The organism is Ruegeria sp. CDSA089, assembly GCF_059612205.1.
In genome coordinates, this window is the sequence record NZ_JBXWQD010000001.1 from 55667 (window position 1) to 109833 (window position 54167).

A 54167-nucleotide genomic window follows, 5' to 3' on the forward strand; every position below is an offset into this window, starting at 1 on the left:
TCAAAGCGGTGGTTCGACCCCCAAGGCGCTGGCGCTTTATGGTGTTGAGGCATCGGATTACAGCTCGGATGCTGAGATGTTCGGCGAAATCCAGAAGATGCGCGCGCGCATCATTCTGGCCGATGACTTCACTAAGGATAAAGTGATCGGCGCCATCCTGTTCGAACGTACCCTGGGCGAAGAGATCGACGGCAGGAAAGTTGCCGATTACCTGTGGTCGCAAAAAGGGATCGTGCCGTTCCTCAAGATCGACAAGGGGCTAGAGGATGAAGCGAACGGCGTACAGATGATGAAGCCGATCCCTGGCTTGGCGGATACGTTGGCCAAGGCCGACGGTGTTTTCGGCACCAAGGAACGTTCTGTCATCCATGAGGCGAATGCAGAGGGCATCGCCGCTGTGGTCGCCCAACAGTTCGACGTCGCACGCGAGGTTGTTGCAGCTGGTATGGTGCCGATTGTCGAGCCTGAGGTAAACATCAACTCTTCCACCAAGGCCGAGGCTGAGGATATCCTGAAAGCGGAAATCCTGAAGAATCTCAACCAGTTGGAGGACGGGCAGGATGTAATGCTGAAGCTGACCATCCCCAGCACCGCCAATCTTTACGATGCTGTGGCCGATCACCCGCGTGTTCTGCGCGTTGTGGCGCTTTCGGGTGGGTATTCGACTGATCAGGCCTGTGCGCTGCTGTCCGAGAACGGCAAGATGATCGCATCTTTCTCGCGGGCGCTGACCGAGGGTTTGTCGAAACAGCAATCAGATGCCGAGTTCAACGCGGCGCTGGGTGGCAATATCGACAAGATCTTCCAGGCTTCGGTCTGATCTGACCTAAACCGGTTTTGTGAATTCGCGGCGCAAACGCGCCGCTTTTTCACGCATCACGCACCCTTCCGCGTGATCATTCACAAGCCCCATCGCCTGCATGAAAGCAAAAACCGTGGTGGGGCCCACGAATTTCCAGCCCCGTTTCTTCAAATCCTTCGACATCGCAATGGACTCGGCCGAGGTTGAGGCCGTTTGCGGAACCGGGGGCATTGTCGTCTCATACCGCCACACATAGGCTGCCAGCGACCCCTCGGCCGCAATCAATTCCTGCGCCCGTTGGGCGTTGTTGATCACGGCCTCGATCTTGCCGCGATGCCGGATGATACCTGCATCCTGCAACAACCGTTCCACATCCGCGTCATCAAATTGCGCCACCTCTTTGATATTGAAATGTTTAAACGCTTTACGGAAATTTTCGCGTTTGGACAGGATTGTGCGCCAGCTTAAGCCGGATTGAAAACTTTCGAGGCAGAGCTTTTCGAATAACCGTTGATCATCCGCGACTGGATATCCCCATTCAGCATCGTGATACGCAAAGAACTCAGGTGCGGCCTGACACCAGGCGCATCTGGGTTGGCCGTCCGGGCCTTGTACGGTCTTCAACATGTTTGTACCCTTTTTGTTCCATTGACGCTACTGCGCCTCAGGCCAAAAAGCAATCGCTCACGGACGGTTGCGGTACCAGTTCAGTACATAGACCCGAATTGCCGACGCTAACCCGATATCAGGGTCACGCTCCACATCAATCTGCGCAGCCAACGCATTGATAGGCATCTGTTTTTGCTTTGCAATATCCCGAAATGCGGACCAAAATTCATCCTCAAGCGAGACCGAAGTTCGGTGCCCTTTGAGGGTCACAGAGCGTTTGACAGGGCGCCCGCTCATTCATCTAACTCGTGATTGTCCAGATCGCGTGTCTGTTTTTCTCGATCCAGCCGGTCCGCCTCTTTCTGAGCTTTACTGCGCCCGAAAGCGACGGCGTTCTGGTCAGCGCGGGCCTTTTTGTTGGCCCGCGCTTTTTCCTTGCGGTACCGGTTCAGATTGACCGGTTTGCCCATCAGTCCCTTGGACCAATCATCTGTTCGGGGCGGACAACTGCGTCAAAGGTCGCCTCATCCACGAAACCCAGCGCGATGGCCTCTTCTTTCAAAGTCGTGCCATTCTTGTGCGCGGTTTTGGCAACCTTAGTGGCGTTGTCATAGCCAATGGTGGGGGCCAGCGCTGTCACCAGCATCAGCGATTCCTTCATCAGCTTGTCGATGCGTGGTTCGTTGGCTTGGATGCCTAGTAGCATCCGTTCCGTAAAGCTGTCCGCAGCATCGCCCAGCAACTGGATGGATTGCAGCAGGTTGTAGGACATCATCGGGTTGTAGACGTTCAGTTCAAAATGACCCTGACTACCTGCGAATTTGATCGCGGCGTCATTGCCCATCACATGGGCTGCTACCTGGGTCAGTGCTTCGGCCTGAGTCGGGTTCACTTTACCGGGCATGATGGACGAGCCGGGCTCATTCTCGGGCAGGATCAGTTCACCAAGGCCTGAACGAGGACCGGACCCCAAAAGCCTGATATCATTGGCGATCTTGTAGCAACTACCGGCAATTGTCGCCAAAGCGCCAGACAGGAATACCATGGCATCATGCGCGGCCAGCGCCTCGAACTTGTTGGGCGCGGTGACAAAGGGCAGGCCGGTGATTTCTGCCATATTGGCTGCCACAGCCTCGCCCCATCCGTGCTGCGTGTTCAAACCGGTACCTACAGCTGTACCGCCTTGGGCCAACTCATAAATGCCGGGCATTGCAGCGTTTACACGTGCGATTCCCTGTCGGATTTGATGGGCATAGCCGCCAAATTCCTGGCCAAGCGTCAGCGGGGTCGCGTCTTGCGTATGGGTACGGCCGATCTTGATGATATCTTTGAACTCATCCGCTTTCTGTTCCAGTCCACTGGCCAGCTTTTCCAGGCCGGGCAAGAGGACATCCCGAACGCTCATCGCGGTTGCGATATGCATGGCGGTTGGGAAGGTGTCGTTTGACGATTGCCCCATATTGCAGTGATCATTGGGGTGCACCGGGTCCTTCGATCCGATTACGCCGCCGAGAATCTCGATGGCGCGGTTTGCAATCACCTCGTTCGAGTTCATGTTCGATTGGGTGCCGGAGCCGGTTTGCCACACTACTAGCGGGAAGTTGTCGTCGAACTTCCCTTCAAACACCTCACCAGCCGCCTGAATTACAGCATCCGCAATCGTTGCGTCCAGTTTGCCGTTTGCCTTGTTCTGCATGGCGCAGGCTTTCTTGATCACCCCTAGCGCACGCACGATGGCGACGGGCTGTTTTTCCCAGCCGATGGGAAAATTCATGATCGAGCGTTGCGTCTGCGCGCCCCAATACTTGTCTGAGGGAACCTCCAACGGGCCAAAGCTGTCGGATTCGGTGCGGGTCTGGGACATCGGTCACTCCGTCTTGTATGCCGTTGCATGCCGTTTACGCACAACTTTAGCATCATGCAATCGGCCAGTTGCGCGCACCATAAACTTAAGGTGGGCAAAGGTATAGATCGTGCCGAGTGTCATTTTCTTCTGTTAAACTTCAAACGGACCATTGTACGCGCCGGTAGGTGAGCTAGAATAAAACATCATCATTTTGGAGGCGCACGTGCTCCTACAAGTTCCGGTTCATTCCTTTAGACTTATTGGCCTTATTGCAGGTTGGGTGGCGTTTTTTTCGGTCGTCGCATTGCCATCGCATGCTGCTGAGATCACGCCCTTTGTCGGTGACTATGTAGGTTCGGCCAATATGGTTGATCAGGATGGCACCGAAACCCCAAGGGACATGAGCGTTTCGATCCAAGAGAACAAAAACGGATTCAATGTCAGTTGGAAAACGACGACCTACAAGCATGACGGGCGCGTGAAAGAGCAGGCCTTCTCGATCGACTTCAACCCCTCTGAGCGATCTGATGTTTTCTCGGCCGCGATGCGCCGAAACGTTTTCGGGCACGAAGTGCCGTTGGACCCGATGCAAGGCGAGCCATTCGTCTGGGGCCGCATCATGGGCGACACCCTGACCGTGTTTTCGTTGTTTATTGATGAAAACGGTGGATACGAGCTGCAGCAATTCGACCGCACCCTGGCGGAGGGTGGGCTTGATCTATCCTTTTCCCGGTTTCGCAACGGGATCAAGTCCCGCTCGGTCGAGACCTTCCTGAAAAAACAATAATCCCGACAGGGTTACTTCCGGAAACTGTCTAGCGACACGACATCAGCGTCATGATGCTCGTCCTGCTCGGCCTCGATTTCAATCGGCGCCTCTGCTATCGGTACCTCATCGTCCTCATCTTCGGCGCTTTCAAAACGCAATCCGAATTCGACAGAGGGATCGACGAAAGTTTTGATCGCAACATACGGAATATACAGCGGTTCCGGCGCATCACCGAAGTTCAGCGTAATTGCAAAACCCGAGTCTCCGACTTCGAGGTTTTCGAACCAGTGCTGCATGACGATCGTCATCTCTTCTGGATATCGCTCGCGCAGCCAATCGGCCATTTCAACGCCGTTCTGACGCGTGTCGAAAGTAATAAAGAAATGATGCGCTCCGGGAAGACCGTTTTCAGAAACGCCGGTCAGAACCGTTTTGATCAGCCCGCGCATGGCGGTGTGCATCAGGTTCCCGTAATCAATGTCCTGCGACATGTGTCATCCTCAAATATGGTGCCCTTCAGCATAAGGGATTCCATTGGAAACGAAAGACCGAGAGTCGCGGGATTGTTCAAAGAAAATACGTTCCGACACCGGCTATGGCCATCAGGGCCAATGTCTTTCCCATGCCGAATTTGAATCGAAATATCAACACTCCAGCGATCAAAGTTAATATCAGGGCGGAGATATTGAGCGTATTTGAAGCGGGCCAGGGCAAACGAACAAGCCCCCACGCTATCTCTGTCACGTCCGTGAAAAAAACATGCAAGGCAAACCAAAGAGAAAGGTTGAGAATCACACCCACAACTGCCGCCGTTATGCCATGCAATGCGGCTGAAAGGCGGGGTCTGGCGGCCAGCTGGTCCAAGTATGGTGCGGTTAGGAATATCCACAGGAAACACGGCACGAATGTAGCCCAAAGCGCAACGATTCCCGCAGCCAACGCCAACGGCAATCCTGCCGTTGTTTGTCCGGTCAGCATGGCGACGAATTGGGTAACAAGGATAAGCGGGCCCGGGGTCGTTTCAGCCAAACCCAATGCGTCGATCATCTGGTTGGTTGTGATCCACTCGTATCTTTGGACGACGGTTTGCGTCATATACGCAAGAACGGCATATGCGCCACCAAATGTTACTACTGCCAAACGGGCGAAAAACCAACCCAGATCGCTTAACAGTTTAGCGCCCGCAATGCTGAGGAGAAACAAAGGTGTCAGCCACAGAGTGATCCAAATCAGACAGGTGCGCACAGGGTTAGTTTGGGGCGAGGAAATGCCCGATACGGAAGACTGGCCCCCATCAAGCCGTAGATACCCCCAAACCGCGGCACTCAGAATAATGACAGGAAAGGGCAGTTGCAGTGCGAAGATGGTCAGAAAACCGAACAGGGCGATAAGTTTGCTTTCGCCACTGGTCAACGCGCGGCGTGACAGATTGCGCAATGCTTGAATGACAATGACGATGACTGTTGCCTTCACTCCTAGAAAGCCCGCTTGGACGAAAGGAAGGTCACCAAACCGAGCGTAAAGCAAAACCAGAGCGCCAATAACTATTGCACCAGGCAGTACAAATAGAGTGCCGGCAATCAAACCGCCGGGCACGCCGCGCAAACGCCAGCCGGCATAGGTGGCCAACTGCATTGCCTCGGGGCCGGGAAGCAGCATGCAAAGTGACAGCGCCCGCAGATAGGTGTGTTCATCCAACCAAGGGCGTTTTTCGACAAGTTCTTCGTGCATCAATGAGATTTGCGCCGCGGGTCCGCCAAAAGATAGCAGGCCAATACGTCCAAAAACACGGATCAACTCGGGGACCGAAGGGGGCGTCATCTGGTTCTGTCCATGAAAACGGCTAGGTATTGCGCTGACGTCAAACGACAGCTGCTGCGAGCAATTCCACTTTCAGTGCGCGAAGTTAGGTCTAAGCAACAAAGAGTTACGGCGGGAATATTGCGTTTTTGTCTTTGGAGTACATTCAGAATAGGTTGAATAGGGCACGGCATGTCACTTGCCTCAGGCACGACCACGCGAAGCTTGGGGTTACCCCATCACGGGTGTTCGCGACCTGACCCTCTGCCCGTTGCTAACGCGCATCAGACAAACGGGTCAAGCGCCCCGCAAAACTATACCCAATCCAACCGCTGCCCGGTCATGCAAACAGGCAATGTATCCCTTGGGAACTGTCCTAATTGCTCGAAAAGCGAGATGAAGTCGAATTGGTTATATGCCTCAACCATTTTGTCGCCGCGAAAGCGCGCCACGACCTGACCCGTCACCTCAACCGGGGCACCATTGTCAGCCCGAGAGGTTTGAACGTGCAAAATACTGGACACCCAATCGCCGTTCTCGATGGTCTTACGTACATCAATTGAGATTTCTCCCAAGATATGGCGAAAAGCCATGACTAAATCACGAAAGTCGTCGGCACCGACCTGCATCTCGGGGATCAACCCCTCAGCCGCTGTATCAGGCGTGAAATACCGATCAATCGCATCGGTGTTGCCGTTTTCCCAAACCTCGGAATACCACTCACGTAGGATCTCTGCATGTGACATCTCAGCTCTCCTGTCTTGCTGGAACAAAGATGAACAAAAGGAGTGAACAAAATCTGAACACTGAAGATAAAATGAGGTGGAGAAATGCAGGTTTCTGTTGCCAGGTACCTGCGAACCCCGCCTTACGCGGCTAGGCGCAAGGGCTTAAGTTTCGGTCTTGTTACTGCTTACGCAGCAACTGCAACCGGAGCACGATTGTCGTTTGCAATTGTACTAGTTTCGCCGATAACGGTGGCAGACAGCCGAGACAAAGCTAACCCCTTTAGACGTTCGTCGATCCTATTTCGGCCCCGAAATCCTCAAACGAAGGATGATTGGTGGAGCCGCCGGGTACCGCCCCCGGGTCCGATCCGCTTATTACGAGCGCGTTTATGTCCATAGTCCCGAGGGACACATCTTATATAGGTGAGGGACGTCGGGGATGCAATTGTTCAGTTTTAGAGCGTGTATTACATAATTACAGTTGCTTACGGTGCTTTATTCAAGTTCGCCACTATCAACCACAGCGCAAGTACCGCTTCGATTCCGCCAAAAGTCAGGGCCTTGACCAAAGGCGGATTGTCCAGAATGACCGACAAGAACCGACCAAGTGCTGCGCCCGCATAGACCACGCCCAGCATCGCATAGGCCATTGGCGCATTAAGCCATAGGACCGCTATTCCCGTCACAACAAACAATCCGCCAACCGAGGCGCGCATCTCGCTCAGCCCCATGGTGCTGTTGGTCGGGGCCAGATCCAGCGCGTTGGCGGTATAGGCCGGAGCCAGAAAGCCAAACAATCCAAAGCCGATGGTCAGCACGGCCGCAATGATATTCAGGACGGATACCATCAGATCCTCGCTAAGCTGGTTTGCGTCGCTGTTCCGCGACATCATGGGCCAGTTTTCGTGTGTATTTTTCAAGCTTTACGAGGCTCTCATCAACCACGTCTGCATCGCCGTTTTCCAGGCCGTCGGCAATCTGGCTGTGCAGCGAAATGATTTCCTCGCGGGACCGGGCGGTGAAGGTGATCATGTTCATCAGTGGCTGCATCGCTTCGACCGCACCCGCCAACTGGTAGGACAACACAGGGTTTCCTGCGCCGTCGACCAAGGCACGGTGGAAGGCCACATCTGACGCGCAGAAAGCTTCATCGGTCAGGCCCGGCTGCGCTTGACGAAAGATCTCGGCCCGCATGGTGGCCAGTTGATCGGCCGTGCGCCGTTGGGCCGACAACCGGGCGCAGGCGCGTTCCAAGGCATAGCGCGCCTCGCAGGCGGTGTCGAAACTGACCGTGTTCATGGACAACAACAGTGTCGACGTAGTGATTTGCTGGGAATAGGCGTCCTCAAAGCTTAACCGATTGACAAAAGCACCGCCGGTCGCGCCCCGTTGCGTGCGGATCAGAGACTGCGCAGCTAGCCGCTTCAAGGCCTCGCGCACCGTCGGGCGCGACACCTGAAATTGGTCGGCCAACTCTGCCTCGGACGGCAAACGCTCATCAACGATCAACTGGCCCGAGACGATGGCATCGCGTATCGCCTGCGCAATCTGCGCGGACAGGTCGGCAGGCTTCTGAGGATCGATTTTCATATTCCGGCACCTGCTGGTACGTTTTTATTTGTCTGACATTTAAAAGTCTGACATTTGAATTGCAAGGACTGAGTCGGGAGGGACAAGTGAGTCGCGCAGTTCTCCGCAACGGGTTTTGGCTGGGGTTTTATGCTCTGATCCTGTGGGCGTGGTGGATGATGTTCACCATGAGCCGCGCAATGGACCTGGACTGGATCGGCCGTCCGGGTCCGATGGGACAGGCCATGGCCGCGATGGATCCGCGGATGGACATGTATATGCCGATGGCCGAGTTCGGCCCCTTGTTCTGGATGTGGGCAATCATGATGGCTGCGATGATGCTGCCGACATTGGTTCCGACCCTGCGCAGCTATGACGACCTGATCCGCAGCGCCAATGGCACGCGGGCAGGGTGGCTGGGCGTGCTGGCCGGTTATTTCGCTGTATGGGTCGGGTTTGCAGCACTTATCACGGCTGTCCAACTGGCGCTGTTGTTCGGTGGCGTGGTTGACATGCTGGGCATCCCCAAATCGACGTTCTTATCCGGCGCTTTGATGATCGCAGTGGGCGCATTTCAATTCACCCGCGCTAAAGAGGTCTGCCACGGCGTCTGCCATGCGCCGATGAGTTATTTTCTGGGCCACTGGAAAACCGGATTTACTGGCGGACTGCGAATGGGGCTAGGACTTGGCGCATTCTGCGTCGGCTGCTGCTGGGGCTTCATGGCGCTTGGTTTTGTTGGTGGCGTCATGAGCTTGTTGTGGATGGGTCTTGCGACCTTCTTCATGGTTCTCGAAAAACTGCCTCAGATCGGGCACGCGATCACGCGTCCGCTGGGGTTTGCTTTGATTGCGGGCGGCGCTCTGCTGCTCATCTATCCCTTTGCTTACGGAGGATAAGCCGATGGCTAAAAACAGAAAAACAGATTCGGACCGCTTGCCGATCAGTCAACGGATCGACAGCCGTATGCCCAACCCCAAACGGCGCGAGATGAGCCCGACCAACTGGGCCATCAAAGGTGAACTGATCCTGAATTGTTCCTGTGACGTGTTCTGTCCCTGTGTGGTCTCGCTGGGCGCGCATCCTCCGACTGAGGGGCATTGTCATGCATGGATGGGCGTCATCATCGACGAAGGTCATTTCGAGGGCGAGGACCTGTCGGGACTGAATGTAGGCCTTCTGGTGGATATCCCGGGCCGTATGGGTGAGGGCCAGTGGAAGGTCGCGGCTTATGTGGATGAACGCGCCAGCGGGAAAGCCTATAACGGTTTGCTGCAAATCTTCAGCGGGCAGGCGGGCGGCACCACCGGGCTGTTCACCATGCTGGTCAGCGAGATCATCGGGGCAGAGCGCGCTCCGGTCGTCATTGAACGCGATGGCACCAAGCGGCGTATCGTGATCGGCCGAAAAATTCAGGGCGAAATTGAAATGATGGCGGGCAAGGATCCGGATCACCCTGTGATGGTCTCGAACTCGAAATACTGGATGGGTCCGGATATCATCGTGGCACGTGGCACCAAATCCAAGGTGCGGGACTATGGCCGGGTGTGGGATTTTGGTGGTAAATCGGCCGAGATTTGCCCAATCGACTGGCATGGACCCAAGTGATGATCACCGCGGCCTATGTGCAGGAGATGGCGCGCTATAATCGCTGGCAGAACAGTCAGTTGAAAGAGTTCTTTAGCGCACTCACCACCGAGGAATTGAACCGTGAGCGCGGAGCGTTTTTTGGGTCGATTCTTGGGACGGCCAATCATCTGCTTTGGGGTGACTGGATTTGGATGTCACGTTTCGACGGAGGCGAAGGACCCGACGGTGGCATTCCGGAAAGCACGGCGATCTGTGCTGATGTCGATGAGTGGGTGGCGTTGCGTGACGTTGTCGATGCCCGGATCGAGGGTTGGGTCACCAGCCTGAAGGATGAGGCGTTGTCAGGGCCCTTCACATGGTTTTCAGCGGCAAAACAAGCCGATGTCACAAAGCCCTACGCGCAATGTGTGATGCATTTCTTCAACCATCAGACACATCACCGGGGTCAAATTCATAAGATGTTGACCGAGACCGGATCGGCAGCGCCGGTCAGCGATCTGGTCTTCTTACCACAGGAGGGATGAATGGCTCAGGTTTCGTTTTCACGTCGGTTGCGCCGGACCCCTTTCTCTGAGGGTGTCGAGGCGGCGGGGGTCAAGGCCTACACAGTCTATAACCGGATGTTGCTACCCACCGTTTTCGAGTCGGTAGAGGCCGACTACCGACACCTCAAGGAACATGTGCAGGTATGGGATGTATCGTGCGAACGTCAGGTCGAGTTGCGCGGCCCGGATGCAGCGCGTTTGATGCAGATGCTGACCCCACGTGATCTGCGCGGCATGTTGCCAGGTCAGTGTTTCTATGTGCCCATCGTGGACGAAACCGGCGGGATGCTGAACGACCCGGTGGCCGTGAAGCTTTCCGAGGACCGCTGGTGGATTTCGATTGCCGATAGTGACCTATTGTTGTGGGTAAAGGGTATCGCCAATGGCTATCGGTTGGATGTTCTGGTGGATGAACCGGACGTGTCCCCTCTGGCAGTGCAAGGTCCCAAAGCCGATGAGCTGATGTCGCGTGTATTCGGCGACCGCGTGCGCGATATCCGGTTTTTCAAGTTCGACATGTTCGCGTTCGAAGGCCGCGACTTGGCCGTTGCACGCTCGGGCTATTCCAAACAGGGCGGGTTTGAGATCTATGTCGAGGGCTCGGATATCGGCATGCCGCTGTGGAACGCGCTGTTTGCGGCGGGGGAGGATTTGAATGTGCGGGCGGGGTGTCCGAACCTGATCGAGCGGATCGAAGGTGGATTGCTGTCCTATGGCAACGATATGACCGACGACAACACGCCACATGAATGTGGATTGGGCAAGTTCTGCAACACGCACACGGCAATTGGGTGTATCGGTCGGGATGCGCTGTTGCGCGTGGCCAAGGAAGGACCGGTGCAGCAAATCCGGCCGATTGCGATTGACGGCGCGGCGGTACCGCCCTGCGATCGGCCTTGGCCAGTCTATGTTGACGGGAGACGGGTGGGGCAGGTGACGTCTGCTGCTTGGTCTCCGGATTTTGGCACCAATGTTTCCATCGGGATGTTGCGGTTGAGCCATTGGGATGCCGGCACTCAGGTAGAGGTTGAAACACCTGATGGGATGCGTAGCGCAATCGTGCAGGCGCATTTTTGGACTTAGGCGTGGTTGGGGGCTCTGCCCCCGTCGCTGCGCGACTCCCCCGGGATATTTTTTGCCAGGTGAAGGACGGGGCCTGGCACCATGAGATGAAAGGAACGTTCAGATGTTTAATGCGTTGGTGATGGAGAGAGACGACGAGAGCGGTCTGGCCAGCCCCGTGGTCAAACAGCTGTCAACCGATGACCTGCCTGCGGGTGAGGTTACAGTTGCGGTCGAGTATTCGACGGTCAATTACAAAGATGGTCTTTGCATGTCGCCCAAAGGTGGCGGTCTGGTGCGCAGCTACCCGCATGTGCCGGGCATTGATTATGCTGGTACGGTCGAGGCGTCCGCGGATGATCGTTACAAGCCCGGCGACAAGGTTGTGCTAACTGGCTGGCGTGTGGGTGAGGCCCATTGGGGTGGTTATAGTCAGAAGGCCAACGCAAGAGCCGACTGGCTGGTACCGCTGCCCGATGGGTTGGACACGCGTCAGGCGATGGCTGTAGGAACCGCTGGGTTTACCGCCATGCTGGCCGTCATGGCGCTTGAGGATCACGGCCTCAAGCCTGGCAACGGGCCGGTGCTTGTAACCGGTGCTGCGGGCGGTGTTGGTTCGGTTGCGACAGCGATTCTGGCAAACTTGGGCTACGAGGTCGCAGCAGTGACGGGCCGGGCCGAAGCGGGCGATTACCTCAAATCTTTGGGGGCTACGACCATTGTTCCTCGTGATGAGTTGAACGAGACGATCAAGCGTCCGCTGGAAAGCGAGACATGGGCAGGCTGTATCGATGCCGTTGGTGGTGACATGCTGGCCCGTGTTCTGGGGCAGATGAAATACGGTGCGTCGATCTCGGCTGTTGGTTTGGCAGGTGGCGCCGGACTTCCGGCAACCGTCATTCCGTTCCTGCTGCGTGGTGTAAACCTGTTGGGGATCGATAGCGTGATGCAGCCCTACGAGAACCGCGTTCGGGCGTGGAAACGCGTTGGGACCGATCTGCCCATGAACAAGTTGGAGGCCATGGTTCACCCGGCCACACTGAGTGATCTGCCACAATTGGGCGCTGATATCCTTAAGGGGCAGGTCAAAGGCCGGGTGGTTGTGGACGTAAACGCCTGAACCCATGTCAGAACACCGCACCGGTCCGGCGCTGCCCGGACCGGTTCCTGCGCCCTTGAACGACCGTGAAAATGCCGCAAACAGCTCTGGTCATTGGCGCAATTCCAGATCATCATCGCTATACATCCCAATTGTGATGGCTTATGAGCCATCCCAACAGCACCTGAAGACGGGGAGTGAGCAGAATGGCTGACGATTTCGAACTGGATACCGATGATCTGAAGCGCCGCATGGAAGGCGCGATGTCCAACCTCAGAACCGAATTCGCATCGTTGCGGACCGGGCGGGCTTCGGCCTCGATGCTGGAGCCGGTGATGGTTGATGCCTATGGTTCGATGACGCCTATCAATCAGGTTGGCACGGTCAATGTACCCGAGCCGCGTATGGTGACGGTCAATGTCTGGGACAAAGGTCTGGTCGGCAAGGTCGAAAAAGCCATTCGCGAAAGTGGGTTGGGGATCAATCCGCAACTAAACGGGACGATCATCATGCTGCCGATCCCGGAGCTGAACGAAGAACGTCGTCGCGAGCTGGGCAAAGTCGCCGGTCAGTATGCTGAACATGCGCGCGTCTCGATTCGTAACGTGCGTCGGGATGGGATGGACCAGATCAAAAAGGCCAAGGCAGACGGGATGTCCGAGGACGATCAGAAGTTCTGGGAAAGCGAAGTTCAGGACCTGACCGATCAGATGATCAAAACCGTGGATGCCGCGCTTGAGACCAAGCAGGCCGAGATCATGCAGGTCTGAGACCGGATATGCCTGACACCCCACAGACGGCGCCTCAGGATGGGCCTCGGCATGTTGCGATCATCATGGATGGCAACGGTCGCTGGGCTCAGGCGCGTGGACGGCCGCGCCTGTTTGGCCATCAGGCCGGTGCGCGGCGCGTGCGGGATGTGGTCGAGGCCTGCCCGGGGCTTGGCATCAAGTATCTGACTGTCTTTGCCTTCTCGACCGAGAACTGGAAGCGGACACAGGCCGAAGTGGCCGGGCTGATGAGCTTGTTCCGGCGTTACATCATTAAGGAAACAGCGAACCTGACAAAAAACGGGGTTCGGGTTCGGTTCATTGGCGATCGGGTGCGTCTGGACGCTAAGCTGATCGACCTGATGGACACGCTGGAAAATGCCACCAAGGATAACGATCTGGTGCATCTGACCATTGCTATCAACTATGGCGGTCGGGACGAGGTTGCGCGTGCCACCAAGCGGTTGGCGCGCGACGTGGCCGAAGGTCGGTTGCGACCTGAGGATGTGGATGAAGAAACGCTGCCCAAGTATCTGGATACGCACGTTCTTCCCGATCCTGATCTGGTCATCCGCACCAGCGGTGAAGCGCGGATCTCGAACTTTCTTTTGTGGCAATCGGCCTATTCGGAATATGAATTCATCGATACTCTATGGCCTGATTTCACCGCAGAGGAACTTGCCAGGTTGTGCCAGAATTTCGGGTCTCGCGAACGTCGGTTTGGGGCTGTCCCAGCATGAGCGACAGCCGATGGTCTGATCTGACAGCGCGGGTTCTGTCGGCTGCGGTGCTTGTGGCCGTCGGCTCGGTTGAGGTTTGGCTGGGCGGGCTGTGGTTCGAAGCCTTCATCGCTATCGCCTGCGGCCTGATGACCTGGGAGTTGGTTCGGATGATCGACCCGGACCGGACTGGGGTCGCTATCCAGCTTGCAGTTTTGACTGGGGTTGCTGTTGTCCTCAGCTATCATCTTCCGCCGCTTTATAAATTGCCCTTCCTGCTGGCTCCGGCACTGGTTGGGGCGGGGCAGGTAAGCCGGGCCAAGGGTACCTATCTGCTGTTTGCAGTGTGGATTGCAGCGGCGGGGCTTGGGTTTATCTCGATACGTGAAAACATGGGGTTTGGCTGGATGGTCTGGCTGATCTCGGTAGTTGTGGCGACGGATGTTGCGGGATATTTCGTGGGCAAGGCGCTGGGTGGGCCGAAATTCTGGCCGCGCGTCAGCCCAAAGAAAACATGGTCGGGCACCGCCGGAGGGTGGGTCGCGGCCGCGATCGTCGGCGGGGTTTTTGCGGCTTTCGCTGGGTTCGGATTTTTGTTCGTGTTGGTGTCCGTCGCAGCCTCGATGGCCAGTCAAGCCGGCGACATAGTGGAAAGCGCGACAAAACGGAAGTTTGGCGTCAAGGACAGCTCGAACCTGATCCCGGGCCATGGCGGCTTTCTGGACCGGTTTGACGGGATGATGGGTGCGGCTTTGTTCGTTCTGATTGCTGGGCTGCTATACGCACCGGGACCGATGTGATGCGCAGGGTTTCGATTTTTGGCGCCACCGGGTCGATTGGGCAGAACACGATCGACCTGATCGACCGGAACCCTGATGCGTATGACGTCGTGGCACTGACGGGTGGGGCGAATATCCACAAACTGGCGGAGGATGCCAAACGCCTGCGCGCCAATGTGGCTGTAACCGCCCATCAGGACCGGCTGGAGGATCTGCGGGCTGCTTTGGCGGGTTCCGACGTGCAGGCAGCGGCTGGCTCTATGGCCCTGACCGAAGCGGCCGCGCGGCCAGCGGATTGGGTGATGTCGGCCATAGTTGGGGCTGCCGGACTTCCACCGGGGCTAGAAGCTTTGAAGCAGGGCGCGACGCTTGCCCTGGCAAATAAAGAGACTTTGGTCTGCGCTGGTCCCCTGGTCCTTGATACGGCGCGGCAACACAATGCAACCCTTTTGCCGGTCGACAGCGAGCACTCCGCTGTGTTTCAGGCCCTGGCTGGAGAGGATATGAGCGCCGTCGAGCGGATCATCATCACAGCCAGTGGTGGGGCATTCCGCGATTGGCCGTTAGGTGATCTGGCCAACGCAACGGTCGAGCAGGCGTCCAACCATCCGAACTGGAACATGGGTCAACGAATTACTATCGACAGCGCCTCGATGTTCAACAAGGCGTTGGAGGTAATTGAAACCAAGGAATATTTCGGGGTTTCACCTGAGCAGGTTGAGGTTCTGGTTCACCCCGAGTCCATCGTCCACGCGCTAGTCGGGTTCAACGACGGGGCGTTGATGGCACATATGGGTGCGCCCGACATGCGCCACGCCATCGGATACGCGCTGCATTGGCCCGCGCGGCAGGACTTGCCGGTCGAACGGCTCAATCTGGCCAAGCTTGGTCAGTTGCGGTTCAGCGAGCCCGACGATGCACGCTATCCTGCGCTGAAACTGGCCCGGCACGTGATGCAACGTGGCGGCTTGTCTGGTGCCGTGTTCAACGCCGCCAAGGAACGCGCGCTGGATCACTTCATCGCGCGTAGGATCGGATTTTTGTCGATGGCCGATTGCGTTGCCGCTGTTTTGGACCGATTTGATGCCCAAAGCAGCCTTATTGATGCCCCTTTGACCCTTGATAACGTGCTGCAAACGGACCATCTGGCACGTAAGTGGGTCGATGAAGCCATAGGCCAAAGAGCAGGATAGAATTTTGGACATACTCTCGCTGATCCCTCAGTTTGGAAACTTGCTGTATACGATTGTGGCTTTTGTCATCGCCTTGTCGGTGATCGTCGCGGTGCATGAGTATGGACACTACATCGTCGGCCGCTGGTCAGGCATCCATGCCGAGGTTTTCTCGATCGGGTTCGGACCCGTGCTGCTGAGCCGCGTGGACAAGCGCGGAACGCGGTGGCAAATCGCTGCGCTGCCTTTTGGCGGCTACGTGCGGTTTCTGGGCGATTCCAATGCGGCATCCGGCAAGGATGAGGCGGCGATGGACGAAATCACCCAGAAAAGCCCCGAAGAACTACGCCGCACCATGCATGGCGCGCCTCTGTGGGCACGCACGGCAACAGTTGCGGCTGGACCGGTGTTCAATTTCGTCATGTCGATCATCGTTTTTGGCACAATTTTCCTATCGCAAGGCGTGACCAAGGAACCTTTAACCGTCGGCAGCCTGCACCCGCTGCCGGGCACCGAACAGCAATTGCGGGAAGGCGATGAGATCTTGTCGATCGCCGGTATTCAGGTGCCCGAATTCGACGAACAGGGCGCCTGGACGCAGTTCACCGATGCGCTACCCGTGCAGCCCGTTTTGGACTATACTGTCCTGCGGGACGGCCAGACGCAGGACGTAACCGGCCCTTGGTTGTTCCCGCCTCTGATCCAACAACTTGCCCCACGCAGCGCGGCCTATGACATTGATCTGAAGCCGGGTGACGTAATCACTGCAGTCGATGGCGATCCGATCTTTGCGTTTGAACAACTTAAAGAGCATGTCGAAGGCTCGAATGGAAAAGTCCTGTTGCTGAACGTGTGGCGTGAAGGGGCCGAGCTGGATTTTGCACTAGCCCCGCGTCGGACGGATGAGCCGCAGCCTGATGGCGGGTACGTCACACATTGGCGGATCGGCATTGTGGGCGGCATGATGCTGGAACCGGCGACCGAACCGGCCGGCCTGTGGGCCTCTGTGACAGGGGGCGCGCGTCAGACCCTGCGTATTATCGACGCGTCCCTGTCGGGCATGTGGCACATGGTGACGGGTGTAATTAGCACGTGCAACATCTCGGGCCCCATCGGAATTGCGGAAACGTCAGGCGCTATGGCCAGTCAGGGCGCGCAAAGTTTCATCTTCTTCATTGCCGTCTTGTCCACAGCAGTCGGGTTGCTGAACCTGTTCCCGATCCCTGCACTGGATGGTGGCCATTTGGTGTTTTACGCTTATGAAGCCGTGACAGGCAAGCCGCCCAGCGACGGCGCGTTGCGGATATTGATGGGGATCGGGGTCTCGTTGATCCTTGGTCTTATGGTATTTTCTGTAACAAACGATCTCTTCTGTTGAATGTGGCCTTAGCCGCTCAGAAAAGCCGTATTTCCGCCGCATTCAATCTGTAGGTTTGTGACCAAATCCAAACTGAGTCAGAGGCTACAATGGCAAAGGCGCTGAAAAAATCCTATCGAAGCTTCAGCTTCCTGTTCATGCTGAACTGGGACTCGATCCTGTTCTTTGCGGCGACGGCAATTGCGATGGCAGGCTGGGCCTATTTGATCAGCATGTGATTCTGTGGCACCGAAATTGAAAAGTGTTTGGCGGCCCATTGGGCCGCTTTCTGTTTTGGGCTTTTGACAAGAATAATTAATCCCGTTACTCAGCTTCTAAGTCCTATAATTTTGGGTAGAGAAAAATATGACTGATCGGCGAGGCGCAGGCACATCCTGCGGAGGGCAGACGCTGGCAAACAAGATTTTGTGGCGGGCGCTATCCGTTTTTTCCTTTATTGTTCTGGTGGGTTTAGTTGCCCTGCCACAATCGGCAAAGGCGCAAAGTTTCATCATCAACTCCTTCGAGGTTGAGGGTAACCGGCGGATCGAAACGTCCACGATTATCACTCGAACAGGGATCGAACCGGGGCAGACTGTCACCGCGGGTGAACTGAATGACGCGTTTCAGCGTTTGCTTGACAGTGGTGTTTTTGAAACAGTCGAACTGACGCCGCGCGGCAATACATTGGTGATCGAGGTTCAGGAATATCCAACGATCAACCAGATCAGCGTCGAAGGGAATCGCCGGGTCAAGGATGATGTCTTGCTCGAGGCGATTTCGTCCGAACCCCGTCGTGTCTTTACGCCTCAGGTTGCCGAAGCCGATGCGGATTTGATCGCGCAGATCTATTCGGCGCAGGGCCGGGTGTCAGCGACGGTTATTCCGCGCATTATCCGACGCAGTGACAACCGCGTCGACCTTGTGTTTGAAGTGTCCGAAGGCACCACGATCGAGGTGGAGCGTGTCAGCTTTGTGGGTAACCGCGCCTTCACCGACCGTCGCTTGCGTCGCGTGCTGGAGTCTAAGCAGGCAAACATACTTCGGACTTTCATTCGCAGCGATACGTTCATCGGCGACCGGATTGAGTTCGACAAACAGGTCATTCGGGATTTCTACCTATCCCGTGGCTATGTCGATTTCCGCGTCAACAGCACCAATGTTGAATTCACTCAGGAGCGGGACGCCTTTTTCCTGGTTATGAACATTACCGAGGGGCAGAAATTCTCGTTCGGGAACATCACAACAGTCAGTGAAATCCCAGGGGTGAACGCGGCGGAGTACCAAGCGGCGCTCAAAATCAAACCTGGGGTGACCTACACCCCGTCTTTGGTGGAAAATTCGATCGCCCGGCAAGAGCGGTTGGGCCTTAAACAAGGCGTCGATTTCCTGCGGGTTGAGCCACGAGTGACGCGCAATGCGCGCGAATTGACCCTGGACGTCGAGTTTGTCCTGACCCGTGGTCCGCGCATCTTTGTTGAACGGATCGATATCGAGGGCAACACCACCACGCTTGACCGTGTCATTCGCCGCCAATTCGATACGGTCGAGGGTGATCCGTTCAATCCACGCGAGATCCGTCAGGCCGCTGAGCGAATTCGGGCTCTGGGTTTCTTTGCCAACGCTGAAGTCGAACCGCGCGAAGGCTCAACCCCCAGTCAAGTCATCGTCGATGTGGATGTCGAGGAACAGCCTACTGGCTCGTTGAGCCTCGGCGGTAGCTTCTCGGCCTCGGATGGTTTTGGTATCGCGGTTGGCCTGACCGAGACGAACTTTCTGGGTCGCGGACAAACCCTAGGGCTGAACCTGTCGACGGCGCAGGATTCGGAACAGTATTCGTTGAATTTCACTGAACCTTTCCTGCTGGGACGCCGACTGCAATTCGATGTGGGTCTGGGCCTGGCGACTACAAACTCGAGCTTTGCCAGCTTTGACACCGACAGCCTGTTCTTCCGTCCCCAGCTGAGCTACGCCATCGGTGAACTGTCTTCTCTGCGTCTGCGCTATGAGTGGGATCGCAGTGAGATGACGCAGCAGGACAACGAAGTGAACGGTGTTGTCGTCGCGTCCGAGATTGCGCAGGGCGAACGGACAACGAGCGCTCTTGGTGTCTCGTATGTGTATGACAGCCGTCGTGGTGGCCTGAACCCCAATGCCGGAGTGCTGTTTGAGGTTGGCGTTGATGCCGCAGGTCTGGGTGGTGACAATGAGTTCTTCCAGACGACGGCCCGCGCGATCGCCCAAACTCGCGTCCTGAGCGAAGAGGTGGTTCTGCGTGCCTCTTTCGAACTGGGCGCATTGCACTGGACGGGGGATGATTTCAGCCGCACAGTCGACCGTTTTGTTCTTGGCCCCAGCACATTCCGCGGTTTTGAACCCGCCGGTCTGGGTCCGCGTGACCTGTCGAATGGTCAGGATGACGCCATTGGTGGCAACTATTACTGGGTCGCTCGGTTTGAATCGGACTTTCCTTTGGGCCTGCCCGAAGAACTGGGTCTGCGGGGCGGGGTGTTCTATGATGTCGGCAACCTCTACAATCTGGATGATGTGAACACAGCAGGAGCGGATATCGTGGGCGAGGACGGGTCGGTCCGGCACGTTGTTGGTGTTTCCGTGCTTTGGACGACACCCTTTGGTCCGCTGCGCTTCAACTTCTCGAAAGCGATCGTGAAAGAAGATTTTGACCAGGAACAGAACTTTGACCTGACCATTCAGGCACGGTTCTGATCCGTTCATGATGAGCTTCTGGAAGTCGTATCTACAGGGCCCTATCTGGGCCCTGTATTTTATTTTCATCCATGCCTTAGCGCTACCGCTTGAGGCACAGCAACTGGGTGTGCCGGAAACGACCGTGCTGACGATTTCCAGCGACCGTTTGTATTCGGATTCTGCCTTCGGTCAGCGCATATTGCGCGAGATTGAGGCTGAAGGAACTTTGCTGGCAGATGAAAACGAGCGCATCGTGGCTGAGTTAAGCCGCGAAGAAAAAGAATTGACCGAAAAGCGGGCTGAAATGCCAGCAGATGAGTTCCGTCCCTTGGCCGAGGCATTCGACAGCAAAGTTCAGTCCCACAGAGATGGCCAACGGGCCAAGTTGGATGCCTTGGCGCGTCGCAGCGATGAGGCGCAACAGTTGTTTTTTGAAATGATCCAGCCGGTTCTCATTGAACTGTTGCGCGACTCTGGCGCGACCGTGATTATTGAACGCTCCAGCGTCTTTCTAAGCTCGGACAGGACGGATGTGACCGAGATCGCGATTGGACGGATCAACGCGGCCATTGGCGATGGTAGCGCCCTTGAAAAGATTGGTGACCAATAGGTTCGCTTGCCCTTGCGGCGCTGTGTTGCTAACCACGCGTCCAAGAGAAATCCATAACGGGACGACCAAAAGATGACCTCGGAAACAAAAAGCGCAGATATTCAGCTGATCCAGCGGATCTTGCCACACCGCTATCCGTTTTTGCTGGTTGATAAAGTTGTCGATATCTCAGGCTATCAATCCGCCGTTGGCATCAAGAATGTCACCATGAACGAGCCCCATTTTCAGGGCCACTTTCCCGGCACCCCAATCATGCCCGGTGTCACCATCGTCGAAGCGATGGCGCAAACCGCAGGTGTGATGCTTGGTGTCGGCATGGACGTGATCGACAGCGAGCTGTTGATCTACTTCATGAATATCGACAAGTGCAAATTCCGCCGCAAGGTCGTACCCGGTGATGTGCTGGAAATGCATGTGGAAACCGTGCGCGGTAAGAAGGGCGGCAAGATCTTCAAATTCGCCGGCCGCGCGACCGTTGATGGCGAAGTTGCGGCCGAGGCCGAATTCTCTGCCTATGTGGACTGGGACATGGAAAAAACGACATGAGCGGCATTCACCCAAGCGCGATCATCGAAGACGGTGCGCAAGTCGGTGAAGGCTGTGTCATCGGGCCGTTTTGCTATGTCGGTTCTCAGGTCAAGCTGGGCGGCCGGGTCGAGTTGAAGTCGCATGTTGTGGTCACCGGCGATACGGTGATCGGCGATGAAACCGTCGTTTTCAATTTCTCGGTCATCGGTGAAATCCCGCAGGACCTGAAATTCGGTGGCGAAAACACGCGGCTGGAGATCGGCAAACGCAACCGCATTCGCGAGCATGTAACGGTAAACACCGGCACCGAGGGTGGTGGTGGCGTGACCCGGATCGGCGATGACTGTCTTCTGATGGCAGGCGTCCATGTGGCTCATGACGTTCAGATCGGTAATCGTGTGATCATGGTGAACCATGCGGGTGCCGCTGGGCATTGCATCATCGAGGATGACGTGATCGTTGGCGGTATCTCGGGTCTGCACCAATGGGTGCGCGTCGGTCGTGGCGCAATCATCGGTGCTTTGACCATGGTCCCCAATGATGTGATCCCTTATGGCCTTGTTCAGGCTCCGCGCGGGGAACTGGACGGGCTGAATCTGGTCGGCTTGAAACGCAAAGGTGTGTCGCGCGAAGATATCTCGGCCCTGCGGGCGGCGTTCAAGGAACTTTCGACCGGCGACGGTACATTCATGGAGCGCGCCCATCGCGTCGGAGCCAAGAATGAAAGCGAATATGTCCAGCGGATCGTGGACTTCGTAACCGGGCAGACCGACCGCTCTTTCCTGACACCGAGGAAGTAAGCCCATGCTGGCTGTGATCGCGGGAACCGGCGCTTTGCCTGCCGAGGTGGTCGACCAACTGGCTGACCGCCCGGTGATCTGCGCGATGGAAGGGTTCGCGCCCGACACTCTGGACGTGGATATGACCTTCCCGCTTGAGCAGTTGGGGACATTCATCGCGGATTTGAAAGCACGCGGCGTAACGCAGATTTGCATGGCAGGCGCGGTGCGGCGCCCTGCAATTGATCCAAGCCGGATTGATGCCGCGACCATGCCTTTGGTGCCCATCTTGCAACAGGCCATCATGTCCGGCGACGATGGGGCCTTGCGAGCGGTGATCGGGATTTTTGAAGATGCGGGCCTACAGGTCCGTGCCGCCCATGAAATCGTGCCAGCCCTTTTGCCAGCTCTTGGACCGCTGACCGAGGCTCAGCCATCGGACGCGGACCTGTCTGACGCCAATCGAGCAGCTGGGATCGTTCGCGCCATGGGTGCTGCGGATATCGGGCAAGCTTGCGTCGTCTCGAAGGGGCAAGCGCTGGCGGTCGAGGGGATTTTCGGGACCGCCTGGATGCTGAAATCGCTGACACAACGGCCCGATGCGGGCGGAGGCGTCCTGTTCAAGGCCCCCAAACCCGATCAGGATCGACGTGCCGATTTGCCTGCGATTGGCCCGGATACCGTCGCGGATGCAGTGGCCGCCGGGCTGTCTGGTATCGTCATTGAAAAGGGTGGGGTGATGGTGCTGCAACGGCCGCAAGTCATCGCCGAATGTGACCGGCTGGGACTGTTTCTTTACGTGCGCGAGCGGACGAACTGATGCGCGTTTTCGTGGTCGCCGGTGAACCGTCAGGCGACCGCTTGGGTGGCGCACTGATGGAAGGGCTGCGCAGTCTTCAACCCGATGTGCAGTTCGACGGGGTCGGCGGCCCTCTGATGCAGGCGCAAGGATTAAACAGCCGCTTTCCCATGTCCGAGCTTTCGGTGATGGGGCTGGTCGAGGTCCTGCCTAAGTTCTTTCATCTCAAACGTCGCATAGCCGAGACTGCTCAGGCAGTTCTGGACATGCAACCTGATGTTTTGATCACCATCGACAGCCCCGATTTCTCGCTTCGCGTCGCCAAGCTGGTAAAAGCGCAAAGCAACATTCGTACGGTGCATTACGTGGCCCCCAGCGTCTGGGCATGGCGACCGGGGCGGGCGGACAAGATGGCCAAGGTCATCGACCACGTTCTGGCGCTATTGCCGTTCGAGCCGCCCTATATGGAACGCGCGGGGATGGAATGTGATTTCGTCGGCCATCCCGTCGCAAGTGAACCCATAGCAACCGAGGACGATATTGCCGCGTTCCGCAACGCTTATGATCTGGGGAATGCGCCGATCCTCTTGACCTTGCCCGGTTCGCGCCGGGGCGAGGTTGATCGCTTGGCCCCAGTCTTTGGACAGGCACTTGACCTTTATCTGCGCGATCACCTCGATACGCGCATAGTGGTACCTGCCGTAGCTCATATGGTCGAGACGGTTCAGGCGCATCTGGAAAACTGGCCCGGTAATCCAGTTGTTGTAGATCCCCGCAACTTGCCCGCGGATGAGGCAACCGCACAAAAACGCGCGGCCTTTGCAGCCGCCGATCTGGCTCTGGCTGCCTCTGGAACCGTGTCACTGGAACTGGCAGCGCAGGCGACGCCGATGGTCATCGCCTATCGTTTGAGCTGGCTGACGCAAAAGATGGCCGAGCGGATGGTCAAACTCGATACCGTCACACTGGTCAATCTGGTGTCCGAGACCCGCACCGTGCCCGAATGCCTGCTTGATGACTGCCAGCCAAACAAGATCGCCGAGGCGTTGGGGCAGGTGGCGGCAACGCCCGATCTTCAACAGCAGGCGATGGCTGAGACAATGCAGCGATTGGGCCGGGGTGGCGAAGCGCCGGGTGTACGCGCCGCCCGCGCCGTGCTGGAGCGGATGGCAGGCTGATGCTCGACCACGTTCTTTTTGCGGCCTCGGCCGGATTGGCCATGATCTCGACCAATCTGGACAATCTGGCGGTGCTGCTGGGCCTGATCCTGATTATCGAGCAACGCCGCGCCATCGCAGGATTTGCGGTTGCACAGGCTATGGTCTTGTCCCTCGCAATGATCGTGGCAATCGGGTTGGATCAAAGCGGCATCCCCGAGTGGATTGGATACCTGGGCGTTATCCCCTTGGTGTTCGGCTTGCGCGGCATCTGGCAGCAATATCGCGGGGACGCGGGCGAGGACATAAGCGCGAAAGGTGCTGTCAGTTCGGTTGTAACCTTGTTTCTCAGCCTGTCGGTCGACAGCTTTGCCGTCATGACCCCGCTACTGGCCGATTCCACACCTTCTTTCCGACTGGCCGCCCTGCTGGGTGCTGCAGTGGCCGCGTTCCTATTGGTCGCGGTGGCGGCTTGGGGGGCGCCTCGGGCTAAAAGCCTCGGGCCGCAAGTGGCGCGCCTGGACCGGATCGCGCCGTATGTCATGGTGTGCGTCGGGCTCTATATCCTGTTCAACTCCCCCACCGATCTGTTGTGATGCGTTGACCAAATCGGTGTCATCAGGTCTTTATGGCCCACCGTCAAGACCAGCCATGTCCGGTGAAGGAGAAATTTGATGTCCCGAATTCCGCCCCTTGGCGACGACGACATGACCGAGGCCGCGCGCGCCTCTCGGGCCCTACTTGGGGCGTATGGGCCATTCGACAATTGGGCGCGCATTGCTGCCCATAGCCCTGCGGTGTTGGAACACGTTGCTGAGATGCTGACGGCATTCAAGGCGCAAGAAAACCTGCCGCGCCGTGCGTTGGAACTGGCGATGGTTACGGTGTCCAAATTGAACGCCTGCGACTATTGCGTATCGCATCACACTCCCCAACTGACCGTGACAGGGTTAAGCCCTGATGGCGCGGCGCGTCTGCCGGATGTCGAAAATCACCCCGAACTGGACGATTGCGACAAAGCGGTCGTTCGCTATGCCGAGGCGGTCACGACGCGGTCAGGCCGGATGCGCGATGCCGAAGTCTCGGACCTGCGCGCATGGTTCAACGATTCTCAGATCGTGGAACTGACATGGCGCATTGCCCTGACCGGCGCGTTCAACCGCTTCAACGATGCGCTGCAAGTCGAGATCGAGACCGAGATCGCGCCCGTTTCGGCCTAGTAGCCGCGCCAGATCCAACCGCCGCCAAAGATACGGCTGCCCTCAGATGCATAGAACACGCAGGCCTGACCGGGTGAGACGCCTTCCTCGGGTGTCAGCAGTTCAACCTCGGCGGTGGTGTCGGACAGGGGACGAATGATTGCCTCGCGCGGGGGGCGGGTCGAGCGGACTTTGACCTTTAGATGCCATTCATCACGAGACGTAAATGGTTCATCACCCAACCAGTTGATCTCGCGTACCGGGATCGTGCGTGTGGCCAACATGTCCTTGGGGCCGACGACGACCTGTTTCTTGTCCACATCCAACTTGACCACATAAAGCGGCTCGGTCAGCCCGCCGATGCCCAGGCCGCGGCGTTGACCGATTGTGTAGTGGATCACTCCGTCATGCTGCGCCAATACACGGCCATCGGCATGCACGATCTCACCCGGTTCAGCTGCGCCGGGGCGCAGTTTCTCGATAACGCTGGCATAGTTGCCGTTTGGCACAAAGCAGATGTCCTGACTGTCCGGCTTGTCGGCCACAGCCAGGCCATACTGTGCTGCCATCTCGCGCGTCGCATCCTTCGAGGGCAGGTGGCCCAGAGGAAAGCGCAGGTAGTTCAACTGTTCAGGCGTGGTGGAGAACAGGAAATAGGACTGATCGCGGTTCGCATCCTCGGCGCTGTGCAACTCGGGACCGTTGGGGCCCATCTTGCGCTGAATATAGTGACCGGTGGCCATGCAGTCGGCTTCAAGGTCCTTGGCGGTTTCCAGCAGGTCCTTGAACTTCACCCGCTCATTGCAACGGATGCAGGGCACCGGGGTGGCACCGGCCAAATAACTGTCGGCGAATTCGTCAATCACCGCGTCCTTGAAGATGTTCTCATAGTCCAGGACATAGTGGGGAAAGCCACGTTCTTCCGCCACACGCCGCGCATCGTGGATGTCGATACCCGCACAGCAGGCGCCTTTCTTGGCCAAGGCCGCGCCATGGTCATAGAGCTGCAAGGTCACGCCGACCACGTCATAGCCCTGATCGGCCAGATGCGCTGCCACAACGGAACTGTCCACGCCACCGGACATAGCGACAACCACCCGCGTTTCCGAGGGCGGTTTGGCAAAGCCAAGCGAGTTCAGCGGGGTCTCGGTATCGAGGGCCATGACGATTCCAGTGCGGGTTAAGAAAGACCGGCAGAATATAGGAAAATTCTACACACTCTCAAGAGGCGGTTTCACCGCACATTAAGTAGGCTGGTGTCAGCTTTGTCGCAGCAGAAAAGGTTCGAAAGATGTATTTGCACAAAGTTGAAGGGCCACGGTCCGTAACCCTGCCGGATGGAACGGTTTTATCGCGTGCAGACCTGCCACCGGACGACACGACACGGTGGGTGGCGTCCCGCAAGGCAATTGTGGTGCGCGGGGTAATATATGGTTTGATCACCCTGTCGGATGCCAAGAAACGCTATGGGCTAAGCGATGAGGAGTTCAACTCGTGGGTTTCAGCCGTGGCAGAGCATGGAACGGACGCTCTGAAGGCAACTTCATTAAAAAAATATCGACAACCTAAAGTAGAACGTGAATAAATGATTCAACGGTAACGTCAGATTAACCATTTTTGATCAGGCTCAGTTTGAATTGGTAAATTGAACCGAATTGGAGCAGTAAATGCGTATACTTCTTGTCGAGGATGACCCCACCACGTCGAAAAGCATCGAGCTGATGCTGACGCACGCCAACCTGAACGTCTATGCGACGGATCTGGGTGAGGAAGGGATCGATCTGGCAAAACTCTATGACTACGACCTGATTTTGCTGGACCTGAACCTGCCGGACATGAACGGCCATGAGGTTTTGCGCCAACTGCGCGTTGCGCGCGTTGAAACACCGATTCTGATATTGTCGGGCGCAGATGATACCGAAAGCAAGATCAAGGGCTTCGGCTTTGGCGCAGATGACTATATGACCAAGCCTTTCCACCGCGAAGAGCTGGTGGCCCGCATTCACGCAATCATACGACGCTCCAAGGGGCATTCGCAATCGGTCATTCACACCGGTCAGGTCGCTGTGAACCTTGATGCCAAGACCGTCGAGGTCGAAGGAAAGACCGTGCATTTGACCGGCAAGGAATACCAGATGCTCGAACTTCTGAGCCTGCGAAAAGGCACAACGCTGACCAAAGAGATGTTCCTGAACCATCTCTATGGTGGAATGGATGAGCCCGAGCTGAAGATTATCGACGTATTCATCTGCAAACTGCGTAAGAAACTCAGCAATGCAACGGGTGGTGACAACTACATCGAAACCGTCTGGGGCCGGGGCTATGTGCTGCGCGACCCGCAAAGCAACAGCGTCGATGAACGTCGCATGGCCGTCGGGGCCTAAAACAGATCTGCCGCTTTGGTCCGGGGCGGCTCCCTCACTCACTGAACAGCACATCTGGACCTGACCATGGCCTCGCCCTATCACTGAGGTCCAAGAAGACGTGACAGGGCGGGGCTATGGGCGATTCACTTCCGGTTTCAGAGCTGACAGAAGACAGCGCGCGCGCAGAACTTGCGCGGTTGGCCGAACTGCTGGCGCGGGCCAATACGCAGTATCACACGCAGGACGCGCCCGAGATTTCGGACGCGGAGTATGATGATCTCAAACGTCGCAATACCGAGATCGAGAAGCGCTTTCCCCATCTGAAACGCGCAGACAGCCCATCCGACCAGGTCGGCGCCAAGCCGGGTGATGGGTTTTCAAAAGTGTCCCACGCCGTACGCATGATGTCGCTGGGCAATGCGTTCGATGATGAAGATGTCGGCGACTTCACCCGTTCAATCCGAAAATATTTGGGCCTTGGCGACGATGCTCCGCTAGCGTTTACGGCTGAACCCAAGATTGACGGCCTGTCCCTGTCCTTGCGGTATAAAGACGGCCACTTGGTGCAAGCCGCAACGCGTGGAGATGGCGAGGTTGGCGAAAACGTCACCGCCAATGCACGCACCATCTCGGACATTCCGCACCGATTGGAGAATGCTCCAGCGGTGCTCGAAGTGCGGGGCGAGGTTTACATGTCGCACGCGGATTTCGATCAGTTGAACGCGCGGCAAGCGGAGGCAGGCGAGAAGACATTCGCCAACCCACGAAACGCGGCTGCAGGATCGCTACGGCAACTGGATTCGGCGATTACTCGGGCGCGACCATTGCGCTTTTTCGCTTATGCTTGGGGAGAGCTGTCCGCGCCCTTGGCTGAGACGCAAATGGGCGCCATTGAACGGCTTAAGCAGTACGGCTTTTCGACCAACCCCCTGACGGCCCTGTGTGAGACGACGCATCATATGCTGGACCACTATCGTGGGATCGAAGCCCAGAGGGCAACACTTGGCTATGACATTGATGGTGTCGTCTACAAGGTCAATGATCTTGCGTTGCAAGCGCGATTGGGGTTCCGGTCGACCACGCCACGTTGGGCGATCGCTCATAAATTCCCCGCTGAACTGGCCTGGACCCGGTTGGAGGCCATCGACATCCAGGTCGGTCGTACCGGAGCGCTCAGTCCTGTGGCTCGGCTACACCCAGTGACGGTCGGCGGTGTGGTCGTCTCGAACGCGACCCTGCACAATGAAGACTACATTGCCGGGCGCGACGCCAAAGGCGGGACCATCCGGGACGGCAAAGATATTCGCGTCGGCGACTGGGTGCAGGTCTATCGCGCAGGGGATGTGATCCCAAAAATTGCAGATGTTGATATCTCAAAACGCCCTGATGATGCGGTCGAATTCACCTTTCCGAAAACCTGTCCGGAATGCCAAAGCCAGGCAATCCGCGAGGAAGGTGATGCCGTTCGGCGGTGCACGGGCGGCATCATTTGCCCCGCACAGGCCATTGAAAAACTGAAACATTTCGTCTCACGTAAGGCCTTCGACATTGAAGGCTTGGGGGCTAAGCAGATCGAAATGTTCTATGACGATCCTGATCTGTCCGTCAAAACGCCCGTCGATATCTTCACGCTGCAAACGCGTGACGCGGCAAATCTGAATAAGCTGGCCAATCGCAAGGGATGGGGTGCGCAAAGCGCGGGCAACCTTTGGGCTGCGATTGACGAAAAACGCCTTATCCCGTTTGGGCGGCTGCTGTTTGCCCTTGGGATTCGCCACATGGGCGAGGCGGCCTCGAACCTGGTGGCGACCCATTACGGAGAATGGTCTGAATTTGAGCGGGCGGTGACGGCCGCCTCCGGGTTCGAAGGGCCGGAATGGGATGAATTGCTGAGCATTGACGGCGTCGGCGAGGTGATGGCGCGCGCGCTTGTGTCCGCCTTCGCACAAGAGGCCGAGCGGGCGAGCATCGACGCTCTGGTCGCGCAGCTTGAGGTTCAACCAGCCAAACGGCCCGACACCGATGGCAGTCCGGTGGCCGGAAAAACCGTGGTTTTCACCGGCACACTGGAAAAAATGACGCGGGCGGAGGCGAAAGCACGGGCCGAGGCGCTAGGGGCGAAGGTGTCCGGTTCGGTCAGCAAAAAGACCGACCTTCTGGTGGCGGGTCCCGGTGCAGGGTCTAAGGCCAAGAAGGCCGCTGAATTGGGGATCGAGACATTGGACGAGGATGGCTGGCTACACCTGATAGGCGCGGCATGACCGGACGACCAGAAATCCTGTTTCCCCTGTTTGCCGGGTTGGAAACGCTTGATGGGGTTGGTCCCAAGACGGCGCAGCTTTTGACCCAAAGCGGAACCGAAGCGCCGCGTGATGTCTTGTTCGGTCTGCCTTACGCTGTGATCGACCGGCGACGGCGGGACACGATCCAAGGAGCAGATTTACCCTCGACCCTGACGGTAGAGGTTACGGTCGGCGCGCATCGGCCCGCACGAAACAAGGGCGGAGCCTATCGCGTTCATGTCGAAGATGCGCAGACAGAATTTCAACTGGTGTTTTTCCATGCCCGCGGGGACTACCTGAAAAAGGTATTGCCGCAGGGCGCTCGTCGCGTGGTTTCGGGAAAGTTGGAGCTGTTCGACGGAATGGCGCAGATGGTACACCCCGACCACATGCTGCCGGTCGAAAGCGCGGGGGATATCCCGGAATTCGAACCTGTCTATCATCTGACGCAGGGCGTGACCCAGAAAACGGCCTATAAGGCCGCGCGCAGTGCGCTTGCGCGGGCACCGAAACTGGCAGAGTGGATAGATCCGTCACAGATCGGCAGAGAGCAGTGGCCTAACTGGTTCGATGCGGTTACTGCGGCGCACAACCCTTTGGGGGCGGATGACGTGTCACCTCATGCCCCGGCGCGGGCGCGATTGGCTTATGATGAGTTCTTTGCGCATCAGGTGACTTTGGCCCTCGCGCGTCAACGGGAACGCAAGGCGCGGGGGATTGTCAGTGTGGCGACCGGGCGGTTGCAATCCAGGGTTCTGGCAGATTTGCCCTACAAACCCACCGGCGCGCAGATGCGGGCGATTGATCAGATCACCGAGGATATGGCCTCGGACGCGCGGATGAACCGCTTGCTTCAGGGCGATGTCGGCGCTGGTAAAACGCTGGTGGCTTTCATGGCACTGTTGGTCTCGGTCGAGGCGGGCGGGCAGGGTGTCATGATGGCCCCAACCGAGATTCTGGCGCGCCAGCATCTGGAAGGGTTGCGCCCCTTGGCGGAAAGCGCGGGGATCGTGCTGGAGATCCTGACCGGGCGCGATAAAGGCGCGGAGCGGCGCGCTAAGCTTGAAGCGTTACAACAGGGTAATATCCACATCCTCGTCGGCACTCATGCGGTGTTCCAATCTGATGTCGCCTTCCGGGATTTGCGCCTTGCCATCGTGGATGAACAACACCGGTTCGGTGTGCGGCAACGGATGGAGTTATCGGAAAAGGGGCAGGGCGCGGATGTGCTGGTGATGACGGCGACACCGATCCCACGCAGTCTTGCGCTGGCGCAATATGGGGACATGGACGTTTCGGTTCTTGACGAAAAACCACCGGGGCGAAAGCCTGTGAAAACAGCGGTGATCAGCACGGAACGGATGGACGAAATCGTCGCCCATCTGCGGCGGGCCATCGACGAGGGACGGCAGTGTTATTGGGTTTGCCCGCTGGTCGACGAATCCGAAGTGTCGGATCTGACCGCCGCAGAAGAACGGTTCAAAAGGTTGCGCGCGGTTCTGGGGGAAGGGGTCGTGGGGCTGGTTCACGGTCAGATGCCGCCAGCCGACAAGGACGCCGCGATGAAAGCCTTTCAAGAAGGACAGACAAAGGTTCTGGTCGCGACCACCGTGATTGAGGTTGGTGTAAACGTACCCAACGCGTCGATCATGGTGATCGAACGCGCCGAGATTTTTGGACTGGCGCAGTTGCATCAGCTGCGCGGTCGGGTCGGGCGGGGTGAAGCGGATTCGACTTGTCTACTGATGTATCAACCTCCGCTAACGGACGGCGGTCGGAAACGGCTGGAGATTCTACGCGAAACCGAAGACGGATTTCGCATCTCGGAAACCGATCTTGAGATGCGCGGTGCGGGCGATTTGATCGGGACCGCCCAATCAGGCCTGCCAAAATTCAGAATTGCGGATATCGAGCGACAAGCCGGGTTGATGGCAACGGCCCAGACGGATGCGCGCGCGCTGCTGGCCAAAGACCCCAAGCTGACCTCGGATCGGGGCCGGGCGGTTCGTGTTCTTTTGTGGATGATGCGGCAGGATCAGGCGATCCGTTTAATTTCAGTGGGTTAGTCGAAAAGTTCGCGCAAGTTCACAAATGTTCTTAAAAAGTTCTTTACCGACTCGGTAAAATATGAGAACAAAAGGTCAACAAAGGATTAAAGCTCTGACCGGAGGTGACCTCATGCTGACCCAGATCAAAACCGCTATCAGCCGCTCGCACGCCACTTTGCTGCAAGATGCTGCCGGTGCTGTGTCTTTGGTCGTTATCCTGATGGTTGCCCTGCACCTGCCCGGAGCGTTCTGACCCTTTCTGCCTGCGATCTCATGCCGACAACGCCGCGCTGTCATCCCCATCTCAGTCAAGGGTGACCTGCCTGTCCCAATTCCCTTGAAGGGGCCATGCCTCGGCCCCGTGCGGTATACCGGACCCCACATGAGACACGCACAACCTGCCGCCGCCCTTTCCGCCCGGAAGGTGCGGCGGTTTTTTTCTTAGAGCTGTCCGGTGCGAATAATCTCGAGCACTGCCGACAAAACTGAGTTCACAGCGACCGAAGCCAAGATCATCCCCATGACCCGGCTGATAATCGCAGCGCCCGAGTGGCCAATTAGGCGAATGATCGGCTCAGCCAGCAGCATCAATACAAACGCAATGGCGATGACCGAGATCATAACCAGGGCCGTAATCCCCTGATCCGCAATGCTATATCGGTTGTTGTCGGTCAGAATCACGATGGCCAGCATGGCGCCGGGCGAGGCCAGAGACGGCACCGCCAGTGGGAAGATCGCCGGATTGTGCTGGTGCGACGTATCTTTCTCGTCATCTTCAGCGGCGCGTTGTTCCACATCCTGTTTGCTTTCGCCAAAGATCATAGTCAGCGCAAAAAGAAACAGGATGATCCCACCTGCGACCTGAAAGGAATTGAGACCGATATCCAACGCCTCGATCAACAATTGACCGAAGACGAGGAAGAACAACAAAACTCCGGCACTGATCACCGAGGCTAACAGCGCCATTTTTCGTCGTGCTGCAGCGCCCAGTCCAGCTGTCACCGCTATGAAGACCGGAATGGTGCCAATGGGATCAATGACGACCCACAGCGTTACAAAATGTTCAAGCAGATTGTTCACCGCGCCCCCTGCATTTCCAAAAGGTTAGACCGGATGCGCGAAAAACGCCATGTTCAGGCGCAGTTGGCTTGCTCGGCCTGTTCCATTGCTTCGGCGGTCGCATCCAAAGCCAACAGGATCGACGCGTGCCGGTTTTTGTAGTCACGCGCAGGCATCAGCACCTCAAGCCCGTCAAACGGTGCATCGGGGGCAGGGCCGTCCTTCTTAAGCATGGCCGCCAGTTGATCCCGCGCGGCTTCGACCTGAGCACGGGTGGCACCGATCACCGCTCCGCCAACAACAGCGGCCGAGGCCTGACCCAAAGCACAGGCTTTCACATCCTGCCCAAACTCTGAAATCCGACCGTCCGTCAGCTTGACATCCACAGTCACCGTCGACCCACACAAGGGCGAGCGTTTCTTCACCGTCGCGTCGGGATCGCTCAGGCGGTCCAGATGCGGAATATCCGCCGCCAGCGCCAGAATACGGCCGGAATACAGCTTGATCAGATCATTGTCGCCGGACATGGCTTTCCCTCGGTTCGTGTTCCCCATACATAGTAAGCATCCACCCGGATGCAAAAGGTTTTTAAGATGACGACCCCTGCGACTTTTGACCCATTGACCCTGACGTTCAACGAGGCTGGGCTGATCCCGGCCATCGCGCAGGACGCAGACAGCAACGAAGTGCTGATGATGGCGTGGATGAACGCAGATGCCATCCGCAAAACGTTGCAGACCGGGCGGGTGACGTATTGGTCCCGGTCCCGGCAATCCTTTTGGATCAAGGGCGAAAGCTCGGGCCATGTACAGGAATTGGTCGATTTCCGCGTGGATTGCGATCGAGATTGTCTGTTGGTGATTGTTCGTCAAACAGGACCGGCCTGCCACACGAACCGGCGTAGCTGTTTCTACACCGCTGTGCGCGACGGTGACGAAACCGAGCTGATGTCACCGATGATCTAAGCCGACCATCGCGCGGATATCGGCGGGCGAAACACCCTCGTCGCGGTATTTCGAGATGGCGCGCGCGTCGTCGCGTTTGGCCAATCGCTTGCCAGCATCATCGCGGATCAGCTTGTGGTGGTGGTAGATGGGCTGGGGAAGATCCAGAAGCACCTGCAGAACCACATGAATGCGGGTGGCGTCGAACAAATCCTGCCCACGGACCACATGCGTCACATTCTGCGCGGCATCGTCCAGCACTACCGACAGGTGGTACGACGTGCCCATATCTCGCCGGGACAGCACGACATCTCCGATTGTGTCGGTCAGTTCCCGATCCGAGAAGGAGACACGGCCGGTGCTTCCGCATGGTCCGCAACCGGTTTCAAAGAAGTGAAATTCACTCTTAACCTTAACAGTTTGCGCGGCTTTCTGCATGTCCAGGCGCAGCGGAATATCGCGTGGCATCGGACCTGAGCGAACTGCTTTCTCGCGGCACGTACCGGGATAAACGATACCGTCTGGTCCCAGCAAAGGCGCGCCTTCTTGTGGTGCGCTGGTCGCCGCGGCAATATCGCGCCGGTTGCAGGTGCAGGGATACAGAAGGCCGCGTGACCACAATTGCTGCAACGCGATCTCATATACCTCCATCCGCGTCGACTGCCGAAGGACGGGTTCGGGCCATGTCAAACCCAACCATGAGAGGTCGTCGTAAATCTGCTCTTCCCAATGTGAACGAGCGCGGGTGCGGTCGATGTCTTCGATCCTCAGCAAGAACTGACCTTCGTGCTGCCGCGCCAAGTCGCTGGCCAGCAAAGCCGAAAAAGCGTGACCAAGATGAAGAGGGCCGGTTGGGGATGGCGCAAACCGAGTGGTGAAAATCACGCTTTTTCAACAATGTAGACGTCAGATTTCAGGTCCATACCCGGCAGGTGCGGACCGTATTCCCGAAAAAGCAGCCGGGCGGCCCCGATATCAAGCCAATCGTTCAATCGACAGGTGTAGCTGTAATCCTTAAGCGTGTGATCATTAAATGAAAACGCCAACAATCCACCCTTGGGCAGCGCCTTCATCAGCATGTCGAAGGTCTCAGGAGGTGCCGCCCCGACGCTGATAACACCGATGGCTGCAATCGCCTTATAGGCCCCTGCGTTAACCGGATTGGGATTGGAAATCTCGAATGAGGACAACTGCCGGTAAACGCCTTTGGATTCGGCCTCTTCCAGCATTCTGGGTGTGGGATCTATGCCGTCGATAACTTCGAACCCGGCGGTCCGCAGCGCCTGACCAGACAGCCCGGTGCCGCAGCCATAGTCAAGGATCGGCGTCTGAGGTTCGGGGAGTTTCGACCACAGCGCCTCGGCCACACGGGTTGGGGTAATATAGCCGTGCGATGCGACCTCGCTGTCGTATGAGGATGCCCATTTCTGATAGTGGTCGCGGGTTGCCTCGGGAGTGTCCAGCCCGTAGACGTCTTTCATGTATTCGTCGCTCATGCCCCCATGTTAGGCCGGTACGGCGCGTTGCGTCCAGTCAGCAATGCGCCAGCCAGTCTGACCACGCCGCCTTGGCCCGATCTGTATAGGCCTTGTAGCGGTCCTTGCGGCCACGTCTGCCACCTTTCAGCCCATCGACCGGGCGGAACAGGCCGAAATTCACATTCATCGGCTGAAAGGTCTTGGCCTCAGCACCGCCTGTGATGTGATGGATCAGTGCGCCCATGGCGCTGTCTTGCGGCACATTTGGCAACTCTTTCCCCAGAATCTGCGCCGCAGCCAGCCGCCCGGCCAGCAGGCCCATAGCGGCGCTTTCGACATAGCCCTCGACCCCGGTGATTTGCCCGGCAAAACGAATGTTGGGTCTGGACTTCAACCGCATCTGTGCGTCCAGAAGGGTTGGAGAGTTAATGAACGTATTGCGGTGAATCCCGCCCAGCCGCGCGAAACTTGCATTCTCCAGCCCCGGAATCATACGGAAAACATCCGTTTGCGCGCCGTATTTCATCTTTGTCTGAAAGCCCACGATATTGAATAGCGTGCCCAATGCATTGTCGCGGCGCAATTGCACAACGGCATGAGGCTTCACATCGGGCTGGTGCGGATTGGTGAGGCCAACGGGTTTCATCGGACCATGGCGCAGGGTTTCACGACCGCGTTCCGACATCACCTCGATCGGGAGGCAGCCATCGAAATACCCGGCGGTTTCGCCTTCGTGGAACTCGGTCTTGTCAGCAGCCAACAAGGCATCAATGAATGCCTCGTACTGGTCGCGGTCCATCGGGCAGTTCAAATAAGCGGTGCGCTCTTCCTCGGTCTCGCCCTTGTCATAGCGCGACTGCATCCAGGCCTGGCTCATGTCGATGCTGTCGGCATAGACGATGGGTGCAATTGCATCGAAAAAGGCGAGCGAGTCGGTGCCGGTTTCCGCCCGGATCGCCTCACCCAGCGCAGCCGAAGTCAGTGGCCCGGTTGCAAAAATCCATTGGCCGTCATCGGGCAGGGTGGTTACTTCCTCCTCGGACACCTCGACTCGTGGATGGGCCCGTAGCTTGGCTGTCACGGATTCGGCAAAGGGATCACGATCCACCGCCAGGGCGCCGCCTGCCGGCAGCCGATGGGCATCAGCGGTTGTCATAATCAACCCGTTCGCGGCGCGCATCTCCCAATGCAGCAAGCCAACGGCGTTCTGTTCATCATCATCCGAACGGAAGGAGTTCGAGCAAACCATCTCGGCCAGGTTACCGGTCTGGTGCGCAAAGGTGCCCACTTTGGGCCGCATTTCGTGGATCATAACATCCACGCCCATTTCCGCCGCCTGCCAGGCAGCCTCGGACCCGGCCATGCCGCCGCCCACGATATGCAGTTTCTGTGTCATGCGCAGCCACATAGGGCAGAGCGCGCGCCAACGCAAACACCTGTTGGGTCAGATTGTCTGAAGAAGGGAAATTTTGGGGTCGCCGCTGCGGGAATGTCAACGCCGGTGAGAGAGACCAGCTGGAGGGACCTTCCGCCTACGGCGACCCAAAATCGGTTTTCAGGCCATAGCCTTGTCTCAGCATTGCCACAGTGTCGCCGTTTTGAAAAGTCCCAAAATGCGGAATCGGGCAGAATTCCCAAGAAACAATTGCGTTATTGTTCCCAATTTGGCGTTCTTTTTTCGATAAATGCAGAGATTCCTTCCTCGGTATCCCGGTGCATCATGTTCTGCGCCATCACTTCGCCGGTATGCGCGTAGGCTTGTTCAATGGGCATATCGAGCTGCTGATAGAACGCTTCCTTACCGATTTTCACTGCCGATCCCAACTTTTCCGCCAGTTGTTCCGCAAGGGATTGTGCCTCATGCTCCAGCAGCATTTCCGGCACGGCCCGGTTGATCAGCCCCAGTTCTGCCGCACGTTCAGCCGTTATGAAATCGCCTGTGGTCAGCATTTCAAACGCTTGTTTTCGGGGAATATTGCGGCTGAGCGCAACCATGGGTGTCGAACAAAACAGGCCGATATTCACGCCATTGACGCCGAACCGCGTCGTCTCTGCCGCCACGGCCAGATCGCAAGTGGCAACCAGCTGGCATCCAGCGGCCGTCGCGATGCCATGAACCTGAGCGATGACAGGTTGAGGCAAGGACTGAATTGTCAGCATCATCTGTGCGCATCTGCTGAACAAGTCCTGGAAATAGGCCTTGCCCCCATCTTCGCTTTGACGCCCCGCTGTCATCTGCTTCAGATCGTGGCCCGCGCAAAAGGCTTTGCCCGAGCCCGACAAGACCACCGCGCGGATAGTCCGGTCGTCGCGCAGGGCATCAAACTCGGTTTGCAGCGCCGCCAGCATTTCGTCGCTGAGGGCATTCAGACGTTCCGGCGCATTCATCGTCAACCTTGCGACCGCTCCGGTGTCGCTGCGTTCCAGAATTCCCATCTTGCCCTCCGATCTGATGTGAGGCCAACTCTAGGTCGGCAAATCGAGGAGGGGAAGCATGTCATTGGCCTTAGACCGGGAAGAATTGACTGCCTATATGAAACAGGTCTTTCCGCAGGTGCATCGGGATTTCGTGGTTGAGGACTTGACCGAGGACACGATCACCATGCGGTTGGTGGTCGAAGACCGGCACTTGCGGCCGGGCGGTACGGTTTCAGGGCCGTCCATGTTCGGTCTGGCCGATGTCTGTGTCTACGCGATCATTCTTGCGCGCAAGGGCCGACAATCTCTGGCCGTCACAACTGGCTGCTCGATGGACTTCATGCGCAAACCCGATGGAGACCAAGACATGATCGCACGCTGCACCCTGTTGAAGCTGGGAAAGGCTTTAGCCGTAGGTGATGTGCTGATGTATTCGGAAGGCTCTGACAAACCCGTTGCACGTGCCACGATGACCTATTCGCTGCCGCCCGAAGGGTCTGCCGCCGCGGCATTCGGATAAAAAATGGCCGGGACGAGCCCGGCCAAGGAAGAGGTCCCAATAAAGGGACTGGGGATATCTTACCCGTGCCAGAACGGGCGTTCGATTTCGCGGTTGGCCTGATCTCGGGTCAACCCGACATCACGCAGCAACCGATCATCCAGCTTCGACAAATTGACTCTGCTGCGGCGCTGTCGCTCCCACTTTGTGACAGTCGCCGCAAACCGCACGGCCAGCGATGCGATCAGCGGCAGCCGAGGGCTGTCGTTCAGCAGCAAAAGGGCGGGGGTGTGCATTGCGCGTGTCATCTTGGGTATCCTTTCAAATTGTATTGACACAAACGTAATATGTTCGGTATATTTGACTGATACATTCGACATTGTGTCAAAATCAAAGGAAGAATTGTAATGGATACAATTTGGCCAGAGTCTCTACCGAAATCCAAGGGACCTAAGTATACACTTGTGGCCGATACAATTCGAAAAGCTATTGATAACAAATTATTGGAGGTCGGAACTAAGCTGCCTCCGGTACGAGAACTGGCGTATCGGTTACAAATTACGCCGGGCACCGTTGCGCGTGCGTATACGATTCTGACGGATGAGGGATTGTTACAAGCCGAGGTGGGGCGCGGTACATTCGTGGCCCCGCCGAAATCGCCGATTCTGGATGATGTCTGGGCGCGGCAGTTGCATCTGCGCGACGACAAGTACAATGCCAGCGTCAGCCTGTTTAGCCCGCGACTGGCGGATGTAGGGCAGGTGGCTCTGATCCGAGAGTGTTTGCAAAAGGTCTCGCAATCTGATCCGGGGCTGTTTCTGAATTATCCCACCCGCGATGCGTATATACCGATGCGCCAAGCCGTAGTTGACTGGCTGTCCGATCTGCCATTGGGGCCGTTGTCGCATGACGATATTGTACTGACACATGGCGGGCAGAACGGATTGTGCCTTGTGTTTCAAACGATTCTGCGTGGCCCTAAACCTTTGGTCCTGGTCGAAGACCTGTCCTACGCCGGGTTCCGCCGTGCCGGAGAACTGATGCGGGCCGAGGTGGTCGGCGTGAAGATGGACAAATGGGGCATTGACCCTAGCGCCATGGAGCACGTCCTACGTCAAAACCCAGCGCAGGCTGTCTGCGTTTCTCCGGAAGTTCAGAACCCGACTGGCGCGCATACACCGCTGGAGCGTCGCAAAGAAATTGTCGAGGTCGCCCGTCGCTTTGACCTGCAAATCATCGAAGATGACTGCTACCGAATGGGGGATGCGCGCGAGCCCAGTTACCGTGCCTTGGCTCCCGAGCGGGGGTGGCATGTCTCGTCCATCTCAAAAACACTGACGCCTGCGCTGCGCGTCGGTTTTGCTATTGCCCCGCGAGAACGCAGTGTCGATCTTCGAAGGTCGGCGGAATACGGGTATTTCGGATTGGCGCAACCGCTGGCGGAACTGACCCGGCTCATGCTGTCCGACCCGCGCACCCGGCGAATTGCCCGCGATGTACGCGAGAAGATGGGGGAATATGTGCGCGTGGCTGTAAATTCTTTGGGTGGGTTTGACCTGAACTGGGCGCCTGATGTGCCGTTTGTCTGGCTTAACTTGCCCTCGGGCTGGCGTGCTGCTGCATTTAGCCGGGCGGCTGAGCGGGAAGGGATCCAACTGCGATCCGCCGATGAGTTCGCCTTGCGCGATGGACGCGCGCCGAATGCAGTGCGCATTGCGATGAACGGGCATGTCTCGCTGGAACTGTTCGAAGATGCAATGCAGCGCCTGCGCAATCTGTTGGACAACCCGCCCGAGCAAATCAGCGTTTAAATTGGGGTAAAATAATACCTATTTTATAAGTAACTGTTTTCACGACATTTAAAAGAGATTACTGCAGTTGACCTGCGCAACGCTCCCCTCTAAATACGCTCCATCGAATTCGGGCCGCTCCACACGGGGGCGGTCTTTCACATCAAACAGGACTATCCTGCCATGAAAACCTTTTCTGCAACACCTGCAGACATCGACAAGAAATGGATCCTGATCGACGCCGAGGGCGTTGTTCTGGGTCGTCTTGCTTCGATCGTCGCCATGCGCCTGCGTGGCAAGCACAAAGCGTCGTTCACCCCGAACATGGACATGGGCGACAATGTTATCGTGATCAACGCTGACAAAATCCAGATGACCGGCAAGAAGCGCGAAGAGAACTTCTACTGGCACACTGGCCACCCGGGCGGCATCAAGTCGCGCACCAAACAGCAGATCCTGGAAGGTGCACATCCTGAGCGCGTTGTTGTTCAGGCCGTCAAGCGAATGCTGCCGGGCAACCGCCTGGCGCGCAAGCAGATGACCAACCTGCGCGTTTACGCCGGTGGCGATCATCCCCATGAGGCGCAAGCGCCCGAAGTTCTGGACGTTAAGTCCATGAACAAGAAAAACACCCGGAGCTAATGACCGATGGCTGATCAGATCAATACTCTCGAAGAGCTGAGCGCCGTCGCAGGCGTTGAAACCGTGGCCGAAGAAGTCATCGTGCGTGAACCCGTGCGCGACGAGCTGGGCCGTTCCTACGCCACCGGCAAGCGTAAAGACGCTGTTGCACGCGTTTGGATCAAGCCGGGTTCCGGCAAAGTCACCGTGAACGGCAAGGACCAGGACAAGTACTTTGCTCGTCCCGTTCTGCAGCTGATCCTGCGCCAGCCGTTCCAGGTTGCCGGTGTAGAAGGTGAGTTCGACGTTGTTGCGACCGTAAAAGGCGGTGGCCTGACCGGTCAGGCCGGTGCGGTCAAGCACGGCATCTCGAAAGCGCTGCAGCTCTATGATCCCTCGCTGCGTGGCGCGCTGAAAGCCGCTGGCTTCCTGACCCGCGACAGCCGCGTTGTGGAACGTAAGAAATACGGTAAGCGCAAAGCGCGTCGTTCGTTCCAGTTCTCGAAGCGTTAATCGCGACGGACACCGAATTGGAAAGGGCTCGCCTCGGCGAGCCCTTTTCCTTTGATTTATTCTTCGTAGACCAGTTTCCAGGCCCCATCTTCGACAACGCTGACAAAGACAGTATCCGCGCCCTGATGGTCGTCTGGACCATAGGTGATCTGGTTTCCGACCAGATCATCCTTGTAGTTCAGGGACTCCATGGCCGCGATAAAGCTGTCATGGGTCAGATCAGGGCCTGCGGCCTCTAGCGCTTTGACCATCATCTCGGCGGCCGAATAGCCCAGCATCGAGAAACCGACAGGGTCTTCGCCCGTGGCCTCCTTGTATTCGGCGATGAACGCGGCCGGGGCAGGCTCTTCCGCGCGCGCCCAGAGGTCCAGCCAGGAGGCCGCTGCATAGAACCCGTCGGTTACGCCACCGGGTACTTGCGCAACCACGGTCAGGAAACTGGCCGAAGTACCAAGGAACTTCATATCCGCTAGCCCCATCTTTTTGGCCGTGCCTACCACGGTGATGGCCTGCCGCACTCCCAAAGCCATTGTGACGATATCGCAGCCTTCCTCCTTGAGCTTGCTTAGAGAGCCGACGAAATCCGTCTCATCCGGTTTGTGCGTGGTTTCAGCGACAAATGCGATCCCAGCCTCTTCGGCCCCCGCTTTGCTGCCTTCCAGAATTTCTTCGCCGAAATCGGTGGGCAGGTACATGGTGCACACGGATTGTGATCCGAATTCTCCGTTCAGATATTTCACCCCTATCCGGGCCTGATCAAAATAGGTCGAGAACGAGGTGAACTTATTCTTCATAGGCTCTTGCAGCATTTGCCGCGCGGCTGTCAGAGGCGCCACGTTCGGAATACCCTTCGGGTCCAGCAGTTTGAATCCGGCCACGTTCATCGGCGTGCCCAGTGACTGCAGCATGGCAAACACCTTGTCGCGGTTCAGCAGCTTGTTATAGCCCTGCATCGCGCGCGGCATCTGATAACCGTTATCCTCAACCACGAAACGGATTTTGCGCCCGTGCACGCCGCCTTCGGCATTCACGCGGTCAAACACTACATTTGCGCCCTTGGTGGCCGGAACTCCAACGGCAGCGAAAATACCGCTCAGGTCGTTGACCGATCCGATGACGATCTCATCGTCGCTAACACCTTGTGTCTCAGCACCTGCAACAGTTGCCGCAGCCGTCAAAGCGGTGGCGGTGGCCAGCTGTTTGATCACGTTCCTCATGTTTCTCCTCCCTTTGGGTAAACCCTTATCTAATTGTACATATCTTCAATGAGATCTGCGTGTTTCTTTTCCACAAAGCTGCGTTTCAGCTTCATAGTGGCCGTCAGCTCTTCGTCATCGGCGGTCAGCAACACGTTGATCAGGCGGAAATCCTTGATCTGTTCGACCCGCGCAAATTCCTTGTTTACCGCGTCGACCTCAGCCCTGATCTGATCGCGTACCTCAGGCGCGGCACAGAGTGAGGCGAAGTTCGAAAACGGAACTTTGCGGTCCTGCGCAAACTTCTCGACGTTCTCCTGGTCGATCATGATCAGCACCGTCAGGAACTTTCGTTGGTCGCCGATTATGACAGCGTCCGAGATATAGGGGCTGAATTTCAGGCGGCTTTCGATCTCGGCCGGGGTGATGTTCTTGCCGCCGGCCGTGATAATGATGTCTTTCAGTCGCCCGGTGATTGTCACATAGCCGTCGCCGTCGATCTGCCCCATATCGCCTGTGCGCAGCCAGCCATCGGCGGTGAAGGTCTCGGCGGTTTTGGCATTGTTGCGCCAATAGCCCTGAAAAACATTCAAACCTTTGATCTGAATTTCACCGTCATCTGCAATACGCACATCATTGCCCGGCACCGCGCGGCCAATGGTGCCGATTTTGTTGTGCTCGGTCGTGTTCAGCGTCGCCAGTCCCGAGGTTTCGGTCATCCCGAACCCTTCGACAATGGGCACCCCGATGGACCAGTACCATTTCAGAAGGTTAGCCGAGATGGGCGCCGCTCCGGTGCCGCCACGCCGCATCCGGTCTAGCCCCAGCATCCGCCGCAGATTGCGCAGAACCAACCGGTCCCACAGCCAGAACTGCGCGCTCACAGCGGCGGGCACCGGCTTTCCGGCCAGGATATACTCGGCCCGCGCCATACCCGCGTTCACGGCCATCCCAAAGGCGGCGCGCCCTGCGGGGGTGGCGTCCTGCGCCAGAATCTGAACCTGAGAATAGATCTTCTCCCACACCCGCGGGACGGCGGTAAAGGTGCTGGGCGAGACCTCTTGCAGGTTCGCAAACACGGTTTCGGGGCTTTCGGCGAAATTCACCACGCATTTCGACGCAAGCGGCAGGTAAACCGATACATCACGTTCCAGGATATGGCACAGCGGCAGAAAGCAAAGCTGCTCATCCGTTTCCAGCGAGGGCAGGGCGTGCGCACCGCATTCAATCGCGGCCAGGATGTTCTCGTGACTCAGCATCGCGCCCTTAGGCGCCCCAGTGGTGCCCGAGGTGTAGACCAACAGAGCCGTGTCCTGCGGCGAGGCCAGGGCGATCTCGGCTTCGAACCGGTCAGGCTCTTCGGCTTCAGCCCGTCGTCCGATGTCATACAGATCGCCAATCATCAAGCAGCGGTCGTGGCTCAGATCATGCAGGCCCTCATCCTCGAGGATGATGACGTTCAGCAGACCGGGAAGCTCGGTTTCGACCTCGAAGAACTTGTCCAACTGTTCTTCGTTCTCGACCACAAGAAAGCGGCTGTCGCTGTCATTCACAAGGTATTTCAATTGTTTGGCAGAATCGGTGGTGTAGATGCCCGAAGCAATGCCGCCCACACATTGGATGCCCATATCGAACCACGCCCATTCCTTGCGGTCCTCGGACAGGATTGAGACAACCTCGCCCCGTTGCAGCCCCAGCTTCCGTAAGGCCAGCCCGATCCACTTGGCATGTTGCCAGTAATCGGCCCAGGAATAGGACTTCCATATGCCGAAGTCCTTTTCCCGATGTGCAGTGCGGTCGCCCAAATCGGCGCAGCGTTTCTGAAACAACGCGCAGATCGTCATGCATTCATCCACCAGCACGGGGCGTTGGCCGGGGGTAGCGTTGAACTGGATGCCGTTGATCTTGGTCTGAGGGGGCAGTGTGCTGATATTCATGCCGCTTACCTCCAGGTTTTCTTGCGTTTCCAGCGGCGGTTTTCCCGCGCGCCGTCTTCCTGCACGCCCAGATAAAAATTCTGGATATCCTCGGATTGCATCAACACATCCGCCGCCCCGTCCATGACGATACGGCCGACCTCCATCACATAGCCATGATGGGCCAGTTCCAGCGCGGCATTGGCGTTCTGTTCGACCAGCATCATGGTCATGTTCTGTTCGTCATTCAGGCGTTTGAGGATGCCGAAAATCTCCTGCACCAGCAGCGGCGACAGACCCAGCGAGGGTTCGTCCAGCAGCATGATCTTGGGGTTCGCCATCAGCCCGCGCCCGATTGCCAGCATTTGCTGCTGTCCGCCCGAAAGGGTTCCGGCCTCTTGGGTGCGACGCTCTTTCAGGATCGGGAAGTAGGAAAACACCAACTCGCGGTCATGATCGATCTGCCCCTTGTCGGTCGCCGTGTAGGCCCCAAGGCTGAGGTTTTCATCGACTGTAAGCAGAGGGAACACCTCGCGCCCCTCAGGGACATGAACGATGCCTTTTTGCACGACTTTATGCGGCTCGGACCCTTGGATTTCTTCACCGTCAAAGGTGATCTTGCCTTTTTCGGGGTCCATCACGCCGGACACGGTTTTCATCAGCGTCGTCTTGCCTGCGCCGTTTGCGCCCAGGATCGATACGATCTGCCCCGGATGCACATCCAGCGACACGCCGCGAATGGCCATGATCGGGCCGTAGAAGCTTTCGACATTGCGGATGGTCAGGATCGGCGCGCTCATGAGGCCTTCCCCAAATAGGCCTCGACCACAGCCGGGTGGGATTGCACCTCGGCCGGTGTTCCCAGCGCCAGCATCGCACCATCAGCCATCGCCAACACGCGGTCAGACACGCCTGAGACCAGCCCCATGTCGTGTTCGACCATCAGCACCGTAATCCCCATCTGCCTGCGGATATCGTCGATCCACCAGCGCAGATCCGACGTCTCCTCGACCGACAGGCCGGATGCAGGTTCGTCCAGCAACAACAGTTTGGGTTCCGTGGCCAGTGCACGGGCAACCTCGACCACTTTGCGGACGCCGTAAGGCAGGCCAGAGATCATCTTGTCGCGGTAGGCCTGCAGGTCGAGGAAATCTATGATCTCTTCGACCTTTTCGCGGTTTTCCAGCTCTTGCCGCCGGGCCGAGGGCAGGAACAGAACCTCTGATATCAGGTTTGTTTTTCGATGGCGGTGCCGTCCGACCAGCAGGTTCTGCAACACGGTGGCATGTTCGAACAGTTCGATATTCTGGAACGTCCGCGCCACGCCATAGGCTGCCACGCCAGAGGGTTTGACCTGCAGCAAATCATGTCCGTCAAACCGAATAGAGCCCGCAAACGGGTCGTAGAAGCGTGAGATCAGGTTGAATACCGTCGACTTACCCGCGCCGTTGGGGCCGACAATGGCAAAGACCTCGCCTTCTTCGACCGAAAAGGACAAGTCATTCACCGCCGTGAGGCCACCGAATTTCAGGGTGACGTTCTGGAACGCGAGCAGGCTCATCTGAGGCGCTCCGTCTTGAGGTAGGATTTCTGACGCTTGAACATGTCCTTGCGGTAGAACGGGAAAAGCTCGAACCACGTGCGTATTTTCAGCCATCGGCCATACATGCCCATCGGTTCAAACAGGATGAAGGCAATTAGGATCATGCCGAAGATGCCGAATTCCAGCCCCGGAATGGCGACGGTATTGCCGCCGAACAGGGCACCCACATATTCCTTTGAAATCGACAAGAATTGCGGCAGGAACCCCACGATGATCGCGCCCAGAAACGCGCCGTGGATCGACCCGAGCCCGCCGATCACGATCATCATCAGCAACTGGATCGAGATCACGACACTGAACGTCTCGTTGTTGAACGCGCCCGAGAACATCCCCATCAGCGCACCCGCCCATCCGGTGACGGCACAAGACAAAGCGAAAGATATCATCTTGGTGCGCGCGATATCGACACCCATCGCCTGCGCCGAAACCTCGGAATCGCGCACGGCGATGAAACTGCGTCCCAAAGGCGCGCGCAGCAAGTTAATAAAACCCAGCGTCACCAGAACGGCGACCACCAGCACCAGCCAGAAGAAATGTACCGGAGTGCCCCAGCGGTCGATCGTCAGGCCGAAAATGTCGACCCCACCGATGAACTTGCCGCCAACGCCGCCGGTGATCGGCTCGGCCAAGACGATGACATCATCCATCAGGATCGACAGCGCCATGGTGAAGATTGCCAGATAAATGCCATGCAACCGCAGGGCAGGGATCGCGACAGTCACGCCCGCAATACCGGTCAGGATACCAGCCAGCGGAAAGGCGATCAGGAAGGGCACGCCCGCCTCAAGCAGGATGACGTTAGCATAGCACCCAAAGGCCAGGAAAGCCGCGTGACCCAGACTGACTTGCCCCGTGTGGCCTGTCAGAACCATCAGGCCCAGACCTGCGATGGCCCAGATCAGGACGTTTGTCAGCTCACCCAGATAGAAATCGTCCAACCACCACGGGGCCGCAGCCACCACCGCCAGTAGGATCAGATAAAGGACCAATTGATGGCCATCTTTCCATGGCCGGATATCCTGCATGTAGTCGGTTTTGAATACAATCCGCATCTGCCTAAACCTTCTTGACCCGAACCTGACTAAACAGCCCGTTGGGGCGGAAGATCAGCACAGCCAGCAACAGCGCATACGGCGCAATCTGGCTGTAGCCTGCTGCGATATAGCGACTGGCAAAGGGTTCGATGACACCGACGATCAGCCCTCCGGCCAGCGCACCGGGCAGGCTGCCGAACCCGCCGATCACGGCGGCGGCAAACGCCTTGATCCCCAGCAGACCCGTGGTCGGATCGACCGACCCCTTTGCGGCAAACAGGATACCTGCGATCCCGGCGACCACGCCCGCAAGACCCCAGATGAACCCTTGCACCCGCTTGACCGGAACGCCCATGTAGTAAGCGGCCAACTGGTTTTGAGAGGCGCCTTGCATTGCCAGCCCTAACTTGGTCCGGCTGAAGAAAACATACAGCGCCCACGTCAGCAGGATGGTGACGAAGATGACGGCCACATCCTCCATCCCCAGCACCAGCCCGCCGAACCGCACCTCTTTCCCGGCCAGCGGGTTCTGAAGCGTCTGCGGCTCGTGCCCCCAGATCAACCCGGCCACAAACCGGATCACAAAGCCCAAGGCGATGGTCAGGATTACCACAGCCGTCTGACTTTCTCCGAACAGCCGTCGGATGATCAACCGATCAAGCAGATATCCCAACGCTCCCATAATCCCCAATGAGATTGGTAGCGCCAACCAGAATGGCAGCCCCATATATTCGGTATTGGTCAGGCCGATGGTGACGAACGCGCCCAGCATCATGAAATCGCCCTGCGCGAAATTCACCGCCTCGGTCGCTTTGTAGATCAGAACAAAACCGAGTGCGATCAGGCCGTAGACACAGCCATTCGCCAGCCCGCTAATCAGCAGCTGCGCGTTATCCAACTTCACCTCCCAATACCGGTTTGTCCGGCATTCTTCGTCCCCCTCGGCCACGATGACCAAAGGGCTTTGTTCTACTATGGGGTGACAATCACCTTTCCGTCACTCTTTTTTAGCGCATGGGCCAGATCTGACACCACGTTTCTGAGCGGCAGGCGGTCTGCAACATCTGTTTTCCACCGACCATCGGCGAAACGTGCCTGAACCTCGGCCACAACCCGCATCTGATCGGCGGGCGGGGTGGTGGTCATCCACTTGGTTAGCCAGAAGCCTTCGATCTGCTTACCCATGAAAATCATCTGGCCCATCTGGGTCAGTTTGGGCAGATCGGGGCTGAGCTTGCCATAGCACACCCAGCGCGCGCCATTTGGCATTGCACAAAACACCTGCTCGGATATCTGGTCGGCCACCGCATCCAGGAAAACGCGCGGTTTCAGAGCGTGACTCAAGTCGGTTAGTTTTTTCGGCATGTCCGGGTCAGACGTCACCAGAACCTCATGCGCGCCAAGATACTTCAGACTGTCTACCGCATCCGCCCGGCGCACGATGGCAATGGGTTTCAGGCCCAGATCGCGACCCAAACTGCACATCAGCTTGCCCAACTGGCTTGTCGCGGCAGAGACTATGAAAGCCTCGCCGGCATTTCGCGCGATATCCACCATCGCCATGGCCGTCATCGGGTTCACGATCTGGGCCGAGCCGTCCTCATCCGAAATCTCGGGCCTCAGGGGGATGCACATCATCGCCTGTGTCACCACATATTCAGCCCACGCCCCGGCGCCCGCCGCAACGAAGGCCACACGCTGACCGTTCAGGACTTCGGCCCCGGCACCTGTCGCAACCACATCGCCGCATCCCTCAAACCCTGCGGCGGCTCCCTTAACGCGGGGCTGGCCGTATTCGCCTTTGATAAAGTGAATATCCGACGGATTTACCGAGGCCGCGCGCAGCCTGATCAACACCTGACCGGGGCCCGGAGCGGGCACCGGCAACTCCGCTTCACTCAACCATTCTGCGGCGTCTTCCAATACTGGGCCGGTGGCCGTTCCTGAATACCCGTCCTGTGTCTGAACAACGGCAAACATGGTTGATGGCGGTGTGTTCATTTCAATCCCCTGAAAACAACAGCTTGAAGCATCCCGTGTATGGTTTGATACAAAAACGTCTTTCGGCATTGTAACCCTCAGGCCAGCCAATCACGTGATCCGGCAAGGGTCAACGCAGGGCAAAGCTTACGTCGCGCAACGGCGCAGGCAATTGCAGAACTCAATTTGCGTTCAACAACTCTCGCAGTTCCTGAATTTTCGCGGCAAGCGTTTCGGGCGAGGCCTTGATCTCCTCCAAGATAGCTGTGGCCTGTGTTTTGATGTCCTGCGCCAGATCGCTGTCCTGAACCGAGGCCATAAGGGTATCGTAGTCGAAATTCTGAACGGTCAGCATTCCTTCTTCGATCCATTGGTTCATCAAGTCCTGCCCCTGATTGGCCAGAGCGGCGACTTCCTGACCAGCCTGATCAACAAGCTGGCTGGCTGTTTCCCCAATGGTCTCAGAGGGTGTCTCATCCGGGGCCGTCGCCGTTGCCGGTTCGGGCGCCTCTGACGTATTGAGGTAATAATAACCGCCCGCCACGATCGCTGCCACAAGGATGGCTGGAATTAGTTTCTGCATCTTACGAATCTCCTTTAGTTTTATAAACTTAAGATGATTTGAATATATGCATTGCCCAAGGGGAATTACGTGCGCCAAGCGTCACCCAAGCGAATTGGGCTACCTTGTGCCGATACGGCCCAACCAGCAGGCAAGAACACGCCGTCCGGCGGGTGTTTCGGAATTGGGCGTCACTAGGGAAAGTGGCGGAGAGACAGGGATTCGAACCCTGGGTGGGCTTGCACCCACAACGGTTTTCGAGACCGCCCCGTTCGACCACTCCGGCACCTCTCCGCGGGGGTCTGTGAGGGGGGGATTTAGTGAGGAACGCGCAGGGGTGCAAGCAGAAAATTCCCCAAATTCACTCTTCTGGGATTTTCCATTGCCTGATGGCGTAAATCACCTAGGGTCTATGTCCATGACACATATCGCTCGCTTCTTCGCATTGCCCGTTTCACTGCTTCTTTTCGCGCTGGCCGCGTTGCCGTCCCATGCGGCCACAGCGGATCGCGACCGGATTGAAGCGTTTCTGACCACCACAGGCTTTGACGTCGCGTTGCAAAGTATCGCGCTGGCCTCGGCCTCGGCTCCGCAGATGTTGGGGATTGATCCCGAAGGGTTCGGGTCGGACTGGGCGCGTCTGACCGAAGAGGTGTTCGACACTGATGATATGCATGAAACCGCAGTGGCTATTCTGGAACAAACGCTCAGCAATGAGGCGCTGACACACGCGGTCGAATTCTATGCCTCGGATCTGGGGCAGCGGCTGGTCGTGGCGGAAAACGCCGCTCATATCCACGAAGACGAAGATGCCAAGCAGTTGGAGGGCCAGAAGATCGTCGCCGACCTGATTCAGCAAGGGTCACAGCGGGTCGAAGAGTTGAAGCGCATGAACAATGCGATCGATTCCAGCGGCACCGCGCTGCGGGCGCTGCAGGAAATCCAGATCCGGTTTCTGCTGGCCGCAAGCGCGTCCGGTGTGATCGACCTGCAAATGGATGCGGGCGATCTGCGTGAGTTGATGAAACAGAACGAAGGCGCCATGCGGCAAGCCATTCAGCTTTCGGCACTGGCTGGCGCGGCCTACACGTATCAGGATTTCTCGGATGCCGACGTGACCGCCTATGCTGACGCATTAGAACAACCCTTGATGCAAGAGGTCTATGAGCTGCTCAATGCCATCCAATATGAAATCATGGCGATGAAATTCGAGGTTCTGGCCGCGCGGATGGCCGATCTTCACCCAGCACAGGACATCTGATGCGACTGCTGGCGGCCGTCCTTTCACTTGCCCTGAGTGTGACCCCAGCGGTCGCCGAGCAGATTGACCGTTTGATGACGGCCCTGCACATGGACGAGGTGATCGAACTGCTGCGCCACGAAGGGCAGATGCAGGCGCAAGAGATAAACACAACGATGCTGGACGGGGCAGGCGGAGCCTATTTCGCAACACAGATCGACATGATCTACGACCCCGACTGGATGCGCGACCAGTTTTCCACCGCCTTTGTGGAAACGCTGTCAGACAGCCAAATGGAACGCGCCGTGCTGTTTTTCGAAAGCGATCTGGGACAGACCGTTGTGCGGCTTGAAAACTCTGCCCGTCAGGCTTTTCAGGACGAAACCATAGAAGAGATGGCGCAAGACGCGTATTCCGCACAGGATCAGGACAGCACATTCTTCCAACTTGTGGATGAGTATATCGAGGTCAACGAGTTGATCGAGAAGAATGTTAAAAGCGCCGTGAGCGCAGATTATAACTTTTTCCGAGGCTTGAATTCCGAAATTGGCGGCGATGATGGCGAGGTTCTGGCCCAGCTTCTCGCTGAAAAAGACGCCATCACGCAAGAAACGCGTACGTGGCTGTATTCTTTCCTTCTGATGGCTTATCAACCGCTGGACGAGGCGCAACTGCGCGAGAACATCGCCTTTTCACGGACCCAGACCGGCCGCGCTGTGAACGAGGCCTTTTTCGACAGTTTCGACCGCACCTATGACAAGATCTATTACCGGTTGGGTCTTGCCGTTTCACAGGTACTGCGCGGCTCGGATCTTTGAGTTGCTTTTGATGTTGACTTTCCCTCGCATTCTATGGATAAGCGCGCATCCCGGCCGGTTCTTCCGCGCCGGGTATCGTTATTATTGACCCAAGGGGCTGATCCCACGGGTCGTCACACAGCCCGAAAAGGGCGCGCTGTTCGAGGTGGCGAACGCCAGCAACACCCAGCAGGGGACCACAGAACGCGGTTAGACAAAGGAAAGACGCATGTTTGCGGTCCTCAAGACTGGCGGCAAGCAGTACAAGGTTCAGGCGGGCGATGTGCTCCGCGTTGAAAAGCTGGCTGCCGACGCAGGTGAAAAAGTTCAATTCAACGATGTTCTGATGCTGGGCGGTGACGCTCCGGTTGTTGGCGCACCTTTCGTTGAAGGCGCAGGCGTACAGGCCGAAGTGATCGAACAGATCAAAGGTGACAAGGTCATCAAGTTCGTCAAACGCCGTCGTAAGCACAGCTCGAAGCGTACCGTTGGCCACCGTCAGAAACTGACACTGGTCAAAATCACCGACATCCTGTCGTCGGGCGCTGACAAGTCGGGCATCAAAGCAGCTACCGGTTCTGCACCGGCTGGCGAAGCGGCACCTGCTGCAAAGCCTGCCAAGAAAGCTGAAGCCAAGGCAGAAGCACCCGCCGCCGCTGCGGCTGCTGCTGACGATCTGACCAAGCTGAACGGTGTCGGCCCCGCCGCTGCCAAAAAGCTGAACGACGCAGGTATCGAGAGCTTTAGCGCTCTAGCCGCCTTGTCGGACGAGCAGATTGCTGCTATCGACACCATCAAAGTGAAGCCCGAATGGGTTGAGCAAGCCAAAGAGCTGGCTCAAGGCTAAGGAGAGAGAGAATGGCACATAAAAAAGCTGGCGGTTCCTCCCGTAACGGTCGCGACTCTGCTGGTCGCCGCCTTGGCGTGAAACTCTATGGTGGCCAGGCGGCCATCGCAGGCAACATCATCGTACGTCAGCGCGGCACCAAGTTCTGGCCGGGCGAAGGCGTGGGCATGGGCAAAGATCACACCATTTTTGCAACTGTTGATGGCGCCGTGAAGTTCCATAAGGGACTCAAGAACCGCACCTTTATTTCGGTCCTGCCAGTGGCGGAGGCCGCAGAGTAAGCCGAAACCCTAAAGGTTTAGAAATAAATGGGGGACCGGCAGAAAATGCCGGTCCCTTTTCTCGTTTTTAACACAGTTTTGACCTATGAGCCCGATGACACTCCCAGCAAGCACCATACCGCCCCTGTTTCAGGGACGCATTGCCCATGCGGTTGAAGATCGTCTGGGCCGCAAATATCTGATGTGGGCTGTAATTGGTTTCACTGTTACGTCCGCAATTTATGTGTTGTTCGGAGGAGGACCGCACTCATGAAGCTTGAGACAATAATAAACCAGCCGGTGATTGAAACCGAGCGGTTCGACCTGCGCCCGTTGCGCCGGTCGGATATGGGTCTCATTGAACATTATGCAGGTGATGAGCGCGTGGCGCGGATGACGTCGTCTATTCCGCATCCATTGCCGCCTGGCTCGATCGAGGCATTTGTGAACCGTGCCATGTCCGAGGACCGGGACGAAGACGTCTGGGCGATGGATGCCACCAAGGACGGCGGGCCGGAACTGATCGGTTTGATCTCGCTGACACGGCTGGATCGCAACCAGTCCGAGGTGGGCTATTGGGTTGCGCCGGTCTATTGGAACACCGGAATTGCTTCGATGGCGGTGGAAACGCTGGTTGCGGCGAACCCGCTGGAAAACGCCACGATGTTCGCCAGCGTATTTCAGGACAACCCGGCCTCGGCGCGGGTCTTGACCCATTGCGGGTTCGAATATCTGGGCGACGCCGAAACATACTCGGTGGCGCGTGACGCGAACGTGTCCACCTGGACATATACAAAGAAACTCTGACTTGTGGCCGATGGGGCCTTTGCAGTAGGGGACAGTCATGAAATTTCTCGATCTTGCAAAGGTCTACATCCGGTCCGGGGCCGGAGGTGGCGGCTGCGTCAGCTTTCGGCGCGAAAAATACATCGAATATGGCGGCCCGGATGGCGGCGATGGCGGCAAAGGCGGCTCCGTCTGGGTTGAGGTTGTGGACAGCCTGAACACGCTGATCGACTTCCGCTATCAGCAGCATTTCTTTGCCAAGAACGGCCAGCCTGGTCGCGGCCAGCAACGCACCGGCAAGGATGGTGACGACATCGTCCTGCGCGTGCCTGTCGGGACCGAAATTCTGGACGAGGACGAAGAAACCGTCATCTGCGACCTGACCGAAGTTGGGCAACGCGTGTTGCTGGCCAAGGGTGGCAATGGCGGTTTCGGCAACCTGCATTTCAAATCGGCCACCAATCAGGCCCCGCGCCGCGCCAATCCGGGGCAGGCGGGGATCGACCGAACCATTTGGCTGCGGCTGAAGCTGATCGCCGATGTGGGCCTGCTGGGGATGCCCAATGCGGGCAAATCGACCTTTCTGGCAGCAACCTCGAACGCGCGGCCCAAGATTGCCGATTACCCGTTTACCACCCTGCACCCAAATCTGGGCGTTGTGGGCGTCGATAACGTCGAATTTGTCGTCGCTGACATCCCCGGCCTGATCGAAGGCGCCCATGAAGGGCGCGGCATTGGCGACCGTTTTCTGGGCCACGTCGAGCGCTGCGCTGTGTTGCTGCATTTGGTCGATGGTACCTCGGAAACTGTGGCCAAAGATTACCGCACCATCATTCATGAGCTTGAAGCCTATGGCGGTGAGCTGGCCGATAAACCCCGCATCACCGTGCTGAACAAGGTCGACGCGCTGGATGATGAGGAACGCGAACTG

General features: G+C 57.4%; 62 protein-coding genes, 1 tRNA gene and 1 other RNA gene (2 of these 64 running past the window's edge). 37 read left to right on the forward strand and 27 right to left on the reverse strand.

The genetic code is table 11. The features are described from left to right. On the forward strand, nt 1–820 hold the 3' portion of the coding sequence (locus AC2FJ6_RS00265) for a fructose bisphosphate aldolase (protein ID WP_170769683.1). The gene continues 62 nt to the left of window position 1, outside the view; the window shows 820 of its 882 coding nt (coding positions 63–882); the start codon falls outside the window, past its left edge; it ends in the stop codon at nt 818–820. Between the two features lie 6 nt (nt 821–826). On the opposite strand, the gene AC2FJ6_RS00270 is transcribed toward AC2FJ6_RS00265, so the two are convergent. Genes AC2FJ6_RS00270 through fumC form a run of 4 tightly spaced genes read right to left on the reverse strand, consistent with a single transcriptional unit; the run spans nt 827 to nt 3275 of the window. After that, the gene (locus AC2FJ6_RS00270) at nt 827–1429 is read right to left on the reverse strand and encodes a DNA-3-methyladenine glycosylase I (RefSeq protein ID WP_170769684.1); all 603 of its coding nucleotides are present in this window, start codon (nt 1427–1429) and stop codon (nt 827–829) included. Nucleotides 1430–1486: 57 nt separating this feature from the next. Continuing rightward, nucleotides 1487–1708, reverse strand: a complete 222-nt coding sequence (locus AC2FJ6_RS00275) for a ribbon-helix-helix domain-containing protein (protein WP_170769685.1) — start codon at nt 1706–1708, stop codon at nt 1487–1489. Next, entirely contained in the window at nt 1705–1881 is a 177-nt protein-coding gene (locus AC2FJ6_RS00280) for a DUF4169 family protein (RefSeq protein ID WP_170769686.1), read from the reverse strand. The genes AC2FJ6_RS00275 and AC2FJ6_RS00280 overlap by 4 nt, the downstream gene beginning before the upstream one ends. Continuing rightward, nucleotides 1881–3275, reverse strand: a complete 1395-nt coding sequence (gene fumC / locus AC2FJ6_RS00285; protein ID WP_170769687.1) for a class II fumarate hydratase — start codon at nt 3273–3275, stop codon at nt 1881–1883. The genes AC2FJ6_RS00280 and fumC overlap by 1 nt, the downstream gene beginning before the upstream one ends. Nucleotides 3276–3480: 205 nt before the next feature. Between fumC and AC2FJ6_RS00290 the strand changes: the two genes are divergently transcribed. Beyond that, a complete protein-coding gene (locus AC2FJ6_RS00290) occupies nt 3481–4044 on the forward strand; it encodes a hypothetical protein (RefSeq protein ID WP_237215913.1) in 564 nt (187 codons plus the stop codon). Between the two features lie 11 nt (nt 4045–4055). Here AC2FJ6_RS00290 and AC2FJ6_RS00295 read toward each other — a convergent pair whose 3' ends face one another. From AC2FJ6_RS00295 to AC2FJ6_RS00320, 6 genes are all read right to left on the reverse strand, one after another. After that, nucleotides 4056–4517 (reverse strand): SspB family protein, encoded by a 462-nt coding sequence (locus tag AC2FJ6_RS00295; protein ID WP_170769688.1) that lies wholly within the window; start codon nt 4515–4517, stop codon nt 4056–4058. Between the two features lie 76 nt (nt 4518–4593). Further along, nucleotides 4594–5847 (reverse strand): chromate efflux transporter, encoded by a 1254-nt coding sequence (chrA, locus tag AC2FJ6_RS00300; RefSeq protein ID WP_480873741.1) that lies wholly within the window; start codon nt 5845–5847, stop codon nt 4594–4596. A 293-nt stretch (nt 5848–6140) separates the two neighbouring features. After that, nucleotides 6141–6572 carry an ester cyclase gene (locus AC2FJ6_RS00305; RefSeq protein WP_496668104.1) on the reverse strand — a complete coding sequence of 144 codons (432 nt, stop codon included), beginning with the start codon at nt 6570–6572 and terminating at the stop codon, nt 6141–6143. 83 nt (nt 6573–6655) lie between these two features. Then, nucleotides 6656–7003: a transfer-messenger RNA gene (ssrA, locus tag AC2FJ6_RS00310) on the reverse strand. A gap of 36 nt (nt 7004–7039) precedes the next feature. Next, nucleotides 7040–7402 carry a DUF4345 family protein gene (locus tag AC2FJ6_RS00315; RefSeq protein ID WP_170769691.1) on the reverse strand — a complete coding sequence of 121 codons (363 nt, stop codon included), beginning with the start codon at nt 7400–7402 and terminating at the stop codon, nt 7040–7042. Nucleotides 7403–7412: 10 nt separating this feature from the next. Then, a complete protein-coding gene (locus tag AC2FJ6_RS00320; protein ID WP_170769692.1) occupies nt 7413–8144 on the reverse strand; it encodes a FadR/GntR family transcriptional regulator in 732 nt (243 codons plus the stop codon). Between the two features lie 86 nt (nt 8145–8230). Between AC2FJ6_RS00320 and AC2FJ6_RS00325 the strand changes: the two genes are divergently transcribed. From AC2FJ6_RS00325 to AC2FJ6_RS00415, 19 genes are all read left to right on the forward strand, one after another. After that, nucleotides 8231–9022 carry a DUF2182 domain-containing protein gene (locus AC2FJ6_RS00325; protein ID WP_331252075.1) on the forward strand — a complete coding sequence of 264 codons (792 nt, stop codon included), beginning with the start codon at nt 8231–8233 and terminating at the stop codon, nt 9020–9022. A 4-nt stretch (nt 9023–9026) separates the two neighbouring features. Next, the gene (locus tag AC2FJ6_RS00330; RefSeq protein WP_170769693.1) at nt 9027–9731 is read left to right on the forward strand and encodes a DUF1326 domain-containing protein; all 705 of its coding nucleotides are present in this window, start codon (nt 9027–9029) and stop codon (nt 9729–9731) included. Then, nucleotides 9731–10237 (forward strand): DinB family protein, encoded by a 507-nt coding sequence (locus tag AC2FJ6_RS00335; protein WP_170769694.1) that lies wholly within the window; start codon nt 9731–9733, stop codon nt 10235–10237. The genes AC2FJ6_RS00330 and AC2FJ6_RS00335 overlap by 1 nt, the downstream gene beginning before the upstream one ends. Beyond that, on the forward strand, nt 10238–11341 hold the full coding sequence (locus tag AC2FJ6_RS00340; protein ID WP_170769695.1) for a dimethylsulfoniopropionate demethylase: 1104 nt from the start codon (nt 10238–10240) through the stop codon (nt 11339–11341). It begins immediately after the preceding gene. A 103-nt stretch (nt 11342–11444) separates the two neighbouring features. After that, nucleotides 11445–12440 (forward strand): acryloyl-CoA reductase, encoded by a 996-nt coding sequence (gene acuI / locus AC2FJ6_RS00345; protein WP_170769696.1) that lies wholly within the window; start codon nt 11445–11447, stop codon nt 12438–12440. A 185-nt stretch (nt 12441–12625) separates the two neighbouring features. Next, on the forward strand, nt 12626–13189 hold the full coding sequence (gene frr, locus AC2FJ6_RS00350; RefSeq protein ID WP_170769697.1) for a ribosome recycling factor: 564 nt from the start codon (nt 12626–12628) through the stop codon (nt 13187–13189). 8 nt (nt 13190–13197) lie between these two features. Then, nucleotides 13198–13929, forward strand: a complete 732-nt coding sequence (uppS, locus tag AC2FJ6_RS00355) for an undecaprenyl pyrophosphate synthase (protein ID WP_170769698.1) — start codon at nt 13198–13200, stop codon at nt 13927–13929. Beyond that, nucleotides 13926–14708 carry a phosphatidate cytidylyltransferase gene (locus AC2FJ6_RS00360; protein WP_170769699.1) on the forward strand — a complete coding sequence of 261 codons (783 nt, stop codon included), beginning with the start codon at nt 13926–13928 and terminating at the stop codon, nt 14706–14708. The genes uppS and AC2FJ6_RS00360 overlap by 4 nt, the downstream gene beginning before the upstream one ends. Further along, a complete protein-coding gene (gene dxr, locus AC2FJ6_RS00365) occupies nt 14708–15880 on the forward strand; it encodes a 1-deoxy-D-xylulose-5-phosphate reductoisomerase (RefSeq protein WP_170769700.1) in 1173 nt (390 codons plus the stop codon). The genes AC2FJ6_RS00360 and dxr overlap by 1 nt, the downstream gene beginning before the upstream one ends. Before the next feature lie 4 nt (nt 15881–15884). After that, on the forward strand, nt 15885–17237 hold the full coding sequence (gene rseP, locus AC2FJ6_RS00370) for an RIP metalloprotease RseP (protein WP_496668106.1): 1353 nt from the start codon (nt 15885–15887) through the stop codon (nt 17235–17237). 89 nt (nt 17238–17326) lie between these two features. Next, on the forward strand, nt 17327–17455 hold the full coding sequence (locus AC2FJ6_RS00375; protein WP_269149762.1) for a hypothetical protein: 129 nt from the start codon (nt 17327–17329) through the stop codon (nt 17453–17455). 127 nt (nt 17456–17582) lie between these two features. Continuing rightward, nucleotides 17583–19943, forward strand: a complete 2361-nt coding sequence (bamA, locus tag AC2FJ6_RS00380) for an outer membrane protein assembly factor BamA (protein ID WP_170769702.1) — start codon at nt 17583–17585, stop codon at nt 19941–19943. Between the two features lie 10 nt (nt 19944–19953). Continuing rightward, a complete protein-coding gene (locus AC2FJ6_RS00385) occupies nt 19954–20535 on the forward strand; it encodes an OmpH family outer membrane protein (RefSeq protein WP_237217157.1) in 582 nt (193 codons plus the stop codon). A gap of 72 nt (nt 20536–20607) precedes the next feature. Beyond that, a complete protein-coding gene (fabZ, locus tag AC2FJ6_RS00390) occupies nt 20608–21081 on the forward strand; it encodes a 3-hydroxyacyl-ACP dehydratase FabZ (RefSeq protein WP_170769704.1) in 474 nt (157 codons plus the stop codon). Beyond that, nucleotides 21078–21863: an acyl-ACP--UDP-N-acetylglucosamine O-acyltransferase gene (gene lpxA, locus AC2FJ6_RS00395; RefSeq protein WP_170769705.1), complete on the forward strand. Its 786-nt coding sequence runs from the start codon at nt 21078–21080 to the stop codon at nt 21861–21863. Before fabZ ends, lpxA begins: the two co-directional genes overlap by 4 nt. Before the next feature lie 4 nt (nt 21864–21867). Beyond that, nucleotides 21868–22662 (forward strand): LpxI family protein, encoded by a 795-nt coding sequence (locus tag AC2FJ6_RS00400; protein ID WP_170769706.1) that lies wholly within the window; start codon nt 21868–21870, stop codon nt 22660–22662. Further along, entirely contained in the window at nt 22662–23819 is a 1158-nt protein-coding gene (lpxB, locus tag AC2FJ6_RS00405) for a lipid-A-disaccharide synthase (RefSeq protein ID WP_170769707.1), read from the forward strand. The genes AC2FJ6_RS00400 and lpxB overlap by 1 nt, the downstream gene beginning before the upstream one ends. After that, entirely contained in the window at nt 23819–24394 is a 576-nt protein-coding gene (locus AC2FJ6_RS00410; protein WP_170790975.1) for a hypothetical protein, read from the forward strand. The genes lpxB and AC2FJ6_RS00410 overlap by 1 nt, the downstream gene beginning before the upstream one ends. Before the next feature lie 78 nt (nt 24395–24472). Further along, nucleotides 24473–25018 carry a carboxymuconolactone decarboxylase family protein gene (locus AC2FJ6_RS00415; RefSeq protein WP_170769708.1) on the forward strand — a complete coding sequence of 182 codons (546 nt, stop codon included), beginning with the start codon at nt 24473–24475 and terminating at the stop codon, nt 25016–25018. Here the strand turns inward: AC2FJ6_RS00415 and mnmA are convergent. After that, nucleotides 25015–26160 carry a tRNA 2-thiouridine(34) synthase MnmA gene (gene mnmA, locus AC2FJ6_RS00420; RefSeq protein ID WP_170769709.1) on the reverse strand — a complete coding sequence of 382 codons (1146 nt, stop codon included), beginning with the start codon at nt 26158–26160 and terminating at the stop codon, nt 25015–25017. The genes AC2FJ6_RS00415 and mnmA overlap by 4 nt on opposite strands. A 128-nt stretch (nt 26161–26288) precedes the next feature. Here mnmA and sciP point away from each other — a divergent pair, with 128 nt between their 5' ends. The 5 genes from sciP (at nt 26289) to AC2FJ6_RS00445 (ending at nt 31946) form a co-directional block, all read left to right on the forward strand. Next, nucleotides 26289–26582 (forward strand): CtrA inhibitor SciP, encoded by a 294-nt coding sequence (gene sciP / locus AC2FJ6_RS00425; RefSeq protein ID WP_480873770.1) that lies wholly within the window; start codon nt 26289–26291, stop codon nt 26580–26582. A gap of 82 nt (nt 26583–26664) precedes the next feature. Then, the gene (ctrA, locus tag AC2FJ6_RS00430) at nt 26665–27381 is read left to right on the forward strand and encodes a response regulator transcription factor CtrA (protein WP_170769711.1); all 717 of its coding nucleotides are present in this window, start codon (nt 26665–26667) and stop codon (nt 27379–27381) included. Nucleotides 27382–27497: 116 nt separating this feature from the next. Further along, nucleotides 27498–29624, forward strand: a complete 2127-nt coding sequence (gene ligA, locus AC2FJ6_RS00435; RefSeq protein ID WP_480873773.1) for an NAD-dependent DNA ligase LigA — start codon at nt 27498–27500, stop codon at nt 29622–29624. Beyond that, on the forward strand, nt 29621–31711 hold the full coding sequence (recG, locus tag AC2FJ6_RS00440; RefSeq protein ID WP_480873776.1) for an ATP-dependent DNA helicase RecG: 2091 nt from the start codon (nt 29621–29623) through the stop codon (nt 31709–31711). The genes ligA and recG overlap by 4 nt, the downstream gene beginning before the upstream one ends. 112 nt (nt 31712–31823) lie before the next feature. Then, nucleotides 31824–31946, forward strand: coding sequence for a hypothetical protein (locus AC2FJ6_RS00445; RefSeq protein WP_269150150.1), 123 nt, complete (start codon nt 31824–31826; stop codon nt 31944–31946). Between the two features lie 188 nt (nt 31947–32134). Here the strand turns inward: AC2FJ6_RS00445 and AC2FJ6_RS00450 are convergent, their stop codons facing one another. Both AC2FJ6_RS00450 and AC2FJ6_RS00455 read right to left on the reverse strand, forming a co-directional pair. Beyond that, a complete protein-coding gene (locus tag AC2FJ6_RS00450) occupies nt 32135–32773 on the reverse strand; it encodes a MarC family protein (RefSeq protein WP_170769714.1) in 639 nt (212 codons plus the stop codon). Between the two features lie 53 nt (nt 32774–32826). Further along, nucleotides 32827–33279 carry an iron-sulfur cluster assembly scaffold protein gene (locus AC2FJ6_RS00455; RefSeq protein WP_170769715.1) on the reverse strand — a complete coding sequence of 151 codons (453 nt, stop codon included), beginning with the start codon at nt 33277–33279 and terminating at the stop codon, nt 32827–32829. A 48-nt stretch (nt 33280–33327) separates the two neighbouring features. Between AC2FJ6_RS00455 and hisI the strand changes: the two genes are divergently transcribed. Continuing rightward, on the forward strand, nt 33328–33717 hold the full coding sequence (gene hisI, locus AC2FJ6_RS00460) for a phosphoribosyl-AMP cyclohydrolase (protein ID WP_170769716.1): 390 nt from the start codon (nt 33328–33330) through the stop codon (nt 33715–33717). On the opposite strand, the gene gluQRS is transcribed toward hisI, so the two are convergent. The 4 genes from gluQRS to AC2FJ6_RS00480 all read right to left on the reverse strand — a co-directional run bounded on the left by gluQRS (nt 33703) and on the right by AC2FJ6_RS00480 (nt 37610). Further along, entirely contained in the window at nt 33703–34581 is an 879-nt protein-coding gene (gluQRS, locus tag AC2FJ6_RS00465) for a tRNA glutamyl-Q(34) synthetase GluQRS (protein ID WP_170769717.1), read from the reverse strand. The genes hisI and gluQRS overlap by 15 nt on opposite strands. Then, nucleotides 34578–35192 carry a class I SAM-dependent DNA methyltransferase gene (locus tag AC2FJ6_RS00470; protein WP_170769718.1) on the reverse strand — a complete coding sequence of 205 codons (615 nt, stop codon included), beginning with the start codon at nt 35190–35192 and terminating at the stop codon, nt 34578–34580. The genes gluQRS and AC2FJ6_RS00470 overlap by 4 nt, the downstream gene beginning before the upstream one ends. A 37-nt stretch (nt 35193–35229) precedes the next feature. After that, the gene (gene trmFO, locus AC2FJ6_RS00475; RefSeq protein ID WP_170769719.1) at nt 35230–36570 is read right to left on the reverse strand and encodes a methylenetetrahydrofolate--tRNA-(uracil(54)-C(5))-methyltransferase (FADH(2)-oxidizing) TrmFO; all 1341 of its coding nucleotides are present in this window, start codon (nt 36568–36570) and stop codon (nt 35230–35232) included. Nucleotides 36571–36824: 254 nt separating this feature from the next. Continuing rightward, a complete protein-coding gene (locus AC2FJ6_RS00480) occupies nt 36825–37610 on the reverse strand; it encodes an enoyl-CoA hydratase (protein ID WP_170769720.1) in 786 nt (261 codons plus the stop codon). 58 nt (nt 37611–37668) lie between these two features. On the opposite strand from AC2FJ6_RS00480, the gene AC2FJ6_RS00485 reads away from it, so the two are divergent. Continuing rightward, a complete protein-coding gene (locus AC2FJ6_RS00485) occupies nt 37669–38112 on the forward strand; it encodes a PaaI family thioesterase (RefSeq protein ID WP_170769721.1) in 444 nt (147 codons plus the stop codon). 59 nt (nt 38113–38171) lie between these two features. Here AC2FJ6_RS00485 and AC2FJ6_RS00490 read toward each other — a convergent pair whose 3' ends face one another. Continuing rightward, complete coding sequence (locus tag AC2FJ6_RS00490) at nt 38172–38399, reverse strand: DUF1127 domain-containing protein (protein ID WP_170769722.1); 228 nt, start codon at nt 38397–38399, stop codon at nt 38172–38174. 99 nt (nt 38400–38498) lie between these two features. Between AC2FJ6_RS00490 and AC2FJ6_RS00495 the strand changes: the two genes are divergently transcribed. The 3 genes from AC2FJ6_RS00495 to rpsI all read left to right on the forward strand — a co-directional run bounded on the left by AC2FJ6_RS00495 (nt 38499) and on the right by rpsI (nt 41015). Then, nucleotides 38499–39902 (forward strand): aminotransferase-like domain-containing protein, encoded by a 1404-nt coding sequence (locus AC2FJ6_RS00495; RefSeq protein ID WP_170769723.1) that lies wholly within the window; start codon nt 38499–38501, stop codon nt 39900–39902. 162 nt (nt 39903–40064) lie between these two features. Further along, nucleotides 40065–40523, forward strand: coding sequence for a 50S ribosomal protein L13 (rplM, locus tag AC2FJ6_RS00500; RefSeq protein WP_170711488.1), 459 nt, complete (start codon nt 40065–40067; stop codon nt 40521–40523). A gap of 6 nt (nt 40524–40529) precedes the next feature. After that, nucleotides 40530–41015 carry a 30S ribosomal protein S9 gene (rpsI, locus tag AC2FJ6_RS00505; RefSeq protein ID WP_039535473.1) on the forward strand — a complete coding sequence of 162 codons (486 nt, stop codon included), beginning with the start codon at nt 40530–40532 and terminating at the stop codon, nt 41013–41015. 56 nt (nt 41016–41071) lie between these two features. On the opposite strand, the gene AC2FJ6_RS00510 is transcribed toward rpsI, so the two are convergent. The 9 genes from AC2FJ6_RS00510 to AC2FJ6_RS00550 form a co-directional block, all read right to left on the reverse strand. Beyond that, nucleotides 41072–42232, reverse strand: a complete 1161-nt coding sequence (locus AC2FJ6_RS00510) for an ABC transporter substrate-binding protein (protein ID WP_170769724.1) — start codon at nt 42230–42232, stop codon at nt 41072–41074. 29 nt (nt 42233–42261) lie between these two features. Beyond that, the gene (locus AC2FJ6_RS00515; RefSeq protein WP_170769725.1) at nt 42262–44148 is read right to left on the reverse strand and encodes an AMP-dependent synthetase/ligase; all 1887 of its coding nucleotides are present in this window, start codon (nt 44146–44148) and stop codon (nt 42262–42264) included. A 5-nt stretch (nt 44149–44153) separates the two neighbouring features. Continuing rightward, the gene (locus AC2FJ6_RS00520; RefSeq protein WP_170769726.1) at nt 44154–44927 is read right to left on the reverse strand and encodes an ABC transporter ATP-binding protein; all 774 of its coding nucleotides are present in this window, start codon (nt 44925–44927) and stop codon (nt 44154–44156) included. Continuing rightward, nucleotides 44924–45688 (reverse strand): ABC transporter ATP-binding protein, encoded by a 765-nt coding sequence (locus tag AC2FJ6_RS00525; protein ID WP_170769727.1) that lies wholly within the window; start codon nt 45686–45688, stop codon nt 44924–44926. Before AC2FJ6_RS00525 ends, AC2FJ6_RS00520 begins: the two co-directional genes overlap by 4 nt. Beyond that, nucleotides 45685–46782 (reverse strand): branched-chain amino acid ABC transporter permease, encoded by a 1098-nt coding sequence (locus AC2FJ6_RS00530; RefSeq protein ID WP_170769728.1) that lies wholly within the window; start codon nt 46780–46782, stop codon nt 45685–45687. The genes AC2FJ6_RS00525 and AC2FJ6_RS00530 overlap by 4 nt, the downstream gene beginning before the upstream one ends. A 4-nt stretch (nt 46783–46786) precedes the next feature. Next, nucleotides 46787–47662, reverse strand: a complete 876-nt coding sequence (locus tag AC2FJ6_RS00535) for a branched-chain amino acid ABC transporter permease (protein ID WP_170769729.1) — start codon at nt 47660–47662, stop codon at nt 46787–46789. Between the two features lie 74 nt (nt 47663–47736). Then, nucleotides 47737–48765 (reverse strand): alcohol dehydrogenase catalytic domain-containing protein, encoded by a 1029-nt coding sequence (locus tag AC2FJ6_RS00540; protein ID WP_170769730.1) that lies wholly within the window; start codon nt 48763–48765, stop codon nt 47737–47739. A 160-nt stretch (nt 48766–48925) separates the two neighbouring features. Then, on the reverse strand, nt 48926–49327 hold the full coding sequence (locus AC2FJ6_RS00545; RefSeq protein WP_170769731.1) for a hypothetical protein: 402 nt from the start codon (nt 49325–49327) through the stop codon (nt 48926–48928). Between the two features lie 183 nt (nt 49328–49510). Further along, nucleotides 49511–49600, reverse strand: a tRNA-Ser gene (locus tag AC2FJ6_RS00550). 124 nt (nt 49601–49724) lie between these two features. Between AC2FJ6_RS00550 and AC2FJ6_RS00555 the strand changes: the two genes are divergently transcribed. The 6 genes from AC2FJ6_RS00555 to obgE all read left to right on the forward strand — a co-directional run. Continuing rightward, a complete protein-coding gene (locus AC2FJ6_RS00555) occupies nt 49725–50567 on the forward strand; it encodes a DUF2059 domain-containing protein (protein ID WP_170769732.1) in 843 nt (280 codons plus the stop codon). After that, on the forward strand, nt 50567–51364 hold the full coding sequence (locus AC2FJ6_RS00560; RefSeq protein ID WP_170769733.1) for a DUF2059 domain-containing protein: 798 nt from the start codon (nt 50567–50569) through the stop codon (nt 51362–51364). The genes AC2FJ6_RS00555 and AC2FJ6_RS00560 overlap by 1 nt, the downstream gene beginning before the upstream one ends. Before the next feature lie 208 nt (nt 51365–51572). Next, entirely contained in the window at nt 51573–52190 is a 618-nt protein-coding gene (locus AC2FJ6_RS00565) for a 50S ribosomal protein L21 (RefSeq protein WP_170769734.1), read from the forward strand. A gap of 11 nt (nt 52191–52201) precedes the next feature. After that, nucleotides 52202–52471 carry a 50S ribosomal protein L27 gene (rpmA, locus tag AC2FJ6_RS00570; protein ID WP_010440093.1) on the forward strand — a complete coding sequence of 90 codons (270 nt, stop codon included), beginning with the start codon at nt 52202–52204 and terminating at the stop codon, nt 52469–52471. 249 nt (nt 52472–52720) lie between these two features. Continuing rightward, nucleotides 52721–53257, forward strand: a complete 537-nt coding sequence (locus AC2FJ6_RS00575; RefSeq protein ID WP_170769735.1) for a GNAT family N-acetyltransferase — start codon at nt 52721–52723, stop codon at nt 53255–53257. Nucleotides 53258–53294: 37 nt separating this feature from the next. Beyond that, on the forward strand, nt 53295–54167 hold the 5' portion of the coding sequence (gene obgE / locus AC2FJ6_RS00580) for a GTPase ObgE (RefSeq protein WP_496668108.1). It continues 162 nt past the right edge of the window; the window shows 873 of its 1035 coding nt (coding positions 1–873); the start codon lies at nt 53295–53297; its stop codon lies beyond the right edge, outside the window.

What these genes read in the sequence shown, in the direction of transcription:
- AC2FJ6_RS00270 (WP_170769684.1), bottom strand. Translation starts at nt 1,429, where the DNA reads ATGTTGAAGACCGTACAAGGCCCGGACGGCCAACCCAGATGCGCCTGG.
- AC2FJ6_RS00275 (WP_170769685.1), bottom strand. Translation starts at nt 1,708, where the DNA reads ATGAGCGGGCGCCCTGTCAAACGCTCTGTGACCCTCAAAGGGCACCGA.
- AC2FJ6_RS00280 (WP_170769686.1), bottom strand. Translation starts at nt 1,881, where the DNA reads ATGGGCAAACCGGTCAATCTGAACCGGTACCGCAAGGAAAAAGCGCGG.
- fumC (WP_170769687.1), bottom strand. Translation starts at nt 3,275, where the DNA reads ATGTCCCAGACCCGCACCGAATCCGACAGCTTTGGCCCGTTGGAGGTT.
- AC2FJ6_RS00295 (WP_170769688.1), bottom strand. Translation starts at nt 4,517, where the DNA reads ATGTCGCAGGACATTGATTACGGGAACCTGATGCACACCGCCATGCGC.
- chrA (WP_480873741.1), bottom strand. Translation starts at nt 5,847, where the DNA reads ATGACGCCCCCTTCGGTCCCCGAGTTGATCCGTGTTTTTGGACGTATT.
- AC2FJ6_RS00305 (WP_496668104.1), bottom strand. Translation starts at nt 6,572, where the DNA reads ATGTCACATGCAGAGATCCTACGTGAGTGGTATTCCGAGGTTTGGGAA.
- AC2FJ6_RS00315 (WP_170769691.1), bottom strand. Translation starts at nt 7,402, where the DNA reads ATGGTATCCGTCCTGAATATCATTGCGGCCGTGCTGACCATCGGCTTT.
- AC2FJ6_RS00320 (WP_170769692.1), bottom strand. Translation starts at nt 8,144, where the DNA reads ATGAAAATCGATCCTCAGAAGCCTGCCGACCTGTCCGCGCAGATTGCG.
- AC2FJ6_RS00330 (WP_170769693.1), top strand. Translation starts at nt 9,027, where the DNA reads ATGGCTAAAAACAGAAAAACAGATTCGGACCGCTTGCCGATCAGTCAA.
- AC2FJ6_RS00335 (WP_170769694.1), top strand. Translation starts at nt 9,731, where the DNA reads ATGATCACCGCGGCCTATGTGCAGGAGATGGCGCGCTATAATCGCTGG.
- AC2FJ6_RS00340 (WP_170769695.1), top strand. Translation starts at nt 10,238, where the DNA reads ATGGCTCAGGTTTCGTTTTCACGTCGGTTGCGCCGGACCCCTTTCTCT.
- acuI (WP_170769696.1), top strand. Translation starts at nt 11,445, where the DNA reads ATGTTTAATGCGTTGGTGATGGAGAGAGACGACGAGAGCGGTCTGGCC.
- frr (WP_170769697.1), top strand. Translation starts at nt 12,626, where the DNA reads ATGGCTGACGATTTCGAACTGGATACCGATGATCTGAAGCGCCGCATG.
- uppS (WP_170769698.1), top strand. Translation starts at nt 13,198, where the DNA reads ATGCCTGACACCCCACAGACGGCGCCTCAGGATGGGCCTCGGCATGTT.
- AC2FJ6_RS00360 (WP_170769699.1), top strand. Translation starts at nt 13,926, where the DNA reads ATGAGCGACAGCCGATGGTCTGATCTGACAGCGCGGGTTCTGTCGGCT.
- dxr (WP_170769700.1), top strand. Translation starts at nt 14,708, where the DNA reads ATGCGCAGGGTTTCGATTTTTGGCGCCACCGGGTCGATTGGGCAGAAC.
- AC2FJ6_RS00375 (WP_269149762.1), top strand. Translation starts at nt 17,327, where the DNA reads ATGGCAAAGGCGCTGAAAAAATCCTATCGAAGCTTCAGCTTCCTGTTC.
- bamA (WP_170769702.1), top strand. Translation starts at nt 17,583, where the DNA reads ATGACTGATCGGCGAGGCGCAGGCACATCCTGCGGAGGGCAGACGCTG.
- AC2FJ6_RS00385 (WP_237217157.1), top strand. Translation starts at nt 19,954, where the DNA reads ATGAGCTTCTGGAAGTCGTATCTACAGGGCCCTATCTGGGCCCTGTAT.
- fabZ (WP_170769704.1), top strand. Translation starts at nt 20,608, where the DNA reads ATGACCTCGGAAACAAAAAGCGCAGATATTCAGCTGATCCAGCGGATC.
- lpxA (WP_170769705.1), top strand. Translation starts at nt 21,078, where the DNA reads ATGAGCGGCATTCACCCAAGCGCGATCATCGAAGACGGTGCGCAAGTC.
- AC2FJ6_RS00400 (WP_170769706.1), top strand. Translation starts at nt 21,868, where the DNA reads ATGCTGGCTGTGATCGCGGGAACCGGCGCTTTGCCTGCCGAGGTGGTC.
- lpxB (WP_170769707.1), top strand. Translation starts at nt 22,662, where the DNA reads ATGCGCGTTTTCGTGGTCGCCGGTGAACCGTCAGGCGACCGCTTGGGT.
- AC2FJ6_RS00410 (WP_170790975.1), top strand. Translation starts at nt 23,819, where the DNA reads ATGCTCGACCACGTTCTTTTTGCGGCCTCGGCCGGATTGGCCATGATC.
- AC2FJ6_RS00415 (WP_170769708.1), top strand. Translation starts at nt 24,473, where the DNA reads ATGTCCCGAATTCCGCCCCTTGGCGACGACGACATGACCGAGGCCGCG.
- mnmA (WP_170769709.1), bottom strand. Translation starts at nt 26,160, where the DNA reads ATGGCCCTCGATACCGAGACCCCGCTGAACTCGCTTGGCTTTGCCAAA.
- sciP (WP_480873770.1), top strand. Translation starts at nt 26,289, where the DNA reads ATGTATTTGCACAAAGTTGAAGGGCCACGGTCCGTAACCCTGCCGGAT.
- ctrA (WP_170769711.1), top strand. Translation starts at nt 26,665, where the DNA reads ATGCGTATACTTCTTGTCGAGGATGACCCCACCACGTCGAAAAGCATC.
- ligA (WP_480873773.1), top strand. Translation starts at nt 27,498, where the DNA reads ATGGGCGATTCACTTCCGGTTTCAGAGCTGACAGAAGACAGCGCGCGC.
- recG (WP_480873776.1), top strand. Translation starts at nt 29,621, where the DNA reads ATGACCGGACGACCAGAAATCCTGTTTCCCCTGTTTGCCGGGTTGGAA.
- AC2FJ6_RS00445 (WP_269150150.1), top strand. Translation starts at nt 31,824, where the DNA reads ATGCTGACCCAGATCAAAACCGCTATCAGCCGCTCGCACGCCACTTTG.
- AC2FJ6_RS00455 (WP_170769715.1), bottom strand. Translation starts at nt 33,279, where the DNA reads ATGTCCGGCGACAATGATCTGATCAAGCTGTATTCCGGCCGTATTCTG.
- hisI (WP_170769716.1), top strand. Translation starts at nt 33,328, where the DNA reads ATGCAAAAGGTTTTTAAGATGACGACCCCTGCGACTTTTGACCCATTG.
- AC2FJ6_RS00470 (WP_170769718.1), bottom strand. Translation starts at nt 35,192, where the DNA reads ATGAGCGACGAATACATGAAAGACGTCTACGGGCTGGACACTCCCGAG.
- trmFO (WP_170769719.1), bottom strand. Translation starts at nt 36,570, where the DNA reads ATGACACAGAAACTGCATATCGTGGGCGGCGGCATGGCCGGGTCCGAG.
- AC2FJ6_RS00480 (WP_170769720.1), bottom strand. Translation starts at nt 37,610, where the DNA reads ATGGGAATTCTGGAACGCAGCGACACCGGAGCGGTCGCAAGGTTGACG.
- AC2FJ6_RS00485 (WP_170769721.1), top strand. Translation starts at nt 37,669, where the DNA reads ATGTCATTGGCCTTAGACCGGGAAGAATTGACTGCCTATATGAAACAG.
- AC2FJ6_RS00490 (WP_170769722.1), bottom strand. Translation starts at nt 38,399, where the DNA reads ATGACACGCGCAATGCACACCCCCGCCCTTTTGCTGCTGAACGACAGC.
- AC2FJ6_RS00495 (WP_170769723.1), top strand. Translation starts at nt 38,499, where the DNA reads ATGGATACAATTTGGCCAGAGTCTCTACCGAAATCCAAGGGACCTAAG.
- rplM (WP_170711488.1), top strand. Translation starts at nt 40,065, where the DNA reads ATGAAAACCTTTTCTGCAACACCTGCAGACATCGACAAGAAATGGATC.
- rpsI (WP_039535473.1), top strand. Translation starts at nt 40,530, where the DNA reads ATGGCTGATCAGATCAATACTCTCGAAGAGCTGAGCGCCGTCGCAGGC.
- AC2FJ6_RS00510 (WP_170769724.1), bottom strand. Translation starts at nt 42,232, where the DNA reads ATGAGGAACGTGATCAAACAGCTGGCCACCGCCACCGCTTTGACGGCT.
- AC2FJ6_RS00515 (WP_170769725.1), bottom strand. Translation starts at nt 44,148, where the DNA reads ATGAATATCAGCACACTGCCCCCTCAGACCAAGATCAACGGCATCCAG.
- AC2FJ6_RS00520 (WP_170769726.1), bottom strand. Translation starts at nt 44,927, where the DNA reads ATGAGCGCGCCGATCCTGACCATCCGCAATGTCGAAAGCTTCTACGGC.
- AC2FJ6_RS00525 (WP_170769727.1), bottom strand. Translation starts at nt 45,688, where the DNA reads ATGAGCCTGCTCGCGTTCCAGAACGTCACCCTGAAATTCGGTGGCCTC.
- AC2FJ6_RS00530 (WP_170769728.1), bottom strand. Translation starts at nt 46,782, where the DNA reads ATGCGGATTGTATTCAAAACCGACTACATGCAGGATATCCGGCCATGG.
- AC2FJ6_RS00540 (WP_170769730.1), bottom strand. Translation starts at nt 48,765, where the DNA reads ATGAACACACCGCCATCAACCATGTTTGCCGTTGTTCAGACACAGGAC.
- AC2FJ6_RS00545 (WP_170769731.1), bottom strand. Translation starts at nt 49,327, where the DNA reads ATGCAGAAACTAATTCCAGCCATCCTTGTGGCAGCGATCGTGGCGGGC.
- AC2FJ6_RS00555 (WP_170769732.1), top strand. Translation starts at nt 49,725, where the DNA reads ATGACACATATCGCTCGCTTCTTCGCATTGCCCGTTTCACTGCTTCTT.
- AC2FJ6_RS00560 (WP_170769733.1), top strand. Translation starts at nt 50,567, where the DNA reads ATGCGACTGCTGGCGGCCGTCCTTTCACTTGCCCTGAGTGTGACCCCA.
- AC2FJ6_RS00565 (WP_170769734.1), top strand. Translation starts at nt 51,573, where the DNA reads ATGTTTGCGGTCCTCAAGACTGGCGGCAAGCAGTACAAGGTTCAGGCG.
- rpmA (WP_010440093.1), top strand. Translation starts at nt 52,202, where the DNA reads ATGGCACATAAAAAAGCTGGCGGTTCCTCCCGTAACGGTCGCGACTCT.
- AC2FJ6_RS00575 (WP_170769735.1), top strand. Translation starts at nt 52,721, where the DNA reads ATGAAGCTTGAGACAATAATAAACCAGCCGGTGATTGAAACCGAGCGG.